The organism is Pseudomonas sp. B16(2017) (genome assembly GCF_002113205.1).
Lineage (GTDB): Bacteria > Pseudomonadota > Gammaproteobacteria > Pseudomonadales > Pseudomonadaceae > Aquipseudomonas > Aquipseudomonas pharyngis.
This window is the reverse complement of the sequence record NZ_NEKA01000002.1, coordinates 456,626-511,468: the sequence shown is the minus strand read 5'-3', so window position 1 is coordinate 511,468 and position 54,843 is coordinate 456,626. Positions and strand designations below refer to the sequence as shown.

General features: G+C 60.3%; 57 protein-coding genes, 1 tRNA gene and 1 pseudogene (2 of these 59 only partly in view). 27 read left to right on the top strand and 32 right to left on the bottom strand.

Translation table 11 applies throughout. The features are described 5' to 3' along the window. The 7 genes from tauD to CAG25_RS04985 all read right to left on the bottom strand — a co-directional run. Positions 1 to 666, bottom strand: partial view of a taurine dioxygenase gene (gene tauD, locus CAG25_RS05015; protein WP_085611203.1) — the 5' portion only. The gene continues 177 nt to the left of window position 1, outside the view; the window shows 666 of its 843 coding nt (coding positions 1-666); the start codon lies at positions 664 to 666; its stop codon lies off the left edge, out of view. Between the two features lie 57 nt (positions 667 to 723). Further along, positions 724 to 1,563, bottom strand: coding sequence for a taurine ABC transporter permease TauC (gene tauC / locus CAG25_RS05010; protein WP_085611202.1), 840 nt, complete (start codon positions 1,561 to 1,563; stop codon positions 724 to 726). Beyond that, on the bottom strand, positions 1,560 to 2,354 hold the full coding sequence (tauB, locus tag CAG25_RS05005) for a taurine ABC transporter ATP-binding subunit (protein ID WP_011331959.1): 795 nt from the start codon (positions 2,352 to 2,354) through the stop codon (positions 1,560 to 1,562). The genes tauC and tauB overlap by 4 nt, the downstream gene beginning before the upstream one ends. Before the next feature lie 16 nt (positions 2,355 to 2,370). Beyond that, positions 2,371 to 3,348: a taurine ABC transporter substrate-binding protein gene (tauA, locus tag CAG25_RS05000; protein WP_007952702.1), complete on the bottom strand. Its 978-nt coding sequence runs from the start codon at positions 3,346 to 3,348 to the stop codon at positions 2,371 to 2,373. Between the two features lie 276 nt (positions 3,349 to 3,624). Beyond that, on the bottom strand, positions 3,625 to 5,208 hold the full coding sequence (gene gshA, locus CAG25_RS04995; protein WP_085611201.1) for a glutamate--cysteine ligase: 1,584 nt from the start codon (positions 5,206 to 5,208) through the stop codon (positions 3,625 to 3,627). Positions 5,209 to 5,525: 317 nt separating this feature from the next. After that, positions 5,526 to 5,909, bottom strand: a complete 384-nt coding sequence (locus tag CAG25_RS04990; protein WP_085611200.1) for a PaaI family thioesterase — start codon at positions 5,907 to 5,909, stop codon at positions 5,526 to 5,528. Beyond that, positions 5,909 to 8,233 (bottom strand): Tex family protein, encoded by a 2,325-nt coding sequence (locus tag CAG25_RS04985; RefSeq protein WP_085611199.1) that lies wholly within the window; start codon positions 8,231 to 8,233, stop codon positions 5,909 to 5,911. The genes CAG25_RS04990 and CAG25_RS04985 overlap by 1 nt, the downstream gene beginning before the upstream one ends. Positions 8,234 to 8,593: 360 nt before the next feature. Between CAG25_RS04985 and ompR the strand changes: the two genes are divergently transcribed. Both ompR and CAG25_RS04975 read left to right on the top strand, forming a co-directional pair. Further along, positions 8,594 to 9,334 carry a two-component system response regulator OmpR gene (gene ompR, locus CAG25_RS04980; RefSeq protein WP_007952694.1) on the top strand — a complete coding sequence of 247 codons (741 nt, stop codon included), beginning with the start codon at positions 8,594 to 8,596 and terminating at the stop codon, positions 9,332 to 9,334. A 114-nt stretch (positions 9,335 to 9,448) separates the two neighbouring features. Then, the gene (locus tag CAG25_RS04975) at positions 9,449 to 10,762 is read left to right on the top strand and encodes an ATP-binding protein (RefSeq protein WP_039764576.1); all 1,314 of its coding nucleotides are present in this window, start codon (positions 9,449 to 9,451) and stop codon (positions 10,760 to 10,762) included. Between the two features lie 76 nt (positions 10,763 to 10,838). Here CAG25_RS04975 and rimK read toward each other — a convergent pair whose 3' ends face one another. Genes rimK through CAG25_RS04960 form a run of 3 tightly spaced genes read right to left on the bottom strand, consistent with a single transcriptional unit; the run spans position 10,839 to position 13,016 of the window. Beyond that, positions 10,839 to 11,744: a 30S ribosomal protein S6--L-glutamate ligase gene (rimK, locus tag CAG25_RS04970; protein WP_007949201.1), complete on the bottom strand. Its 906-nt coding sequence runs from the start codon at positions 11,742 to 11,744 to the stop codon at positions 10,839 to 10,841. Then, positions 11,741 to 12,187 carry an ATP-dependent zinc protease gene (locus CAG25_RS04965; RefSeq protein ID WP_170844915.1) on the bottom strand — a complete coding sequence of 149 codons (447 nt, stop codon included), beginning with the start codon at positions 12,185 to 12,187 and terminating at the stop codon, positions 11,741 to 11,743. The genes rimK and CAG25_RS04965 overlap by 4 nt, the downstream gene beginning before the upstream one ends. A 49-nt stretch (positions 12,188 to 12,236) precedes the next feature. Next, positions 12,237 to 13,016 carry an EAL domain-containing protein gene (locus tag CAG25_RS04960; RefSeq protein WP_085611198.1) on the bottom strand — a complete coding sequence of 260 codons (780 nt, stop codon included), beginning with the start codon at positions 13,014 to 13,016 and terminating at the stop codon, positions 12,237 to 12,239. A gap of 116 nt (positions 13,017 to 13,132) precedes the next feature. Between CAG25_RS04960 and CAG25_RS04955 the strand changes: the two genes are divergently transcribed. Then, positions 13,133 to 13,540, top strand: a complete 408-nt coding sequence (locus CAG25_RS04955) for an RNA-binding S4 domain-containing protein (protein ID WP_011331966.1) — start codon at positions 13,133 to 13,135, stop codon at positions 13,538 to 13,540. 66 nt (positions 13,541 to 13,606) lie between these two features. On the opposite strand, the gene CAG25_RS04950 is transcribed toward CAG25_RS04955, so the two are convergent. Further along, entirely contained in the window at positions 13,607 to 14,407 is an 801-nt protein-coding gene (locus CAG25_RS04950; protein ID WP_064592738.1) for a phosphatase PAP2 family protein, read from the bottom strand. Positions 14,408 to 14,511: 104 nt separating this feature from the next. Here CAG25_RS04950 and hslO point away from each other — a divergent pair, with 104 nt between their 5' ends. Both hslO and CAG25_RS04940 read left to right on the top strand, forming a co-directional pair. Then, positions 14,512 to 15,414, top strand: coding sequence for an Hsp33 family molecular chaperone HslO (gene hslO, locus CAG25_RS04945; RefSeq protein WP_011331968.1), 903 nt, complete (start codon positions 14,512 to 14,514; stop codon positions 15,412 to 15,414). A gap of 181 nt (positions 15,415 to 15,595) precedes the next feature. Then, a complete protein-coding gene (locus tag CAG25_RS04940; protein ID WP_064382748.1) occupies positions 15,596 to 17,137 on the top strand; it encodes a phosphoenolpyruvate carboxykinase in 1,542 nt (513 codons plus the stop codon). 172 nt (positions 17,138 to 17,309) lie between these two features. Here the strand turns inward: CAG25_RS04940 and CAG25_RS04935 are convergent, their stop codons facing one another. The 5 genes from CAG25_RS04935 to CAG25_RS04915 form a co-directional block, all read right to left on the bottom strand. Beyond that, positions 17,310 to 17,582 (bottom strand): type II toxin-antitoxin system RelE/ParE family toxin, encoded by a 273-nt coding sequence (locus CAG25_RS04935; protein ID WP_007952681.1) that lies wholly within the window; start codon positions 17,580 to 17,582, stop codon positions 17,310 to 17,312. Then, complete coding sequence (locus tag CAG25_RS04930; protein WP_085611243.1) at positions 17,582 to 18,025, bottom strand: hypothetical protein; 444 nt, start codon at positions 18,023 to 18,025, stop codon at positions 17,582 to 17,584. Before CAG25_RS04930 ends, CAG25_RS04935 begins: the two co-directional genes overlap by 1 nt. Positions 18,026 to 18,182: 157 nt before the next feature. Continuing rightward, positions 18,183 to 18,482 (bottom strand): hypothetical protein, encoded by a 300-nt coding sequence (locus CAG25_RS04925; RefSeq protein WP_039764593.1) that lies wholly within the window; start codon positions 18,480 to 18,482, stop codon positions 18,183 to 18,185. A 343-nt stretch (positions 18,483 to 18,825) separates the two neighbouring features. Continuing rightward, positions 18,826 to 19,953: a hypothetical protein gene (locus tag CAG25_RS04920; protein ID WP_085611197.1), complete on the bottom strand. Its 1,128-nt coding sequence runs from the start codon at positions 19,951 to 19,953 to the stop codon at positions 18,826 to 18,828. 102 nt (positions 19,954 to 20,055) lie between these two features. Beyond that, entirely contained in the window at positions 20,056 to 20,337 is a 282-nt protein-coding gene (locus tag CAG25_RS04915) for a hypothetical protein (protein WP_085611196.1), read from the bottom strand. Positions 20,338 to 20,641: 304 nt separating this feature from the next. Here CAG25_RS04915 and CAG25_RS04910 point away from each other — a divergent pair, with 304 nt between their 5' ends. Continuing rightward, positions 20,642 to 21,145 carry a polysaccharide deacetylase gene (locus tag CAG25_RS04910; protein WP_085611195.1) on the top strand — a complete coding sequence of 168 codons (504 nt, stop codon included), beginning with the start codon at positions 20,642 to 20,644 and terminating at the stop codon, positions 21,143 to 21,145. Between the two features lie 17 nt (positions 21,146 to 21,162). Here CAG25_RS04910 and CAG25_RS28765 read toward each other — a convergent pair whose 3' ends face one another. After that, positions 21,163 to 21,297 (bottom strand): hypothetical protein, encoded by a 135-nt coding sequence (locus tag CAG25_RS28765; RefSeq protein ID WP_256575320.1) that lies wholly within the window; start codon positions 21,295 to 21,297, stop codon positions 21,163 to 21,165. A 234-nt stretch (positions 21,298 to 21,531) separates the two neighbouring features. Between CAG25_RS28765 and CAG25_RS04905 the strand changes: the two are divergent. From CAG25_RS04905 to CAG25_RS04895, 3 genes and pseudogenes are all read left to right on the top strand, one after another. Continuing rightward, a pseudogene (locus tag CAG25_RS04905) lies at positions 21,532 to 23,446 on the top strand (ATP-dependent DNA helicase RecQ). Positions 23,447 to 23,555: 109 nt separating this feature from the next. After that, positions 23,556 to 24,779: a 3-hydroxyacyl-CoA dehydrogenase gene (locus CAG25_RS04900; RefSeq protein WP_085611194.1), complete on the top strand. Its 1,224-nt coding sequence runs from the start codon at positions 23,556 to 23,558 to the stop codon at positions 24,777 to 24,779. Between the two features lie 31 nt (positions 24,780 to 24,810). Beyond that, complete coding sequence (locus CAG25_RS04895; protein WP_039764604.1) at positions 24,811 to 25,242, top strand: thioesterase family protein; 432 nt, start codon at positions 24,811 to 24,813, stop codon at positions 25,240 to 25,242. Between the two features lie 65 nt (positions 25,243 to 25,307). On the opposite strand, the gene CAG25_RS04890 is transcribed toward CAG25_RS04895, so the two are convergent. The 4 genes from CAG25_RS04890 to CAG25_RS04875 all read right to left on the bottom strand — a co-directional run bounded on the left by CAG25_RS04890 (position 25,308) and on the right by CAG25_RS04875 (position 30,187). Then, positions 25,308 to 25,787: a YMGG-like glycine zipper-containing protein gene (locus CAG25_RS04890; RefSeq protein ID WP_011331978.1), complete on the bottom strand. Its 480-nt coding sequence runs from the start codon at positions 25,785 to 25,787 to the stop codon at positions 25,308 to 25,310. Between the two features lie 235 nt (positions 25,788 to 26,022). Continuing rightward, positions 26,023 to 28,371 (bottom strand): FdhF/YdeP family oxidoreductase, encoded by a 2,349-nt coding sequence (locus tag CAG25_RS04885; protein WP_064592755.1) that lies wholly within the window; start codon positions 28,369 to 28,371, stop codon positions 26,023 to 26,025. Further along, positions 28,368 to 29,207 carry a formate dehydrogenase accessory sulfurtransferase FdhD gene (fdhD, locus tag CAG25_RS04880; RefSeq protein WP_085611193.1) on the bottom strand — a complete coding sequence of 280 codons (840 nt, stop codon included), beginning with the start codon at positions 29,205 to 29,207 and terminating at the stop codon, positions 28,368 to 28,370. The genes CAG25_RS04885 and fdhD overlap by 4 nt, the downstream gene beginning before the upstream one ends. Positions 29,208 to 29,299: 92 nt before the next feature. Then, positions 29,300 to 30,187, bottom strand: a complete 888-nt coding sequence (locus tag CAG25_RS04875) for a LysR family transcriptional regulator (protein WP_085611192.1) — start codon at positions 30,185 to 30,187, stop codon at positions 29,300 to 29,302. A 137-nt stretch (positions 30,188 to 30,324) separates the two neighbouring features. On the opposite strand from CAG25_RS04875, the gene lysM reads away from it, so the two are divergent. Beyond that, entirely contained in the window at positions 30,325 to 30,765 is a 441-nt protein-coding gene (gene lysM, locus CAG25_RS04870) for a peptidoglycan-binding protein LysM (protein ID WP_039764611.1), read from the top strand. Between the two features lie 102 nt (positions 30,766 to 30,867). Here the strand turns inward: lysM and yrfG are convergent, their stop codons facing one another. Beyond that, a complete protein-coding gene (yrfG, locus tag CAG25_RS04865; RefSeq protein WP_085611191.1) occupies positions 30,868 to 31,530 on the bottom strand; it encodes a GMP/IMP nucleotidase in 663 nt (220 codons plus the stop codon). Positions 31,531 to 31,618: 88 nt separating this feature from the next. On the opposite strand from yrfG, the gene nudE reads away from it, so the two are divergent. Beyond that, a complete protein-coding gene (gene nudE, locus CAG25_RS04860; RefSeq protein WP_064592763.1) occupies positions 31,619 to 32,188 on the top strand; it encodes an ADP compounds hydrolase NudE in 570 nt (189 codons plus the stop codon). A gap of 1 nt (position 32,189) precedes the next feature. Continuing rightward, entirely contained in the window at positions 32,190 to 33,023 is an 834-nt protein-coding gene (gene cysQ, locus CAG25_RS04855; protein ID WP_085611242.1) for a 3'(2'),5'-bisphosphate nucleotidase CysQ, read from the top strand. A gap of 13 nt (positions 33,024 to 33,036) precedes the next feature. Here the strand turns inward: cysQ and CAG25_RS04850 are convergent, their stop codons facing one another. From CAG25_RS04850 to rfbC, 4 genes are all read right to left on the bottom strand, one after another. Then, complete coding sequence (locus tag CAG25_RS04850) at positions 33,037 to 33,492, bottom strand: thioesterase domain-containing protein (protein WP_085611190.1); 456 nt, start codon at positions 33,490 to 33,492, stop codon at positions 33,037 to 33,039. Between the two features lie 40 nt (positions 33,493 to 33,532). Beyond that, positions 33,533 to 34,921, bottom strand: a complete 1,389-nt coding sequence (locus CAG25_RS04845) for a sigma-54 dependent transcriptional regulator (RefSeq protein ID WP_007952638.1) — start codon at positions 34,919 to 34,921, stop codon at positions 33,533 to 33,535. Then, entirely contained in the window at positions 34,918 to 36,726 is a 1,809-nt protein-coding gene (locus tag CAG25_RS04840) for an ATP-binding protein (RefSeq protein ID WP_085611189.1), read from the bottom strand. Before CAG25_RS04840 ends, CAG25_RS04845 begins: the two co-directional genes overlap by 4 nt. 106 nt (positions 36,727 to 36,832) lie before the next feature. Continuing rightward, positions 36,833 to 37,378 (bottom strand): dTDP-4-dehydrorhamnose 3,5-epimerase, encoded by a 546-nt coding sequence (gene rfbC, locus CAG25_RS04835; protein ID WP_085611188.1) that lies wholly within the window; start codon positions 37,376 to 37,378, stop codon positions 36,833 to 36,835. A 180-nt stretch (positions 37,379 to 37,558) separates the two neighbouring features. Here rfbC and CAG25_RS04830 point away from each other — a divergent pair, with 180 nt between their 5' ends. From CAG25_RS04830 to CAG25_RS04790, 9 genes are all read left to right on the top strand, one after another. Next, on the top strand, positions 37,559 to 40,471 hold the full coding sequence (locus CAG25_RS04830; RefSeq protein WP_085611187.1) for an aminotransferase: 2,913 nt from the start codon (positions 37,559 to 37,561) through the stop codon (positions 40,469 to 40,471). A gap of 177 nt (positions 40,472 to 40,648) precedes the next feature. Beyond that, on the top strand, positions 40,649 to 41,755 hold the full coding sequence (gene aguA, locus CAG25_RS04825) for an agmatine deiminase (protein ID WP_085611186.1): 1,107 nt from the start codon (positions 40,649 to 40,651) through the stop codon (positions 41,753 to 41,755). A gap of 245 nt (positions 41,756 to 42,000) precedes the next feature. Next, entirely contained in the window at positions 42,001 to 42,213 is a 213-nt protein-coding gene (locus tag CAG25_RS04820) for a hypothetical protein (protein ID WP_065257771.1), read from the top strand. Positions 42,214 to 42,457: 244 nt separating this feature from the next. Then, positions 42,458 to 43,126, top strand: coding sequence for a DsbA family protein (locus CAG25_RS04815; RefSeq protein WP_085611185.1), 669 nt, complete (start codon positions 42,458 to 42,460; stop codon positions 43,124 to 43,126). Between the two features lie 299 nt (positions 43,127 to 43,425). Beyond that, complete coding sequence (locus CAG25_RS04810; RefSeq protein WP_064592776.1) at positions 43,426 to 44,712, top strand: OprD family porin; 1,287 nt, start codon at positions 43,426 to 43,428, stop codon at positions 44,710 to 44,712. A gap of 233 nt (positions 44,713 to 44,945) precedes the next feature. Beyond that, on the top strand, positions 44,946 to 45,692 hold the full coding sequence (locus CAG25_RS04805; protein WP_011331995.1) for a 2OG-Fe dioxygenase family protein: 747 nt from the start codon (positions 44,946 to 44,948) through the stop codon (positions 45,690 to 45,692). Positions 45,693 to 45,771: 79 nt separating this feature from the next. Next, entirely contained in the window at positions 45,772 to 46,149 is a 378-nt protein-coding gene (locus CAG25_RS04800; protein ID WP_007952618.1) for a GNAT family N-acetyltransferase, read from the top strand. Beyond that, on the top strand, positions 46,146 to 46,862 hold the full coding sequence (locus tag CAG25_RS04795; RefSeq protein WP_074689485.1) for an AzlC family ABC transporter permease: 717 nt from the start codon (positions 46,146 to 46,148) through the stop codon (positions 46,860 to 46,862). The genes CAG25_RS04800 and CAG25_RS04795 overlap by 4 nt, the downstream gene beginning before the upstream one ends. Continuing rightward, positions 46,841 to 47,158, top strand: a complete 318-nt coding sequence (locus tag CAG25_RS04790) for an AzlD domain-containing protein (protein ID WP_007952614.1) — start codon at positions 46,841 to 46,843, stop codon at positions 47,156 to 47,158. The genes CAG25_RS04795 and CAG25_RS04790 overlap by 22 nt, the downstream gene beginning before the upstream one ends. Here CAG25_RS04790 and CAG25_RS04785 read toward each other — a convergent pair. Further along, positions 47,075 to 48,001 carry a LysR family transcriptional regulator gene (locus tag CAG25_RS04785; RefSeq protein WP_011331998.1) on the bottom strand — a complete coding sequence of 309 codons (927 nt, stop codon included), beginning with the start codon at positions 47,999 to 48,001 and terminating at the stop codon, positions 47,075 to 47,077. The genes CAG25_RS04790 and CAG25_RS04785 overlap by 84 nt on opposite strands. A 369-nt stretch (positions 48,002 to 48,370) precedes the next feature. Here CAG25_RS04785 and CAG25_RS28200 point away from each other — a divergent pair, with 369 nt between their 5' ends. The 4 genes from CAG25_RS28200 (at position 48,371) to CAG25_RS04770 (ending at position 50,298) form a co-directional block, all read left to right on the top strand. Further along, positions 48,371 to 48,526, top strand: coding sequence for a hypothetical protein (locus CAG25_RS28200; protein ID WP_178076453.1), 156 nt, complete (start codon positions 48,371 to 48,373; stop codon positions 48,524 to 48,526). A 168-nt stretch (positions 48,527 to 48,694) separates the two neighbouring features. Next, positions 48,695 to 48,913, top strand: a complete 219-nt coding sequence (locus tag CAG25_RS04780; RefSeq protein ID WP_007952610.1) for a 4-oxalocrotonate tautomerase family protein — start codon at positions 48,695 to 48,697, stop codon at positions 48,911 to 48,913. Further along, positions 48,910 to 49,554, top strand: coding sequence for a DsbA family oxidoreductase (locus CAG25_RS04775; protein WP_085611184.1), 645 nt, complete (start codon positions 48,910 to 48,912; stop codon positions 49,552 to 49,554). Before CAG25_RS04780 ends, CAG25_RS04775 begins: the two co-directional genes overlap by 4 nt. A gap of 33 nt (positions 49,555 to 49,587) precedes the next feature. Continuing rightward, a complete protein-coding gene (locus CAG25_RS04770; RefSeq protein ID WP_085611183.1) occupies positions 49,588 to 50,298 on the top strand; it encodes an SDR family NAD(P)-dependent oxidoreductase in 711 nt (236 codons plus the stop codon). Between the two features lie 58 nt (positions 50,299 to 50,356). Here CAG25_RS04770 and CAG25_RS04765 read toward each other — a convergent pair whose 3' ends face one another. Then, the gene (locus tag CAG25_RS04765; protein WP_085611182.1) at positions 50,357 to 50,623 is read right to left on the bottom strand and encodes a DUF3077 domain-containing protein; all 267 of its coding nucleotides are present in this window, start codon (positions 50,621 to 50,623) and stop codon (positions 50,357 to 50,359) included. Positions 50,624 to 51,077: 454 nt separating this feature from the next. Here CAG25_RS04765 and CAG25_RS04760 point away from each other — a divergent pair, with 454 nt between their 5' ends. Both CAG25_RS04760 and CAG25_RS04755 read left to right on the top strand, forming a co-directional pair. Next, the gene (locus CAG25_RS04760) at positions 51,078 to 51,260 is read left to right on the top strand and encodes a type II toxin-antitoxin system HicA family toxin (RefSeq protein WP_027611238.1); all 183 of its coding nucleotides are present in this window, start codon (positions 51,078 to 51,080) and stop codon (positions 51,258 to 51,260) included. Positions 51,261 to 51,291: 31 nt separating this feature from the next. Further along, on the top strand, positions 51,292 to 51,717 hold the full coding sequence (locus CAG25_RS04755; protein ID WP_074689493.1) for a type II toxin-antitoxin system HicB family antitoxin: 426 nt from the start codon (positions 51,292 to 51,294) through the stop codon (positions 51,715 to 51,717). A 129-nt stretch (positions 51,718 to 51,846) separates the two neighbouring features. Here the strand turns inward: CAG25_RS04755 and CAG25_RS04750 are convergent. The 4 genes from CAG25_RS04750 to CAG25_RS04735 all read right to left on the bottom strand — a co-directional run. Continuing rightward, a tRNA-Thr gene (locus CAG25_RS04750) sits at positions 51,847 to 51,922 on the bottom strand. 76 nt (positions 51,923 to 51,998) lie between these two features. Further along, entirely contained in the window at positions 51,999 to 52,814 is an 816-nt protein-coding gene (locus tag CAG25_RS04745; protein ID WP_085611181.1) for an FkbM family methyltransferase, read from the bottom strand. Positions 52,815 to 53,158: 344 nt separating this feature from the next. Next, positions 53,159 to 54,394 carry a methyltransferase gene (locus tag CAG25_RS04740; RefSeq protein WP_085611180.1) on the bottom strand — a complete coding sequence of 412 codons (1,236 nt, stop codon included), beginning with the start codon at positions 54,392 to 54,394 and terminating at the stop codon, positions 53,159 to 53,161. After that, positions 54,375 to 54,843, bottom strand: partial view of an ABC transporter permease gene (locus CAG25_RS04735; RefSeq protein ID WP_039764656.1) — the 3' portion only. 221 nt of this gene lie beyond the right edge of the window; 469 of the gene's 690 nt are visible here — the last part of the coding sequence; its start codon lies off the right edge, out of view — the gene reads right to left on this strand; its stop codon occupies positions 54,375 to 54,377. The genes CAG25_RS04740 and CAG25_RS04735 overlap by 20 nt, the downstream gene beginning before the upstream one ends.

The window sequence follows — 54,843 nt, the reverse complement described above, 5'->3', positions numbered from 1 at the left end:
CTTCAAAATCGCTTCGCTCTCGGTCTCCGACAGCTCATTGATCTTCGACGTGAACCCTTCGTTGACGAACAACGAGCGCCGTCCGCTCACCGGGTGCGTGCGAATCACCGGGTGCGACAGAGGTGGATTCTTGCGCCGCGCCGCTTCCCACTGCGCCAGTGCTTGCGGCGTGTTGCCGTAGCGCTCCAGCGGAAAAGAACGGGTGAAATCGTGAGTCGCGGTCAGCCCTTCGAGCATTGCTTTCATCGGCGCCGACAGCGCCTCATATGCGGCAATCCCGCTGGCCCACAACGTATCGCCACCGAACTCCGGCAACAGCTTGGCGCTGAGCACCGCGCCCATGGCCGGGGTCGGCAGGAAGGTCACGTCGGTGTGCCAGATCGCGTTGTCGCGCACGTCGGTGACGGCGGTGTCGAGGATCAGTACTTCCGGCTGTTCCGGCACATTCGGGTAGATCGGGTGAATATGCAGGTCGCCGAAGTAGGCGGCGAAGCGCGCCTGCTGCGACGGCTCGATCGGTTGATTGCGGAAGAACAGCACCTGATATTTGAGCAGTGCCTGCTCAATGGCGTCGCGCTGTTCCAGATTCAGCGGCTGGCTGATGTCGACGCCGCTGATCTGTGCGCCGAGGGCCGAGCTTAACGGGGTGATGTTCAGGCTGCTCATGGTGGTTCTCTTCAATTCCGGGGCCCCGAAACTGTCGGGGTAGTCAGTGCTGAAAAATCAGTGGGCCTGGCCGTGCCACGGCACCAGTTTGCGTTGCAGGGCGCGCAGGCCCATCTCCATGGCGAAGGCGATCAGGGCGATGACCAGAATCCCCAGTACCACCACATCGGTGACCAGGAACTGCGCGGCCGACTGCACCATGAAGCCCAGGCCGCTGGTGGCCGCGATCAGTTCAGCGGCGACCAGGGTCGACCAGCCGACACCCAGACCAATGCGCACACCGGTCAGAATGTCCGGCAGCGCACTTGGCAAAATCACATGGCGGATCAGTTGCGCGCGGGTGGCGCCCAGCGACTGCGCGGCGCGCAGTTTGGCCGGGTCGACGGTGCGCACGCCGGTAGCGGTGGCAATCGCGATCGGGGCGAAAATCGCCAGGTAGATCAGCAGCACTTTCGACAGCTCGCCGATGCCGCACCAGATTACGATCAGCGGCAGATAGGCCAGTGGCGGAATCGGCCGGTAGAACTCGATCAGCGGATCCAGCACGCCACGGGCAATGCGGTTGGCGCCGATGGCAATGCCCACCGGTACCGCGGTCAAAATCGCAAAACCCAGGCCCAGACCGATGCGGCTCAGACTTGCGCCCAAGTGCTGCCACAACGTCGAATCCATGTAGCCCGTAGTCGCCAGCAACCAGCCTTTTTGCAGCACGGCGAACGGTGGCGGCAGGAACAGCGGTTCGATCAGGCCGGTGGCGGTCACGGCCCACCAGATCACCAGCAACGCGAACAGGGTCAGCAGGCTGATCCAGCGAGTGCTGAGGCTGCGGCGTACGGGAATCGCCGCCGACGTGGCGGCGGGTTTCACGGCGGTGGCGGAAACGTCGTAACTGCTCATGCGCGCTCCTGCCGCTGAACGGCGCTGCGTTGCGAGAACACTTTGGCAAGCACGTGTTCGCGGGTTTCGATAAAACGCGGGTCGGATTTGATGGCTCGTGCCGACTCACCGGCGGCGTAACGCTGGCCGAAGTCGAGATGCAGACGCTCGACGATCTGCCCCGGATTCGGCGCCAGCAGAATCAGGTCAGTGGCGAGGAACACCGCTTCTTCAATGTCGTGGGTAATCAGGAACACCGGTTTGGCGGTGCGTTGCCAGACTTGCAGCAACAGCTCCTGCATCTGTTCGCGGGTGAAGGCATCGAGGGCGCCGAAGGGCTCGTCCATCAGCAACACACGCGGATCGGCTGCGAGGGCGCGAGCGAGGCCAACACGCTGCTTCTGGCCACCCGAAAGTTGCCAGATGCGACGATGTTCAAAACCGGAAAGGTCGACCAGCGCGAGCATTTCACGGGCGCGCTGTTCGCGTTTGTCCTTGGCCACTCCGGCCAGTTCCAGACCGAAAGCCACGTTGGCCAGCACGTCCTGCCAGGGCAGCAGGGCGTCGTCCTGGAACACCACGCCGCGCTCGGCGCTCGGGCCTTTGACCGGCACGTTGTCGAGGGTGATGCGGCCGGCGCTCGGTTCGACGAAGCCGGCAATCAGGTTCAACAGCGAAGTCTTGCCACTGCCGGACGGGCCGAGGGCCACCAGCAATTGCTGAGGGCCGAGGGTCAGGGAAATGTCGGACAGTACCGGTTCCGGGCTGCCGGGATACTGTGCGCTGATGCGCTCCAGCTGTAGCAAGGCCATCGCAATTAACTCCCGATCAGTTGGTGATGTACTTGGCGCTGACGTACGGCGCGTAGTCGGGCAGTACCGCTTCGACCTTGCCTTGCTCCTTGAGGAACGCAGCGGTGTCGGTGATGGCTTTGGTGGTCGGTGCGCCGAGGTCGCTGACCTGATCCGCCGCCAGTGGGTAGACGTTGCCTTGCAGCAGCAATGGGATGTCGCTGGCTTTGGCGCCGGAGAGCTTTACCAGCTTGTCGACGTTGCTCTGATTGGCCAGCCAGGCTTTCGGATCCTTGCGGTAATCGGCGTAGGCGTCGAGGGTGACCTTGGCGAAGGCGGTGACGATTTCCGGGTGCTTCTCGGCGAAGTCCTTGCGCACGATCCAGGCGTCGAAGGTCGGCGCGCCGAACTTGGCCAGTTCACCGGAAGTGATCAGCACTTTGCCGTTTTCCTTGGCCACACCCAGCGCCGGATCCCAAACGTAGGTGGCGTCGATGTCACCGCGTTTCCACGCGGCAATGATCGCCGGCGGGGCGAGGTTGAGCACGGTGACTTTCGAAGGATCGATGTTCCAGTGCTTCAGCGCGGCCAGCAGGCTGTAGTGACCGGTGGACACGAACGGCACGGCGATTTTCTTGCCGACCAGGTCCTGCGGGGTCTTGATGCCGGAGCCGTCACGGGCGACCAGCGCTTCGGCGGCGCCGATCTGGGTGGCGATGAGGAAGGTTTCCACCGGAACTTTGCGGGTGATCGCAGCGGTCAGCGGGCTGGAACCGAGGTAGCCGATCTGCACGTCACCGGAGGCGATGGCGGCGATGATGTCGGCACCGTTGTCGAATTTGCGCCAGTTGATGTCAGCCTTGGTGGCTTTTTCATAGGCGCCGTCGGCCTGGGCGACTTTCGCCGGGTCAACGGTGGTCTGGTAGGCGACGGTGAGGTCGGCGGCCTGAGCCAGAAAACTCGCAGCAGCCAGAGAGGCCACGGCCAGCAGGCGAAGCGGGAAATTCAGTTTCATTCAAGAGCTCCATATCAGGCGACCGAGCGTCGGCGTGAAAGGAGACTAAATGATCTAAGAATCTAAAAATAAATAACTTTTTAGAATGAGCTTATGAGCGGAAAAATCTAAGAGAGAGAACGGGATAGTTGGGAGAGAAGATGATAGTTCCCACGCTCTGCGTGGGAATTCAGCTTGTGACGCTCCGCGTCACTTGAACGCGGAGCGTCCATTGAAGCGTTACCACGCAGACGGTTCGACACCTCGACGTGAGAACGATCAAAGAACCTTCTGATGTCAGTTGCTGATCGCCAGAATGCTCGCCTGATACGACCCGACAAACACGTCGAAATCGCCCACCTCGTTCTGCTCCAGCTCCGCCTGTTGCGCCAGCGAAGACCGCGCCAGTTCTTCGAACTTCGCTTGCTCGTCAGCCGCCAACGGCTCGCAGCGGAAGAACTCGGCGTGAGCCTGGCTCTGGCGCAGGGAGAATTGCGCGAAGCTTTCCTTGTGCGTGGCCATGGCCGCCAGCACCTGGGCCGAAGGCGTCAGGGATGAATCCTTGACCTTGGCCAGTTGCGCATCGAGCGCCTTGCTATGGGCATCGCCGCCATGGCTTTGATCCAGCAGCGCCGCCAGCGGAGCGATTTTTTCCAGCAGTTCGGCAGCCCATTCCTTCAGCTCGACCGGTTGGCCGTCGCGCTGCAATTGCAGGCCCGGACGGCGACCTTCCTTGACCACGCTGAGGAAGTTGGAGGTGGCGTTGCCGCAGGAGTTGTTGGTCAGCAGCGGGCTTTCGTTCAGCGCGCAGTACAGCAGGAATGCGTCGAGGAAGCGCGACTCGGTGAGGTCGATGCCCATCGGCAGGAACGGGTTGATGTCCAGGCAGCGCACTTCGACGTACTGAATGCCACGGGCCATCAAGGCCTGGATCGGCCGCTCGCCGGTGTAGGTCACGCGTTTCGGGCGGATGTTCGAGTAGTACTCGTTTTCGATCTGCAGGATGTTGGTGTTCAGTTGCACCCACTCGCCATTCTGGTGCGTACCGATTTCAACGTACGGCGCGTACGGCGTGGCCACCGCTTGGCGCAGGCTGTCGGTGTAGCTCGCCAGATCGTTGTAGCACGGGGTCAGGCCCGCCTGGGCGTTGCTCTGGTAACCGAGGTCGCTCATGCGCAGGCTGGTGGCGTAGGGCAGGTACAGGGTGTCCGGATCCAGCTGTTCCAACTGGTGCGAACGACCCCGCAGGAAACCGGCGTCCAGCGCCGGCGAAGCGCCGAACAGGTACATCAGCAGCCAGCTGTAGCGGCGGAAGTTACGGATCAGCGCGATATAGGACGACGACTGGAAATCCCGGTCGGTGCCAACGAAGCCTTCGGCTTCTTTCAGCAACGGCCAGAGCTTTTCCGGCAGGGAGAAGTTGTAGTGAATCCCGGCGATGCACTGCATGGTCTTACCGTAACGCAGGGCCAGGCCCTTGCGGTAGACGTACTTGAGCTGACCGATGTTGGAGGTGCCGTAATAGGCGATCGGGATGTCTTCCTCGGCCGGCAACGGGCACGGCATCGATGGACTCCACAGGTACTCGTTGCCGAGCTTGCTGTAGGCGAAGCGATGAATCTTGTCCAGGCTGGCCAGGGTATCGGCCGGGTCCGGCAGGGCGGGCGTGATGAACTCCAGCAGCGACTCGGAATAGTCGGTGGTGATCTGTTCGTTGGTCAGCGCGGAACCCAGGGCTTCAGGGTGCGGCGTTTGGGCCAGGCGGCCTTCGCCGGTCACGCGCAGGCATTCACGTTCGATACCGTGAAGGCACTGCTCAAGCAGAGAGAGGTTAGCGCGCTCGCCGAGCAGAGCCAGGCGGCGGTTGAGAAGTTCGCTCAATTTGGATTCCTTCACGCGTCATTCGCCCCAATATGGGGGTGGGCAGGACGGTCTACAAGGGTGAAGTTGAAACTGGCGTTTTCGCCTGGTTTGTCGGGCTCTGAAGCCCCCGTTGAAACGCCAACTTCACTCCCTGAATCTGGCCGATGCACGCGAAGATTACGCGGTTCCTGTGGGAGCGGGCTTGCCCGCGAAGGCGTCGTATCAGGCGAACTGATGCTGCCTGACACTCCCTCTTCGCGGGCAAGCCCGCTCCCCCAGAAACGCTCGACGCTGCGATCACAGCGCCGAAATTAACTCAAAATGATGAACAACATCTACAGGATAGCGAACGTGCCTTGCGCTTTTGCGACCAGTTTGTCGCCCTGCATCACGTCGGCTTCGACCACCAGCGTGCGCCGGCCCGGGTGGATCACCCGCGCCGTGCACAGCACCTCGCCATCAGAGACGGCGCGGATGTAGTTGATCTTGCACTCGATGGTCGCGCTCTGCTGGTCAAAGCCGTGGGTGCTGGAGCAGGCCAGCCCCATGGCGATATCGACCAGACTGAACAGCGCGCCGCCGTGCAGCTTGCCGCCGCGATTGCGCAGTTCGGGTTCCAGCGCCAGGGCGACTTGCGCCACCCCGGTTTCCAGGCTGTGCAGACGGCAGCCCAACAGCTTGAAAAACGCGCTCTCGACAAGCCCGGCCGGCATTTCCATCAGCGTTTCTTCAACTGCTTGGCGTTGGCGAACAGCGACGCCATTGCGTTATTGACCGGAGCCGCCGGGGTGCTTTCCTTGCGTGGCGCCGAACCCTGCGACTGGCGTGGCGCCGAGCCCGGACGCGAGCCACGGGCACCGTCGATCTTCTCGCCCGGGGTGTCGCTCATGCGCATCGACAGGCCGACGCGTTTGCGCGGGATGTCGACTTCCATGACCTTCACCTTCACCACGTCACCGGCCTTCACCGCTTCGCGCGGATCCTTGATGAATTTCTCCGACAGTGCCGAAATGTGCACCAGACCGTCCTGATGCACGCCGATGTCGACGAACGCACCGAACGCGGTCACGTTGGTCACCACGCCTTCGAGGATCATCCCCAGTTGCAGGTCCTTCAGGTCCTCGACGCCTTCCTGGAACTCGGCGGTCTTGAACTCCGGACGCGGGTCGCGGCCCGGTTTTTCCAGCTCTTGCAGGATGTCGGTGACGGTTGGCAGACCGAAAGTCTCGTCGGTGAATTTCTTCGGATCCAGACGCTTGAGGAACGCCGCATCGCCGATCAGCGAGCGGATGTCACGATCGGTTTCAGCGGCGATGCGCTGCACCAGCGGATAGGCTTCCGGGTGAACGGCCGAGGAATCCAGCGGGTTGTCGCCATTCATCACGCGCAGGAAGCCGGCGGCCTGTTCGAAGGTTTTCTCGCCCAGACGCGCGACTTTCTTCAGCGCCGCGCGGGTCTTGAACGCGCCGTGCTCGTCACGGTGGGCCACGATGTTCTGCGCCAGGGTCGCGTTGAGGCCGGAGATCCGCGCCAGCAGTGCCACGGAGGCGGTGTTCACGTCCACGCCCACGGCGTTCACGCAGTCCTCGACCACGGCGTCCAGACCGCGCGCCAGTTTCAGCTGCGACACGTCGTGCTGGTACTGACCGACACCGATGGATTTCGGGTCGATCTTCACCAGTTCGGCCAGTGGATCCTGCAGACGACGGGCGATCGAGACCGCGCCACGGATCGACACGTCCAGATCCGGGAATTCCTTGGCTGCCAGTTCCGATGCCGAGTACACCGATGCGCCGGCTTCGGACACCATGACCTTGGTCATTTTCATCGCTGGGTATTTTTTGATCAGTTCGATCGCCAGCTTGTCGGTCTCACGGCTGGCGGTGCCGTTGCCGATGGCGATCAGGTCGACCGAGTGCTTGGCGCACAGGGCGGCCAGGATGGCGATGGTCTGATCCCATTTGTTGTGCGGCACGTGCGGGTAAACCGTGGCGTGATCCAGCAGTTTGCCGGTGGAGTCGACCACCGCGACCTTGCAGCCGGTACGCAGGCCCGGGTCGAGGCCCAGGGTGGCGCGCGGGCCGGCCGGGGCGGCCAGCAGCAGGTCGTGCAGGTTGTGGGCGAACACGTTGATCGCTTCGGTTTCGGCGCCGTCGCGCAGCTCGCCCAGCAGATCGGTTTCCAGGTGGGTGTAGAGCTTGACCTTCCAGGTCCAGCGCACCACTTCACCCAGCCATTTGTCGGCCGGACGGTTCTGGTTCTGGATGCCGACGTGCTGGCCGATCATGCCTTCGCACGGATGCAGGGTGCCCGGCAGTTCTTCGCCGACTTTCAGTGCAGAGCTGAGAATGCCTTCGTTGCGGCCACGGAAAATCGCCAGTGCGCGGTGCGATGGCATGCTTTTCAGCGGCTCGTCGTGTTCGAAGTAATCGCGGAACTTGGCGCCTTCCTCTTCCTTGCCGGCGATCACCCGGGCACTGAGGGTGGCTTCCTGTTTCAGGTAGGTGCGCAGTTTTTCCAGCAGGTTGGCGTCTTCGGCGAAGCGCTCCATGAGGATGTACTTGGCGCCTTCCAGTGCTGCCTTGGCGTCGGTCACGCCTTTTTCCGCGTTGACGAAGCGCGCGGCTTCGGTTTCCGGGGTCAGCGACGGGTCGTTGAACAGACCGTCGGCCAGTTCGCCGAGGCCGGCTTCCAGGGCAATCTGGCCCTTGGTGCGGCGCTTCTGCTTGTACGGCAGGTACAAGTCTTCGAGGCGGGTCTTGGTGTCGGCGAGTTTGATTTCGCGCTCCAGCTCAGGGGTGAGTTTGCCCTGCTCCTGGATGCTGGAAAGAATGCTGATGCGCCGTTCGTCGAGTTCTCGCAGGTAGCGCAGACGCTCTTCCAGATGACGCAATTGGGTGTCATCGAGGCTGCCGGTCACTTCTTTCCGGTAACGGGCGATGAAGGGAACGGTAGAGCCTTCATCGAGTAGCGCGACGGCCGCTTCGACCTGTTGTGGGCGTACGCCGAGTTCCTCGGCGATGCGGCTGTTGATGCTGTCCATAAAACCACCTGACAAATTGTGAAAGCAGGCTCGCAGGCGCGTGAATGAAGGCCCGGAGTCTGGTGGGGCGGCTTGATGCTGGCCGCTGCCTGGGTCAAAAGGCATCCCATTGACCCGTGAAATCGAACAATTACTGCGGCGCCCATGAAAATAAAGGACGGCCACCTGCGGTAACGATTCAGACGTTGCCTGACACAAAAGGCCGCGCATTATAACCAGCGTTCTGTCATTCGGGGGCGACACAGTCTGTAGGCTCAAGCCCCGGTTTTCTGGCAGTGAAGGAAAAATCTGCTAACAATGCACACGGTGCGTATAACGGCAGCTACGCCATAATGCGCGCCGAGCTAAAAGGAGCATCCAATGAGCAGCACTGCACAAACTGCTGAAGGCGAAAAAATTCTCATCGTTGACGACGATCCGGGGCTGAGCAGCCTGCTGGAACGCTTTTTCGTCAGCAAGGGCTACCGTGCCCGCGCCGTACCGAACACCGAGCAGATGGATCGACTGCTGTCGCGTGAAGTGTTCAACCTGGTCGTCCTCGACCTGATGCTGCCCGGCGAAGACGGCCTGACTGCTTGCCGCCGCCTGCGTGGCGCGAACAATCAGATTCCGATCATCATGCTGACCGCCAAGGGCGACGAGCTGAGCCGTATCAAGGGCCTGGAACTGGGGGCCGACGACTACCTGGCCAAGCCATTCAACCCGGACGAGCTGATGGCCCGCGTCAAGGCCGTACTGCGCCGTCAGGCCGCACCGGTGCCAGGCGCGCCGGGCAGTGAAGAAGAAAACGTCACGTTCGGCGACTACGTGCTGTCCCTGGCCACCCGCGAACTCAAACGCGGCGACGAAGTGCACATGCTCACCACCGGTGAGTTTGCGGTGCTCAAGGCCCTGGTGATGAATGCCCGTCAGCCGCTGACCCGCGACAAGTTGATGAACCTGGCCCGTGGCCGGGAGTGGGATGCCCTGGAGCGTTCCATCGACGTGCAGATTTCCCGACTGCGCCGGATGATCGAACCCGATCCGTCCAAGCCGCGCTACATCCAGACCGTCTGGGGTGTCGGCTACGTGTTCGTGCCGGATGGCAACTCCACCAAGTGATGGGTGATTTGTAGGAGCGAGTCTGCGGGGAACGGTCGGAAACGCCGTCCACGCAGACTCGCAATCCGCAATATGCGAGCATTGCTCGCTCCTGCAAGTGTGTAGCGGTTATCCATGAAAACCCCCGTCTGGTTCCCCCAAAGTTTCTTCTCCCGCACCCTGTGGCTGGTGCTCATCGTCGTATTGTTTTCCAAGGCATTGACCCTGGTTTATCTGTTGATGAACGAGGACGTGCTGGTGGATCGCCAATACAGCCACGGCGTCGCCCTGACGCTGCGTGCCTACTGGGCCGCCGACGAAGAAAACCGCGCGAAAATCGCCGATGCCGCGACCTTGATCCGGGTGGTCGGCGCCGGTGTGCCGGAAGGCGAACAGCACTGGCCGTACAGTGAAATCTACCAGCGGCAGATGCAGGCGGAGCTGGGCGCCGACACCGAAGTGCGCTTGCGCATGCATTCGCCGCCAGCGTTGTGGGTGCGCGCACCTAGCCTCGGTGATGGCTGGCTGAAAGTGCCGTTGTACCCGCACCCGTTGCGCGGCCAGAAAATCTGGAACGTACTCGGCTGGTTCCTGGCCATCGGGTTGCTGTCCACGGCATCTGCCTGGATTTTCGTCAGCCAGCTCAATCAGCCATTGAAACGTCTGGTCTATGCCGCCCGGCAACTCGGCCAGGGCCGCAGCGTACGCCTGCCGATCAGTGACACCCCCAGCGAGATGGCCGAGGTTTATCGCGCCTTCAACCAGATGGCTGAAGACGTCGAGCAGGCCGGTCGCGAGCGTGAGCTGATGCTGGCGGGAGTCTCGCATGACTTGCGTACGCCGCTGACCCGTTTGCGTCTGTCGCTGGAGTTGATGGGGGACCGCACGGATCTGACCAACGATATGGTGCGCGACATCGAAGACATGGACGCTATCCTCGACCAGTTCCTCGCGTTCATTCGTGATGGTCGGGACGAGTCGGTGGAGGAAGTGGATCTCAGTGATCTGGTGCGTGAAGTCGCGGCACCGTACAACCAGAGTGAAGAGAAAGTGCGCCTGCGCCTGGAGCCGATCCAGCCGTTCCCGTTGCGGCGGGTGTCGATGAAGCGTTTGCTGAACAACCTGATTGGCAACGCGTTGAATCATGCCGGGGGTAGCGTGGACGTCGCGGCCTATGTATCCGGGGACACGAGTGCGCCGTACGTGGTGCTGAGCGTAATGGACCGTGGGGCGGGAATCGCCCCGTCGGAACTTGAGGCGATTTTCAACCCGTTCACCCGAGGTGATCGGGCCCGGGGCGGAAAAGGTACCGGCCTGGGGCTGGCGATCGTCAAGCGGATTGCTTCGATGCACGGCGGCAATGTTGAACTGCGCAACCGCTCCGGTGGCGGGCTGGAGGCGCGGGTTCGATTGCCGCTGGGGTTGATGCTGCCAAGAGATGCCGTTTAACGGCAGCTACAAGCGGCAAGCTACAAGCCAAAGCTGCTTTTACTCGCCGCTTGCAGCTCGTAGCTCGTAGCTGCCCCTATCCCTTACCTTTTGTGCGGGTCATGTTCGGCCCGCCATTCTTTTCAAGGTGTTCGATGATGATCCCCGCCACGTTCTTGCCCGTGGTGGTTTCGATCCCTTCCAGGCCCGGTGACGAGTTCACCTCCATCACCAGCGGCCCGTGGTTGGAGCGCAGGATATCCACACCCGCTACCGCCAGGCCCATGACCTTGGCCGCGCGCAACGCAGTCATGCGTTCTTCCGGAGTGATCTTGATCAGACTGGCGCTGCCGCCACGGTGCAGGTTGGAGCGGAACTCGCCGGGCTTGGCCTGACGCTTCATCGCCGCGATCACCTTGTCGCCGACCACGAAGCAGCGGATGTCGGCGCCGCCGGCCTCCTTGATGTATTCCTGCACCATGATGTTCTGCTTCAGGCCCATGAACGCCTCGATCACCGACTCAGCCGCCGTCGCGGTTTCACACAAAACCACGCCGATACCCTGGGTGCCTTCGAGCACCTTGATCACCAGCGGCGCGCCGTTGACCATGTCGATCAGATCGGGAATGTCGTCCGGCGAGTGGGCGAAGCCGGTCACTGGCAAACCGATGCCCCGGCGCGACAGCAACTGCAGCGAACGCAGCTTGTCCCGCGAACGGGCGATGGCTACCGATTCGTTGAGCGGAAACACCCCCATCATTTCGAACTGACGCAACACCGCGCAGCCATAAAACGTCACCGACGCGCCGATCCGCGGGATCACTGCGTCAAAACCCTCCAGCGGCTTGCCGCGGTAGTGGATCTGCGGCTTGTGGCTGGCAATGTTCATGTAGGCGCGCAAGGTGTCGATCACCACCATTTCATGCCCGCGCTCGGTTCCGGCTTCGACCAGACGGCGGGTGGAATACAGACGCGGGTTCCGCGACAGCACAGCGATCTTCATGCAACACCTGTGGAGGAGGTAGATACCGGGAACACCGGCTTGTCTTGTACATATTTGATGCCCGGATTGACCACCAGCTGGCCGTCGATCAGGGCTTTGGAACCTAGCAGCAAGCGATAGCGCATGGACTTGCGGCAGGCGAGGGTGAACTCGATCGGCCAGACCCGATCACCCAGGGCCAGGGTGGTGCTGATCACGTAGCGCACCTGAGCCTGGCCATTCGAACTCTTGATGGTCTTGCGGGCCACCAGCGGCGCTTCGCAGCGTCGATGGCGCAGTTGCACGACGGTGCCCAGGTGCGCGGTGAAGCGCACCCACTTCTCGCCGTCGCGTTCGAACGGCTCGATGTCGGTGGCATGCAGGCTGGAGGTGCTGGCTCCGGTGTCGATTTTTGCCCGAAGGCCGGCGACTCCCAGATCCGGAAGCGCCACCCACTCGCGCAGACCGATAACGGTCAAATGGTCAAATGTCTTCAATGGAAAAAACCAACGATTAACGCGTCCACGCTTCAGGGGATACCTGGGCCAACGCTTTGAATGCGGGCCTGGCGAACCAGTAACCCTGCATCAGAAATATTCCGCAGTCCGCCAGGAAATCCCGCTCACCCGCGCTCTCGATGCCTTCGGCGATGACTGTAACGTCCAACTCCGCACAGATTGTGACAATCCCCCGAACGATAGCCTGACGAACACGGTCATGGTCGATATCGCGAATCAGCGCCATATCGAGTTTGATCAGGTCCGGTTGGAAATCGGCCAGCAGATTGAGCCCCGAATAGCCGGCACCGAAATCGTCGATGGCCGTCTTGAAGCCGAATTCGCGGTATTCACGCAGAATATTGGTCAAATGGCGATAGTTATCTACATGCTCGCTTTCCAGTGTTTCGAAAATCAGCCGGTCGATCGGAAAATTGTGTTTCCTCGCGGCCTCCAGGGTGCTGCGAATGCATAACTCTGGACGATAGACGGCGTTGGGCATGAAGTTGATCGACAAGTGTGTCTGCATATTAAGTTCGGCCGCGCCTTCGATGGCGCGAGTCCGGCAGAGCTGGTCGAAACGGTAGCGGTTATCTTCTGTAACCTGATCCAGCACGGTTAATGCGCCTTCACCGGCCACACCACGGACCAGTGCCTCGTAGGCGTACACCGACTTGTCACGCAGATCCACGATGGGCTGATACGCGAAGGAAAAGTCGAAGCCCAGCGGCTCGCTTTGCTGGCAGCCCAGGCACCCGGATTTGGGCGAGGTCAATGAAGACGGAAATTTGGTCACTCGATCACTCCATGCCGTTGAACCGGCGAAGATCACAGTTTATCTGGAGGGCCGAGTTCTTGCGCCCGACAGAATCGGTAGTACAGTTCCGACTACTGGCTGAACGAGGAATTCATATGGCACAAAAAAGCGAAGAGGACGACAAGGTTCGTCTCGATAAGTGGCTGTGGGCCGCGCGTTTTTTCAAGACTCGCGCCTTGGCCAAAGCCGCCATCGAGAGTGGCAAGGTGCATTGTCGGGGAGAGCGCTGCAAGCCCGGCAAAGAACCACGCATTGGCGATGAATTCGAGATTCGCGCCGGCTTCGACGAAAAGACCGTTGTGGTTCAGGCCCTGTCGATCGTGCGTCGCGGCGCACCTGAGGCGCAGACGCTGTATGCCGAGACCGAGGCCAGCATTGCCAAGCGTGAAGCGGCTGCGGCGATGCGCAAGGCGGGCGCTCTGGGTGTCACCACCGACGGTAAACCGAGCAAGAAGCAGCGTCGGGATCTGTTTAAATTTCGTGGGAACAGTAGCGGCGAATAAAAAACGCAGCCTGCCGGCCTGGGATCAAGACCCGCCGGCGGCTGCGTTTTTTTCAGTAACCGTTGATTACTGCGCGGACACTACACTCATCCGCGAAACCACCGGCAGCTTGCCCAGCAACCGGAAGACCGGTGCCGTGACCTTCAACCAGAAGTTCGCCGCGTGATAAGCAAACGGGGTGTAGTAACCCCAGCCCAGTGCCCACACCGCCAGCAGCATGCCGCCGATGTAATCGTCCTGGCCCCAATGAGCACCGGCGACCAGACGCGGCAACATGAACAGCAGCGCCAGGCCCCAGATCACCAGAAACTGACCAGCCGTACGGCTGAACACGCCCATGAACAGCGCCCAGATCAGCAGCACCGAGGCGTGATCACCGGGGAAGCTCTGGCTCGAGCGATCTTTCAGCTCCCAGGTCTTCTCCAGATGCGGGAAGTAATCGCTGATATGCACGGCACCTTCGAGCACCATCGACGGGCTGCTGTGCTGCCAGCCCATGTGATCGGAGAACTTGGAAAACAGCGCGCGGATCACCACCATCAGCAGCAGGATCGAGAAAAAACCGAAAAAGGCGCGGCGCACGTCAATCGCCCTGAACACCCAGTCGCCCTTGATCAGCAGCGTCAGCAGAATCAGGCCGACGACGATGTCGAACGGTCGCAGACTTGCAATTGCCCAGATGTGGAGCCATATGGGGTTGCTGGCCAGCGGTGCGTTGAGTGAGCGGAACAGCCACTCGTCGAAAATCACACACAGCATCTGACCTGTAGGCCATAACCAGAAAGCCAGTAGTGCCAATGGCACAACGTTGCACAGAACCAGCCGGCCGAGGTTCCACCTTGATTGGAACAAACCCGGATTGTTCATAAAATGCCTCCCGTGGCTGAACATCGGCATCAAAAAGGATGCCAGAAGCGCGGGATTTTCATTCTTTGTAACCATTTTGTCATCACATTCAGATACCCAGACCTATGACCGATTTCCTCGATACCGATTACACCCAACGCTTCATCTTCGATGACAGCGACACGCGCGGCGAACTGGTGTCGCTGGAGCGCAGCTACGCCGAAGTGCTCGCCAAGCACCCGTACCCGGAACCGGTTGCGCAATTGCTGGGCGAACTGATGGCCGCCGCCTCGTTGCTGGTGGGCACCCTGAAATTCGATGGCTTGCTGATTCTTCAGGCCCGTTCCGAAGGCCCGATCCCGCTGTTGATGATCGAGTGCTCCAGCGAGCGCGAAATCCGCGGCCTGGCGCGCTATCACGCCGAGCAGATTCCTGCCGACGCGACCCTCGGCGACCTGATGCCGAACGGTGTCCTGGCCTTGACCGTCGACCCGATCGCTGGCCAGCGTTATCAGGGCATCGTTGATCTCGACGGCGAAACCCTGTCCGACTGCTTCACCAACTATTTCGTCATGTCCCAGCAGGTCGGCACTCGCTTCAAGCTGTGCGCCGACGGCCGTCGTGCCCGTGGTTTGCTGCTGCAGCAACTGCCGGCCGATCGCCTGAAAGACGAAGAAGAACGCGCCGCCAGCTGGCAGCACATCACCGCGCTGGGCAACACCCTGACCGCTGATGAACTGTTGAGCCTGGACAACGAAACGGTTCTGCACCGCCTCTACCATGAAGAGCAGGTTCGTCTGTTCGATGTGCAGAAACTGCGCTTCCACTGCAGCTGCTCCCGCGAGCGTTCGGGTAACGCACTGGTCAGCCTGGGTCTGGAAGATGCGCAGGCACTGGTGGCCGAGCAAGGTGGCCAAGTCGAGATCGATTGCCAGTTCTGCAACCAGCGCTACCTGTTCGACGCGGCAGATATCGCTCAATTGTTCGCTGGCGCGGGCGTCGAGACGCCGTCAGATACCCGGCACTAAAACGGTTCAGCGCAGGTAAATTCACTGCTCAACGACGGAATTACGCCGTTACGACGGGAGGGCCCTACTCTTTTTGGGCTTTTCTGGCATAATCCGGCCCACTTTTTTCGCGGTAGTAGTGCACGACTTTCTACTACAAAACGTTTGGAGCACACTCGGCCACTGGCCGACGGGGAACCTCATGACGCAAGCCAATAACGCCGTGTACACCGATCTGAGTGTTGATGATCTGGTAAAAGAAGCCCTGAACCGCGGTGAAGGCGAGCTTGCCGATACCGGCGCTCTGGTTGTTCGCACCGGTCACCGCACCGGCCGTTCGCCAGTCGACCGTTTCATCGTTGAAGAGCCTTCCACCCAGGCTGCCATTGCCTGGGGCCCGATCAACCGCAAGTTCCCGGCCGACAAGTTCGACGCGCTGTGGGCTCGTGTTGAAGCATTCAACAACGCGCAAGAGCATTTCGTTTCCCACGTGCATGTAGGCGCGGCCGAAGATCACTACCTGGCCGTGAAGATGACCACCCAGACTGCCTGGCAGAACCTGTTCGGTCGTTGCCTGTTCATCAACCCGGCCCAGTACAACCCGGCCGGTCGCGAAGAGTGGCAAGTGCTGAACGTCGCCAACTTCGAGTGCGTGCCAGAGCGTGACGGCACCAACTCCGACGGTTGCGTGATCATCAACTTCGCCCAGAAGAAAGTGCTGATCGCCGGCATGCGTTACGCCGGTGAAATGAAGAAAGCCATGTTCTCCGTGCAGAACTTCCTGCTGCCGGCCGCCGACGTGCTGCCAATGCACTGCGCTGCCAACATCGGCGAAGACGGCGACGTGACCCTGTTCTTCGGTCTGTCGGGCACCGGCAAGACCACCCTGTCCGCCGACGAAAGCCGTTACCTGATCGGTGACGACGAACACGGCTGGGGCGAAGGCGTTGTCTTCAACATCGAAGGCGGCTGCTACGCCAAGTGCATCGACTTGTCCGAGAAGAACGAGCCGGTCATCTGGAAAGCCATCAAGCACGGCGCGGTGTTGGAAAACGTCGTGATCGACGACGCCAAGCACGCCGACTACGCCGATGTCAGCCTGACCCAGAACAGCCGCGCGGCCTACCCGCTGGAGCACGTTGCCAAGCGTTCCGAGAAGAACCTGGGCGGCGAGCCAAACGCTGTGATCTTCCTGACCTGCGACCTGACCGGCGTCCTGCCGCCAGTGTCGATCCTCAACGAAGAACAAGCGGCCTACCACTTCCTGTCCGGCTACACCGCACTGGTGGGCTCGACTGAAATGGGTTCGGGCAGCGGCATCAAGTCGACCTTCTCCACCTGCTTCGGCGCACCGTTCTTCCCGCGTCCGGCCGGCGAGTACGCTGAACTGCTGATCAAGCGCATCCGCGGCTTCGGCTCCAAGGTCTACCTGGTCAACACCGGCTGGACCGGCGGCGGTTACGGCGTCGGCAAACGCTTCAACATCCCGACCACCCGCGCGGTGATCGCAGCGATCCAGAGCGGCGCGCTGATCGGTGCAGCCACCGAGCACCTGGACACCATCAACCTGGACGTGCCACTGGCCGTACCGGGCGTCGAAACCAACCTGCTCAACCCACGCAACACTTGGGCTGACAAGGCTGCGTACGACGAAGCTGCAAAAGCACTGGCCGGTCTGTTCATCGAGAACTTCAAGAAGTTCGAAGTGAGCGACGCGATCAAGGCTGCCGGGCCTAAGTTGTAAGACTGGGTTTGTAGCGAATGAAAAAGCCGCCTCTTGAGGGCGGCTTTTTTGTGGGTGATGGGTTGGACTTCATTGTCAGATCAACTGCCATTATTCCCGCAGAATCCGCGTTAAACAGCCAGAATAATGCTACTTAAGGAGGCGCGAACTCCTAGCGTTTTCTCCCCAGCCATCATGGCCATTGCCGTCTGGTATGCAGCACTCGTAGCATTTCCACAACATCAACTTTGACTGTGTAGATGATGACGTAGTTTGGAGTGACGACGATTTCGCGGGTACCTCCCGCGATACCTTTTCGGTACAGGGCTGGGTGGTGCCGAGCGCTTTCTCCTTTCAGTTCGAAGGCCTCATCAAGTTCAATCGCTGCAGCGGGATTTTCCTGGCCGATACGCTCCATGATGTTGTCTCGGTCATCCAGCGCCTCTTGGCGCCAGACCAACCTCATCAACGTACTCGCTGACGCAGGGCATCCCGCTTGGCGGCAAATATCCTGCGAGCGTCTTCATCGCTGACGCTGGGTCTTGGGTCATCAATACTGATTTGTACCTGTTGCTTGACCCATTCCTCATACGCAGCTGCTTCATGAGCTTGTTTCATCGCTTCGGCGCGATCAGGGCGGGCATAGGTTTTTATCTGAAGAGGGTCATAACTGGAGGCGTCCACATCGAAGTGATTGATGCCCACCCCTTGCAGGTAGGTCACCAGTGTTTCGAACCGCTTGAACAGCCGCACCTGACCACTGCGCTGTGCGGTCAGTGAATATTCTTTGCTTCCTTGCTGAATCTGAATCGACCAGCCACCCGGTTTGGCGACGATATGTGCGCTACTGATCGAGCCGTTCTCAAACAGCCGCGTGAGAGTGCTGTGATCAATGGTTTCAGTGGTCATGAAGGCAAGCCCTTGGTTGAACAATGGCTCCCATCGTACGCAATCAATAATAGTTTGCAAAATCCTGATCCTTAAGTTTCGCGCCGGAGATGTCAGCGTCAGTGTTCGAGATAGGGGCAGGCAGTTCTAGCTGTGAACACGCCTGCCGAGGAGTTCGTCAGGCCGGGGCTTTCCAGTTGAGCATTCGCTGCTGGGCGACCTGGAGCAGGTCATAGCCGTCTTTGGTGAGAAGGTAGAGCGCGTGGGTGATGTGCGGGATGTCTTCAACGTCGGCGTGTTTGAAGCAGAGGCAGTAGAGGGTTTGCAGCAGGTCGCTTGATGCGCGCAGGCGCTGGACGGCGCATTCGAGGATGTCTTGCGGGTTGGCTTCGGTGTCGATGACCAGGGGCTTGGTGTCGGTGAGGTTGGAGTCGAGTGGGCGGTAGCGATTGGAGTGGAGCTCGTTCCATGATTTCATTTTTTCTATCTCTGTAGGCATCAATGAACCGCTGCTACCGTGACCAAGCGGTGGAGGCGGACTGTGTTCAAGTTGGTCAAACCGGCAGAGATAACCCGGTACGCCGAAGCGTCCCAAACACAGCCCGCCATAAAGCGTGCCGACAGAAATAGGTCGGCAGCATACAAGGGCATGCATCAGTTATCTCTGTTTTTCAGGTGACCAAACCTGAATCGCTGATTGGGTAGCGATGCTCACAACTATAGATTTGGGCTAACAGGCGCCGATAGAAGACAAGGCGCCGCTGCGTGTAGGAACGGGATGTAGATTCGGGCAGTCCGTTCCTACAGATCAATCACGGTTTTCAACGAATAGCCCGATACCCCTCAACATCCAGCACACTCGTCGTCAGCCCGGTCGCCGGGGTGTAGATCGCGCCTTTCACCGTCGAGAACGGCACGCCTTTGCTGCCCAGCGATACGTAGCGTTCGCCTTGATCCAGTTCGGTGAACCAGGTGTAGGAACACTTTTCCATCGCCTTGTATTTCACCGCCGCGTTGACGATGGCGGCGGTGTGGTTGCGAAGGTCGGTGTCGGTGAGGTTGAGGTTCTTGTCGAGGACGGTGCCCCAGCGTTTCAGGCAGACCTCGGCAAAGTGACGGACGATGAGGCCGGGTTCGGCCAGCACTTTTGGACCACTGTTGCCGTCGGCGGAGGCGTTGCCGACCAGGGTGGCGTGACGGCCGGGCATGGGGAAGATGCTGGTCTTGGTGCCGGTCGCGGTTTGCGGAATGACGCAGCTGAAACCCTTGGAGCGTTCATCCCGCGCATAGAAACCCACATATTCTTTTACGTTGCTGTTGAGCTTTACCCGGTGTTCCTGAAAGTTACCGATGCCCGGCACCGGGTCGATGGCAAAGATATTCACTGGAATGTTTTTCAGTGCACTGTCGTTAAACATGGCATTGGCCAGCATATGACAACTGATACCGCCGCGGCTCCAGCCCACCAGATTGACTTTTGTTGGAATAACACCGTCCTTGCGAAAGGTTTTGATAATTTGCTCCTGTAACTTCTGTTGCGTGACGCTGCGATCACCATAGTTATATTTACGCCACAGCCAGGAACCTTCGACTTTTACATCTTCAATCGGAATGCCGGCGGCTTTGAGGCGGTTGTATTCCGCTTCGGTCAATTGCTCGCGCTGCCAGTCACATTGGCCTTTGATGATGTTCATCGCGTGCTGGACGTTTTCCTCCCAGCCCTTGCCGAACAGGGTTCCGCTGAGGCCGTAGTCCTTTGATTGGGTAAACAGCTCATCGGCTTGCAGGTTGCTGGTGCCGGGGCCGTCGACCACGATCCAGTCGGCGAACTCGCGCCCGGTGTGGTGAGCGGCAAGTGTGGAGACCAATTCCCCATTCCAATAGTTAACGTGTGCATTATCAAACTTTGTCGAACCTGTACCGCAGAAGAAAATAGTCAGAGTTGTCATGTTATTGCTCTTGGTTGATGTAAGAGCAGACAGACTAGTTCCGGTTTTTGTTGTAATGGAAGCGATGGGTTGTTGCGAACTTTGTAAGTGTGGCTGGTAGTGTTATTTATTTATTTGTTGTCTGGCAACTTCCAGCAAGTCACAACCGTCTTGGGTCAATAAATAAAGCGCATTGACGATGTTGGGAATATCTTTCACATCGGCCTGTTTGAAACACAAGCAGTAAAGAGTTTCCAGCAGATCGCTGGCGGCGCGCAGGCGTTGGTCGGCGGCATTGAGCAGGTCGCCCGGTTTTGCTTCGGTGTCGATAACCAATACCGGTTTTTCAATGTCGCAAGTCTTGAGAGGGCGAAAACGGGGATTCAGCGGTTTGTACATATTCATGATCAAGGTGTGTCCCTTACGAAGTCGCTTCGGTGAGCCGACACAGAGTTTCCAGTCGCGCCAGCCACTATAGAAGGGGGCTGACCGCAGGGACAAGACGGCCGCAATGGACAGATTTCGTAAGGGTTTTTTCCACGATATGGGCATTTGCCCTACATGTTTTTTCGGTTTTTCAAAGCCAAACCCTTATTGGCGAATTTTCCGACGTGATTATCAGGCGTTTCAAAGTAAACCTCTGTATGGTGCGCGCCAGAATCCGTAGGGCGTTTCCAAACGTCCGACACAGACTTAAAGGGAATTAGGTATGCAGTGGCTACGAATGGCCTCGATCGTTTTGTTGTGGGTAAGTGGCTGTCGTTTGGCGTTGGCCTCCGACACGGGCAACGGGTTGGTGCTTGCCAACCTGGAGCGCACCGGTTGGCCCGACGCGCTCGCCACTCAGGCCGACATCGACACAGCTTCCCGCGCTGAGGTGCTGGTTTTCGGCAAGGCTCTGCTGGCGAGCGAAGCCCTGGACGAACCGGGACTCACGCAACGACTGGGCGTGCAGCAAATACAGCTCAAGTCGATCAGACAAGTACGCGACGGTCTGTGGGATCGCTTGCTCAACACCTACCGCAATGCCAGCACTCACTGCGACGAGAAAGCATTTTGCCCCCGGGTGCGCAGTGTTGCCGACTTGCGTCAACTGGCGGCAGCCTTCACCGGCGATATCAGCCCGGCTCATGCACGATGGGCGAGCCAGAGCCTCGATGTGCATGAACGGGTCCTGGATGAGCAATTGCGGGTAGCCGTATTGCGGCCCTGACACAGCGCTTGTGGGGGTTAAGTCGAGGGCGCTGCGGTGACGGTCACGGCGCTGGCCAGGATCGGCGGAAAGTCTTCGGGAGAGGGTGTGCAGCCTCCCAGCAGCAGGGATGCAAAGATAAGGGCGAGGGGCAGTTTCAAGTTGTTCGACATGTTCACTCCTTGGTAAAAATCCATGCGCATGGGCCGTCCTGGCTCAAGGCGTGACGGACATTACCCTCGGATCGCTTCACCCGGCGATGAACAAAGTGTTTCATTTGTTTGATCCCTTGACCGTGCCGTCGACGCTGTATCATCCCGTATCGATTTGACCCCCGACCTATTCTCGACGCGCTGAGATCGCCCGCTAGGCTGTTGGCATCACAGCGGTCAACGGAGTGACAGCGAATGCACAACACCCTGGAACAGGTTTTCGGTTATCCACAGTTTCGACCCGGTCAGGAGGCCGCGATCAGCGCTGTTCTCGCCGGGCGTTCGGCAGCCGCAATATTTCCCACCGGCTCCGGCAAGTCCCTTTGTTACCAGGTCCCGGCACTGTTGCTTCCACATCTGACGCTGGTGGTCTCGCCGCTGCTGGCGCTGATGCAGGATCAGCTCGAGTTCTTGCGCCGGCACGGGATATCCGCAGGCAGCATCGATTCGGCGCAGAGCCGCGAAGACGCCAACGATGTGATGGCCCGCGCCCGTTCGGGCGAACTGAAGATCCTGATGATTTCCGTGGAGCGTTTGAAGAACGAGCGCTTTCGCAACTTTTTGCAGCAGGTGCCGATCTCGCTGCTGGTGGTGGATGAGGCGCACTGCATCTCCGAGTGGGGCCACAACTTCCGCCCCGACTACCTCAAGCTGCCGGACTATCAGCGTCAGTTCAACATCCCGCAAACCCTGCTGCTGACCGCCACTGCAACGCCAAAAGTCATCGCCGACATGCAGGCGAAATTCGCCATCGCGGCAGACGATGTGGTGACCACCGGTTTCTATCGGCCCAACCTCAATCTGCTGGTCGAGCCGGTGCGTGGGCAGGACAAGCGCCGGCGTCTGGTGGAGTGGATGAACGAGCGCGCAGGTCAGCCGAGCATCGTCTACGTGACCCTGCAGAAAACCGCCGAGCAGATTGCTGAACATCTGGAGCGCAATGGCATTCAGGCCGAGGCTTATCACGCCGGTTTGCCCCATGAGCAACGGGACGCGATCCAGAAGCGCTTCATGGGCGGGCAGTCCGATTGCATCGTCGCCACCATCGCCTTCGGTATGGGCATCGACAAAAGCGACATCCGCAACGTGGTGCATTTCGACCTGCCCAAATCCATCGAAAACTACAGCCAGGAAATCGGCCGTGCAGGGCGTGACGGGCAACCGTCTGATTGTCTGGTACTGGCCAACCGCGACAGCCTCAACGTGCTGGAAAACTTCGTGTATGGCGACACGCCGGAACAGGAGGGCATTCGTCATGTGCTGGACGAGCTGCAGGCCGCCGCGCCGGAAGGCCAATGGGAGTTTCTGCTCGGGCCGCTGGCGGATCAGAGCAACATTCGCGCGTTGCCTTTGAAGACGTTGTTGGTGCAGTTGGAGCTGCGAGGACTGATTGCCCCGCGCTACGCGTACTACGCCGAGTACCGTTTCAAATACCTGCTGGAGCCCGAGGCGTTGCTTGAGCGTTTTGAGGGTGAACGCAGGGATTTCGTCGCCGCGATCATCCAGACCTCAAGCCGCGCGCGTACCTGGGCCACGGTGAATTTCCAGGCGATGTACGAGCAGTATTCCGCCGAGCGTAACCGCGTGGTGAAAGCGCTGGATTATTTCCAGGAAAAGGGCTGGGTCGAGCTTGAGAGCAAGCAGATGACCGAGGTCTACAACGTTCTGCGCGGCGATTTCGACAGCCAGACCCTGAGCGCTGAACTGCATGACTATTTCACCCGCCATGAGCAAACCGAAGTGGCGCGGATTCACGCCATGCTCGAGCTGTTCGCCACCGAGCGATGCCTCGGATATCGGCTGGCGGAATATTTTGGCGATCACAATGCGCCGCAGCAGTGCGGACATTGCTCGGTGTGTCACGGGCACATCGCCCGGCTCCCGGCGCCTCCGGAATTGCCGGCGCTTGTGGATAAAAGTTTTGCGGCGTTGTGTGGAGAATTTATCCACAGGCATCAACAACTGACCGGCAGTGCTCCGTCGGCCGAGCGGCTGACCCGGTTTCTCTGCGGAATCAGTGTGCCGCTGTTTACCAAACTCAAGGCGCTTTGCAGCGCTGGAGGAATATCCCTACGCCGAGGTCCGGGCCTGGGCTCAGACGCATCTTTGAGATTCCGAATCCATCTGCTGAATGTCGATCATCACGGCAATGAACTTCAAAAATGCCCGGTGGCTGACTATGGTGATGGCTGTCTTCGGATCGCCAACAAGAGAACAACATGAGCCAGACATCCTTCGCTATTCAGCAGGCCGCCGTGATCGGCGCCGGCACCATGGGCCGCGGCATTGTCATGTGCCTGGCCAACGCCGGCGTGTCAGTGCAGTGGGTCGATAACAATCCACAGATGCTTGAGCAGGCGCTGTCCACCGTGGCCGAGACCTACGCGCACAACGTGCGACAGGGGCGGATCGATCAGACCGAAGCCGATGCGCGGATTGCCCGTGTCAGCGCGGCGGCGGACTATGTGGCAATCCGCAACGTCGACCTGGTGATCGAAGCGGTGTACGAGAACCTCGAGCTCAAGCAGAAGATCTTCCGCGAGCTCGATGGCGTGTTGAAACCCGAGGCGCTGCTGGCGAGCAATACTTCGGCGCTGGATATCGACGCCATTGCCGCCGCGACACGGCGACCGGCTCAAGTGCTGGGCCTGCATTTCTTCAGCCCGGCGCACATCATGAAGTTGCTGGAAATAGTCCGTGGCGCACAAACTTCTCCGGCTGTGCTTGAAGCCGCTCTGGAGCTGGGCAAGCGCATGGGCAAGGTCAGTGTGGTGTCGGGCAACTGCCACGGTTTTATCGGCAACCGCATGCTGCATCCGTATGTGCTCGAAGCGCGCAAGATGTTGCTTGAAGGGGCGTACCCACACCAGGTCGATGCGGCGTTGCAGAGCTTCGGTTTTGCCATGGGGCCGTTTCGCATGTACGACGTGGTCGGCATCGATCTCGAGTGGCGTGCCCGCGAACTGGCGGGCAAGGGGCAGGATGCACCGGAGGTTCAAGTGGATAACCGTCTGTGCGAGTTGGGCCGGTTCGGTCAGAAGTCCGGCAACGGTTATTACCACTACGAACCGGGCAGTCGACAGGCCGAGCATGATCCCGAGGTCGATGCGCTGGTGTTGAACGTCAGCGAAGGGTTGGGGTTTCATCGCCGGGATATTGGCTCGGAGGAGATCCTTGAGCGGTGCCTGCTGGCGTTGGTCAACGAGGGCGCGAAGATCCTGCAGGAAGGGATTGCCGAGTCGGCGTATGACATCGATCAGGTTTATCTGAATGGCTACGGCTTCCCGGCAGAGAGAGGCGGGCCGATGGCCTGGGCGGATGACCAGGGGCTGGCCGACATTCACAAGCGATTGCTGGCGCTGGAGACCCGGCAGGGCGATCACTGGCGGCCGGCGCCATTGATTGGCGAGCTGGCGGCGCGCGGCAAGGGTTTTTATCTTTAGACTGAGCAGGTCACTTCAGGAATCGACACTGATGTCCAACCCGATGCCGCAACGCAGCGATTACCCGCACTTCCAGCCGATCACCACGCGCTGGCACGACAACGACGCCTACGGTCACGTCAACAACGTCACCTATTACAGCTTCTTCGACACCGCGGTGAACACGTACCTCATCCAGGTCGGAGGGCTGGATATCCATGACGGCGAGGTGGTGGGGTTTGTGGTCAGTTCGTCTTGCGACTATTTCGCGTCGATCGCTTTTCCGGATCGAATCGAGATCGGCTTGCGGGTAGGCAAGCTGGGTAATAGTTCGGTGCAATACGAGCTGGCGGTGTTCAAGGCCGAAGAAGACGAGGCCTGTGCCGCCGGGCGCTTCGTGCATGTGTTTGTCGACCGGGCGTCCAATCAGCCGGTATCGATTCCAACCCGATTGCGCGAAGCGCTGGAACGCCTGGCGATGTGACAGGCAAAAAAAATCGCAGCCCGGGGGAGCTGCGATCTGGATGTATCGGCTAAAGAGGCCTGGCCTCAGTCGCGGTAGTAGCGGTGATGCTTGCGATGGCCATAGGCATGGCCACGACCTGGGTGACGGTCACGGTAGTAGCGACGATCATCATGGCGACGGTCGTAATGACGATCATCGTCATCGCTCTTGTTGCCCATGTAGTTGCCCAGCGCGCCACCCGCGCCGCCGCCGGCTGCTGCGCCGATCAGGCTGCCGGTGGTGCCGCCCATGCTGCGGCCGACCACGTTGCCGCCGGCTGCGCCCAGCGCACCGCCAATGGCTGCTTCACCACGGCTGCGCTTGTCGGCGCCCACCGCACTACCACCCGCGCCGCCCAGGGCTGCGCCGATGGTTGAACCTGTACTGCCGCCTAACGATTGACCGACGACCGAGCCAAGAACCCCGCCCAATGCGCCGCCCACACCTGCTTCGGTGGTGCCTCCGGCAGAAGCGAAGCCACTGACCAGGCCAAGGGACAACAAGAGAATCGAGGAGAACTTCATAGAGGAGCCTCAAAGGGATGACGGCGCGATCCTGAGGCTCTGGAATGGGCGTGACAATCGAAATCCGACGAATAGCACGACCTGTATACAATTCTGCAAGTTGCTGATTTTTGGGCGGAACTTAACGGTTTTTCGCCGGTCTTTATCTACTTCGGACAGGCCGCTTTGATCACAAAGCGGCCTTTTTTGTGGGCGTTCTAAAAGTGCTCGCGAAGGCGCCCGTTCAGGCGCCGTATCAGGCCGATCTGGCCATGATCAGCCCCGTTTCGCTCGCCGCTTCCAGGCGAATGGCAATGAACTTCGACGTCGGCGTATGGCTGCCATCGCCAGTGCTCTCCAACGGCACCAGCGGATTCACCTCAGGGTAATAAGCCGCTGCCTGCCCTGCAGGAATATCGAACGCCAAGAGCGTGAAGCCCTTCACCCGACGCTCACGACCATCGTCCCACAGCGACACGATGTCAGCCTTCTGCCCCGGCTTGAAGCCCAGACGGATGATGTCGGCTTCGTTGGCGAACAACACATCGCGCTGTCCCTTCACCCCGCGATAACGATCGTCGAGACCATAAATCGTGGTGTTGTACTGATCATGTGAGCGCATCGATTGCAGGATCAGGTCCGGCAGTTTGCCGGTGGCGCGAGTGCGTTCGTGGATCAGGTCCTTGGGGAGCATGTTTGGCTTGAAGTTGGCCCGGCCCGACGTGGTGTTCCACTTGCGCGCGCCGGCGCTGTTGCCGAGGTAGAAGCCGCCCGGGTTCTTGACCTTCTCGTTGAAGTCCTTGAAGCCCGGAATGGTGTCGGCGATCAACTCGCGGATGCGCCGGTAGTCGGCCACCAGCCAGTTCCAGTCCACCGGTTTGCTGCCCAGGGTCGCGGCGGCGATGCCGGCGATGATCGACGGCTCGGAGCGCATCTGGTTCGACAGCGGCTGCAACTGACCGTTGGAGGCGTGCACCATGCTGAACGAGTCTTCCACGGTGACGGCTTGCGGGCCTTCGGTCTGGATATCGATGTCGGTACGGCCCAGGCACGGCAGGATCAGCGCGTCCTTGCCGTGGGCCAGGTGGCTGCGATTGAGCTTGGTGCTGATCTGCACCGTCAGGTCACAGTTGCTCAGGGCCTGGAAGGTGCGCGGGCTGTCCGGCGTGGCCTGGGCGAAGTTGCCGCCCAGACCGATAAACACCTTGGCGCGACCTTCGGCCATCGCGTGAATCGCTTCGACCACGTTGTGCCCGTTGTGACGTGGCACCTTGAACTGGAAGCGGCGCTCAAGGGAATCAAGGAACGCCACCGGCGGACGTTCGTTGATGCCCATGGTGCGGTCGCCCTGCACGTTACTGTGGCCGCGCACCGGGCACAGACCGGCGCCGGGTTTGCCAATGTTGCCGCGCAGCAGCATCAGGTTGGCGATCTCCTGGATGGTCGGCACCGAGTGGCGATGCTGGGTGATGCCCATCGCCCAGCACATGATCACGTTCTTGCCTTTGGCGTACATGCGCGCCGCTTGCTCGATTTCCACCAGGGTCAGGCCGGACTGGGTGACGATCTGCTCCCAAGGGGTATCGTCGACGACACCAATGTACTCGAGCACATTGACGCTGTGCTCATTGAGGAAATCGTGATCGAACACGGCCGGTGCGCCAGCCTTCTGCGCATCGCGCTCCCATTGCAGCAGGAACTTGGCCATGCCGCGCAGCACCGCCATGTCGCCGCCCAGCGCCGGGCGGAAATACGCGGTGTTGGTCGGCTTGTCGCCGTTGGTGAGCATTTCCAGCGGATGCTGCGGATGCTGGAAGCGTTCCAGGCCGCGTTCTTTCAGCGGGTTGACGCACACTACCTGGGCACCGCGTTTCACCGCTTCACGCAGCGGTTCGAGCATGCGCGGGTGGTTGGTGCCGGGGTTCTGGCCCCAGACAAAAATCGCATCGGCATGTTCGAAGTCGTCGAAGGTCACGGTGCCTTTGCCGACGCCGACACTCTGCGCCAGGGCCACGCCGCTGGCCTCGTGGCACATGTTCGAGCAGTCGGGGAAGTTGTTGGTGCCGAAGGCGCGCACGAACAGTTGATACAGATACGCCGCTTCGTTGCTGGCGCGGCCCGAGGTGTAGAACTCGGCCTGATCCGGGCTCGACAGCGCTTGCAGGTGTTTGCCGATCAGCGCGTAGGCATCGTCCCAGCTGATGGGTTTGTAGCGGTCGGTTTCGGCGTCATACACCAGCGGTTCGGTCAGACGACCTTGATATTCAAGCCAGTAGTCGCTCTGCTCCAGCAACGAGGTGACGCTGTGCTTGGCGAAGAACTTGCCGTCGACCCGACGCTTGGTCGCTTCCCAGTTCACCGCTTTGGCGCCGTTCTCGCAGAATTTGACCATGCCGCTTTCCGGCGAGTCGCCCCAGGCGCAGCCCGGGCAGTCGAAGCCGCCGTTCTGGTTGGTCTTGAGCATCATGCGCAGGTTTTTCAGCGCGTTGTCGCTGGTCAACCAGGCCTGGGCCACGCTGATCAGGGCGCCCCAGCCACCGGCCGGGCCCTTGTAAGGCTTGTAGCGCGGAACGGGTTTCTGGTCGGCTTGATGATGTTGGCTCACGGGTGTTTCTCCATTTCTGGGCTATACACCCGCGGCGCGTTCTTCTGCGGCAGGTGGATGAGATTGAGGTTGTGGCGTCGCGCCCATTGCACGGCGAGACCGGTAGGCGCGGACAGGCTGACCAGGGTCTGAATCCCGGCCCGCAGGACTTTCTGGATCAATTCGAGGCTGCAACGGCTGGTGACAATTGCCAGGCCGCCGGCTGTGGATATCTTTTGCCGGATCAGACCGCCGATCAGCTTGTCGAGGGCGTTGTGCCGGCCGATGTCTTCGCGGCCCAACAGCAATTCACCGCTGGCGTTCATGAACACCGCCGCGTGCACTGCGCCGCAATGCTGACCCAGCGGTTGGAATGCGCCGATACGCTGGCGCAAACCATCGAGCCATTCGGCGGGCGGCAAAGGTGCGCCGGGCAAGACCTTGAGGTCAGGCAGCGCCTGCTCCACCGCTTCCACGCCGCACAGTCCGCAACCGCTGGTGCCGGCCAGTTGCCGCCGCTGCTGCTTGAGGTTCCAGAAGGCGCGGTTGGCGATGGTCACTTGCGCGTATTGCGCCGAGCCCGAACCGCTCAGTTGCAGGTCGTAGATGTCCGAGGCGTCTTCGATGATGCCGCTGCCGAGGCTGAAGCCGACGATGAAGTCTTCAAGGTCGGTCGGCGTCACCAGCATCACGGCCTGACTGATGCCATTGTAGGCAATCGCCAACGCGACTTCTTCGGCCAGCGCGGTGCTGGCCGATTCCGCGAGGGGGAGATCGCTGTAGCTGTAGGTCTGACTGGCGGCTGGCGCGGGCGTCTCGAGAGCAGGCGCCGCGCAGGCCGGGCGCTTGGCGTTCATGGCATCACCGACGGATTGATCAACGTTAAGACTAGGCGCGGCAAGATGTCGCGTCTAATCGCTAGTGTCGATCCTTCGATAGATGCCGTCGATCAAGTGTCCGTGGGTGATTTTTGATAGAGCGCGAAACAGGCCTCGGCCAGCGCCGAGCGTGGGGCGCCGCGACGCATGATCAGGCCCAGTCGGGCGAGGGTCTGGGCGTTTTCGATGGGTTGCAGGCGCAGATGATCGGTCAGGTTTTCCAGGCCGCCATCCAGTGGCATCACCGCACAGCACAAGCCGCCGTGCACCGCTTGCAACAATTGGTGAACGGCGTCGGTTTGCAGTAACGGCTGCGGCGTCAGGCCACGACTGTGGAAGTTATGGTCGATGGACTGGCGAAAGTGCATGCCGCTGGTGAGCATGCCCAGGGGCAGTTCGATCAGCGATTCCCAACTCAGCGGTGCCTCACCAAAGTTGAAGAACCTCTGGTCGTAGAGCAGACCCATCTGCGTTTCGCTGAACGCCAGGGATTCAAACCGCTCGCCGTCGAGGCGGTCCAGGTAAGACACGCCAATGTCGATGCGATTGTTCGCCAGTTGCTCTAGAACCTGTTCGGAGCTCAGCGAGGACAGTTCGAAGCGCAGGTTCGGATGTTGCGCGTGCAGGCGCTGCATCAACGGCAGTGCATCGAAACTCGACAACGGCACCACGCCCAGGCGCAGGGTGCCGATCAGATTGCCGCGACAGGCCGCCGCTTCCGCCTGCAAACCGTCGTAGGCCGCCAGTACCGTGCGCGCCCAGGCCAGCACCCGTTCGCCCGGCGCGGTGAACCCTTCGAAGCGCTGGCCACGGTTGACCAGTGGCAGGTCGAGTTCTTCCTCGAGGCTGCGCAGGCGCATCGACAGGGTGGGCTGGGTGATGTGGCAGCGGGCGGCGGCCTGGCCGAAGTGGCGGGTTTCGTCGAGGGCGATGAGGAATTTCAGCTGCTTGATGTCCATCTTCGCTCCGGGGCGCTGGCAGGGGTGGGCGATTCTACCGCTTGAGTGACGGCAGGGTCATTGGTCGGCTTGGAACCGGGTTTGTCCGGGGTGGTCTAGGCTTGGGCGTCTGGAACCCAAATCAAGGAGTGTGCGCCATGAGTCTTTTGAGCTTTGTGAAAGAAGCGGGTGAGAAACTGCTCGACCTGCTGACCCCCGGCAACGCCAATGCCAGCGAGCAGTTGAAGGAACACATCAGCAAGGTCGGGTTGGGTAACCCGAATGTCCAGGCAACCGTGGACGGGGACAAGGTGACCGTTACCGGTGAAGTGGCGAGCCAGGAAGAGAAAGAGAAGATTCTTCTGGCAGTGGGCAACATTGCCGGTGTCGGCAGCGTCGATGACCAGATCACCGTGACCGGGCCGGTTGTGGCGGCGGCGCGTTTTGTGGTCGTGAAGAAGGGCGACACCCTCAGCGCGATTTCCCTGGCGGTGTATGGCAACGCCAACCAGTACAACAAGATCTTCGAGGCCAACAAGCCACTGCTGTCACACCCGGACAAGATTTATCCGGGGCAGACGCTGCGTATTCCCGAGTAACCGCAGATACCGCAGATACCGCTATCGCGAGCAGGCTCGCTCCCACATTGGAATGCATTTCAGTTGTGGGAGCGAGCCTGCTCGCGATGGGGACGATGCGGTCTACAGGCCCGCAATCAAATCCCGATAATCCTCGACCGCCGCGAACTCCCCGGTGTCCTTCGGCCCTTTGCGGCTGTCCGGCTCTTTCACGGCCAACAGATGCGCCACGCCGAAATTCCGTGCACTGCGCAGGATCGGCAAGGTGTCGTCGATGAACAGACTACGCGCCGGGTCAAAACCGATGTCGGCCTGCAAGGCGTCCCAGAATTGCGGGTCTTCCTTGGGGAAACCGTAATCGTGGGAGCTGATCAGCCGCTCGAAGTACGGCGCCAGTTCGATGCGTTCCAGTTTCAGCGACAGTGAATCGCGGTGGGCGTTGGTGATCATCACCACGCGTTTGCCGGCTCGCTTGATCGCCTCCAGAAAAGTGTCGGCGTCCGGGCGCAGGGCGATCAGGTGGGCGGTTTCCCGTTTCAGTTCGCGAACTGACAGCTTCAGTTCGGCGCTCCAGAAGTCCAGGCAGTACCATTGCAACTGACCGGCATGGCGCTCGAACAACGGCTGCAATTCCATTTCCGCCATGGCCCGGCTCACGCCATGCAGTTCGGCGTAGCGCTGCGGCAGGTGTTCGAGCCAGAAGTGGTTGTCGAAGTGCAGGTCCAGCAACGTGCCGTCCATGTCGAGCAGAACGGTATCGATGTCGGACCACGGTAATGAAGGCATGGCAACGTCTCGAACGGTAGAAAGATATCCGACGCAAACAATCGGAAAAGCCGCGTTATAGTAGCGCGTTCACGCCAAGGAGCTTTGCATGCGCCAGAAACCCACCGTACTCGCCCGCGAGATCGTCGCCACCAGCCGGCTGTTCTGCGTCGAAGAGCTGAAGCTGCGTTTCTCCAATGGCGTGGAACGCACCTACGAGCGACTGGTCGGCAAGGGCGCCGGCTATGGCGCGGTGATGATCGTGGCGATGCTCGATGCCGAGCACGCGGTGCTGGTCGAAGAATACTGCGGCGGTACCGACGAATATGAACTGTCGCTGCCCAAAGGCCTGATCGAGCCCGGCGAAGATGTGCTGGCTGCCGCCGAACGCGAGCTCAAGGAAGAAGCCGGTTATGGCGCGCGACAGCTGGAGCATCTGACCGAGTTGTCGTTATCCCCCGGTTACATGAGCCAGAAAATCCAGGTGGTGCTGGCCACCGACCTGTACGAAGAGCGTCTCGAAGGCGACGAACCCGAGCCGATGCGTGTAGACAAAGTCAATCTGCGACAGCTGTCGGCACTGGCGCAGAATCCGAATTTCAGTGAGGGCCGCGCCCTGGCGGCGCTGTACCTGACCCGCGATCTGCTGACCCAGCGCGGATTTTTCAGTCATGAGTGAGATATCGATGAATTTTCCCCATCCGTTGATGGCGCCGGTGGTTGAACTGGCCCTGCGGGCCGGTGAGGCGATCCTGCCGTTCTGGCGTGCCGATGTGGCGGTCACCGCCAAGTCCGATGATTCGCCGGTGACGGCGGCGGACATGGCCGCTCACCACGTGATCGTGGCGGGCCTGACGGCGCTGGACCCGAGCATTCCGGTGCTGTCCGAAGAGGACGCCAACATCCCGCAAAGCGTGCGCGCCGGCTGGCAGCGCTGGTGGCTGGTGGATCCGCTGGATGGCACTAAGGAGTTCATCAGCGGCAGTGAGGAATTCACCGTCAACATTGCGTTGATCGAAAACGGCCGGGTGATGTTCGGTGTGGTGTCGATGCCGACCAACGGGCGGTTCTACGTCGGCGGCGCGGGACTCGGTGCCTGGCGCGGCGACACGGGCGGCACGCCGGTGGCGATTCAGGTTCGTGACGTACCGGGGCCTGGCGAAGCGTTCACCGTGGTTGCCAGCCGCCGTCATTCGAGTCCGGAGCAGGAACGCTTGCTGGCCGGTTTGAGCGTCAGCCTTGGCGAGTTGCAGCTGGCCAACATCGGCAGTTCGCTGAAATTCTGTCTGCTGGCCGAAGGTGCGGCGGATTGTTACCCGCGACTGGCGCCGACTTCGCAATGGGACACGGCGGCGGCGCAGGGCGTTCTGGAAGGGGCGGGCGGTGAAGTGCTCGACCTGAGTGGCGCAGCGTTCTGTTACCCAGCTCGGGAGTCTTTGTTGAACAGTTTCTTCCTGGCGTTGCCGGCGAAAGCCGCATGGCGGGCGAAGCTGCTCGAACTCGCCCGCTCGTAAGCGTGTTCAGTCTTCAGCGGTGCAGGACGTACTGCCCGCTGAACGTCACTGCATCCTCATCGCTCCCGGCATTGACGACCCGCGTGTGCAGCGTCAGTCGCGCCCGCCCGTAGCGCTGATACATTGTCAGAAATTTCTTCCACTGCGCTGCGCTCGGTGACGGGCAAATCGCAATGGCATCACCGGTCACCGGCAGTGGATAACTGATCTGCCCCTCCTGGATCACGATGTGGCCGTCGGTGATGCCTTCTTCCTTCAATCGCAGATGCAGCCAGCCCCAACCGGCCAGCACCGCGCCGCAATACAGGCTGCCGCCGAACATGGTGCTCTTGTGATTGACGTTGGCGTCCAGCGGCAAGTGCAGGCGTAGTTGCTGTTCCTGCCAGTCGAGCACCTTGAGGCCCATGTCCCGGGTCAGCGGGATGTCGTGGTGAAGAACGGATTCCAGATAACGACTGTCGTGCTTCATGCCCGGACCTCTTGCGGCAGAAAAGTGAATTGAGCGTGCTTCATTCGGATTCGTCGGAATGGCCGCCGCTGCCAGCGAAATTCAGCCCGTGCTTGCGCAGTTTGTCGTGCAGGGTCTTGCGCGGAATGCCCAGGGCTTCGGCGAGACTGCGCACGGAACCGTGAGAGCGGGCCAGTTCGGCGGCGATGAGGGATTTCTCGAAATTTTCCACTTGTTCGCTGAGCCCTCCCGCCGTGATTTCGACGGTGGTGCCGGGGCTGCCATCGGGTTGCGTGTTGTCCAGTGCCAGTTCCAGGCCGAGGGCAAAGCGCTCCGCCGCGTTCTGCAATTCCCGCACGTTGCCCGGCCATGAATGGCGCAGCAGCAACGCCCGTTGCGCCGGTTGCAGTTCATGCGGTGGTAGACCGTGGCGGGCGCTGGCTTCGTCGGCGTAATGCTGGAATAGCATCAGCGCGTCCTCGCCCCGTTCACGCAGTGGCGGAATGCGCAGCGGTGCCACGTTGAGGCGGTAATACAGGTCGGCACGGAAGCGTCCCTGATCGGCGGCCTGACGCAGGTCTTCCTTGGTCGCGGCGATGACGCGGATGTCCAGCGGGATCAACTGATTGCCGCCCAGCCGTTCGACCACGCGCTCCTGCAGCATGCGCAGCAGTTTGACCTGCACGTCCATGCTCATGCTTTCGATTTCGTCTAGGAACAGCGTGCCGCCATTGGCGAATTCGAACTTGCCGATCCGGCGCTTTTGCGCGCCGGTGAAGGCGCCGGGTTCATGGCCGAACAGTTCGCTCTCGACCACCGACTCGGCCAGCGCCCCAGCGTTGATCGCCACGAACGGGCCGTTGCGCCGGCTCGACAGATCGTGCAGGGCGCGGGCGACGACTTCCTTGCCGGCACCGGTTTCGCCGAGGATCAAGACGTCGGCCTTGGTCGCCGCCAGCGCGCCGATCTGCTCGCGCAGGCGCGACATCGGCGCCGACTGACCGACCAGCCGCGCGCTCAACTCGTTGCGATCACTCAGGGCCATGCGCAGGCTTCGGTTGTCCAGCACCAGACGCCGCAGGGCCAGGGCGCGGCGCACGCTGTCGAGCAGGGCGTCGCTGGCGAAGGGCTTTTCCAGAAAGTCGTAGGCACCCGCGCGCATGGCTTGTACGGCCAGCGGCACATCGCCGTGGCCAGTGATCAGCAGCACCGGCAGCTCCGGATCCTGGGCGTGCAGTTCGCTCAGCAGTTCCAGGCCATCCATGCCGGGCATGCGGATGTCGCTGACCACCACGCCCGGCCAGTCGCGCTCCAGTTGCGCGGCCAGACCCTTGGCCTCGGACAGCGGAAGAATTTTCAGGCCGGCCAGATCCAGAGTCTGGCCAAGGGCCTGACGCAGGTGTGGATCGTCGTCGATCAGCACCACCTGAATGCGGTTGTCGATGGTCATGCGCTTCGATCCTCGGACGGTTGCAGGCTGACCCCGGGCGCGCCGGCGCGCAGCCGCAGGGTGATCAAGGCGCCACCTTGCTTGTGGTTGGCGAACGACAGTTCACCGCCGAAGGCGCGCATCAGGGTTTCGCAAATGGCCAACCCCAGACCCAGACCCTGGGTGCGGGTCTTGGTCGTGTAAAACGGTTCGCTGGCACGGCCCAGCGCTTCCATGCAGAAACCCGGGCCGTTGTCGCGAATGTACAGGTTGACGCCTTCGTCGGTGGATTCGGCACTCAGCCACAATTTGCGCGGCGGGCCTTTTTCGGTCAGGGCGTCGAGGGCGTTGGCCAGCAGGTTGCCCAGTACCTGGCGCAGACGGGTTTCCCCGGCCTCGACCCACAAGGTCGCGGCGGGCAGGTCGCGGATCAGTTCGACATCCATGCTCCGGCGACGTTTGGCCAGCAAGGCAAGTGCGTCGTCCAGCGCCGGTTGCAGGGCCACGCTTTCCGGGGCGTGGCGGTCACGGCGGGCGAAGGCGCGCAGGTGGGCGATGATCGAGGCCATGCGCCCGGTCAGCTCGCTGATCAGTTTGAGGTTGCCGCGGGCATCTTCGGTGCGTTGGTGGTCGAGCAGCACTTCGGCGTTTTCGGCGTAGCTGCGGATCGCCGCCAGCGGCTGGTTGAGTTCGTGGCTGATGCTCGCCGACATCGTCCCCAGCGCCGAGAGTTTGCCGGCCTGCACCAGATCGTCCTGGGCGCGCACCAGTTCCTGCTGGGCCTGTTCGCGTTCCAGCACTTCCTGTTTCAGGCGGCGGTTGAGGCCTTCGAGATCGCTGGTACGTTCGGCGACCCGTCCTTCGAGTTCCCGTCGGGCCTTGGCTTCGAAGGCGATCCGTTCCAGGTAATGACGACGACGCTGCATCATCAGGCCCAGCAACAGCATCACCACCAGCAAGGTGGCGCCGCCGATCGCCACCACCGTGCGCACCGGTCGGTCGATCAAGGTGCGCGGGGCGAGGATGCTGACGCTCCAGCCGGTTTCCGCGATCTCCTGGGTTTGCGGCAACCACGCGGTCGGGCTCAGGTTCAGCGGGCGTGGCTCGCGGGTCGGGTAGGGCTGGATCGCGGCGATCGCCGCGCGCTCGGTATCACTCAGAGTGCGCGTTGCGCGAAAACGCCATTCCGGGCGCGAGGTGAGGATGACCACGCCGTTGTGGTCGGTCACCAGCAGTTGTTCCGGGGTTTTGCCCCACAGGCTTTCGGTGTGGTCGAGGTCAACCTTGATCACCAGCACGCCGATGATTTTTTCGCCGTTGCGCACGGCGGCGGCGAAGAAGTAGCCGCGCTTGGCAGAGGTAGTGCCCAACCCGAAGAAGCGCCCGAGGCGTCCGGCCATGGCTTCGCTGAAGTACGGCCGGAATGAGAAATTGCGCCCGACGAAGCTGTCGTGTTTGTCCCAGTTGGACGCCGCGAGCGTCTGGCCGCTGGTGTCCATCAGGTACATGACTTCGGCGCCGGTCTGTGCGGCGATATTCTTCAACAGGCGGTTGGCGTTGCCTTGGGTCACGCCGTCGTCCGGCGCCCCGAGCACCGCGCGCAGGGCCGGCAGGTCGCCGAGGATTTGCGGCAGCACTTCATAGCGATGCAGCGTGCCCAACAGGTTGGCGACGTAGAGGTCGAGGGTCTGGCGATTCTGACCGGCCAGTTCGCTGCGGTAATAGCGCTCGGCCAGATGTTCCAGCGGCCACAGCAGCGGTGCCAGGCACAGAGCCAGCAGGGCAAGACTGCGCCAGCGGGGGCGACGGGGAAGGGTCGGAGTCATGAGCATCGAGCGCCTGTGGGTACAGGCGCATTATGCCTAGGCTTGCCGGCGCAGTCTGCGCACCCGTGGCCGGGTGTGCAGCGGCGCTGAAAATTCACACAGGGCTTCAGGAAAAGACGTCGGCGTCCTTGAAGAAGGCGGCTGCCTGATCCTTGGCCGACAGTTTTGGCGCTTCGTCCAGCTGCCAGTCGATAGCCAGATCCGGGTCATCCCAGCGAATGCTGCGCTCGGCCGACGGGGTGTAGTAGTCAGTAGTCTTGTAGAGGAATTCGGCGAACTCGCTCAGCACCACGAAACCGTGGGCGAAACCTTCCGGTACCCACAGTTGGCGATGATTGTCGGCGGACAGGCGCACGGCCACCCACTTGCCGAAATGCGGCGAGCTGCGACGGATATCCACGGCGACATCGAGGACTTCGCCAGCGGTAACGCGGACCAGTTTGCCCTGAGTATTTTCCAACTGGTAATGCAGCCCGCGCAGCACGCCTTTCTGCGAGCGCGAATGGTTGTCCTGGACAAACTGCGTGTCGAGGCCGGTGGCGTCCTGAAAGGCCTTGGCATTGAAACTTTCGTAAAAGAACCCGCGCTCATCACCAAACACCTTGGGTTCGATGATCAGGACACCAGGCAGGTCAGTGGGGATTACATTCATGGGGATATTCCAGTGGCAGGTTTGAATGGCCGACATTCTTGCGCAAAGTGCCGGTGGGTGCGAGAGGGGCATGCAAATCCCCCTGCTTCGCAACCTGTCAGGGGACGGATGGTCTGGGGGTTGCTTATCGCCTGAAGCAATGGCGATATAGGCGCCTAATAAAATTTCAGGGGTCGCTCCATGTCGTTCGCCACGTTGATTCATCGCGCCAGTTTGCCCAGCCCTCAGGTTTCGCTGGAGCAGGCACGGCATCTGCTGGCGCAGCACTACGGTTTGAACGGCACGTTGCAGGCCCTGGGCAGCCAGCAGGATCTCAATTACCGGGTCGACAGCGAGCGTGGGCGGTTCGTGCTGAAGATCTGCCGGGGCGATTATTCGCTGGTCGAACTGCAAGCCCAGCACGCGGGCCTGAAATATCTGGCTGAACACTGCGATGTCCACGTTCCCCGGGTCATCCCGGCCAGTGACGGCCAAGACCTGCTGACCCTGGACGTCGAGGGCGAATCGGTGCATGTGCGGCTGCTCGATTACATCGAGGGCCAGCCACTGACGGCTCTCGATCATCTTGGCCACGAAGTTGTTGCCGGGTTCGGCCGGCTCTGTGGCGAAATGGATCTGGCCCTGGCCGGGTTCGACCATCCGGGGCTCGAACGCACGCTGCAATGGGACGCGCGCCACGCCAGCGCACTGATCGAGCACCTGCTGCCGGTCATCGAAGACGAACGCCAGCGCGCGCTGATCGCCGAGGCTGCCGAACAGGCCAGACTTCGTTTGCAGCCGCTGCTGGAAAAGCTGCCGGTGCAGGCGATCCACATGGACATCACCGACGACAACGTGGTCTGGCAACGGGATGCCCGGCGGCACTGGCAGTTGCAGGGCGTGATCGATTTTGGCGACCTGATCCGCACCTGGCGCGTCACCGACCTGTCGGTCACCTGTGCCGCGCTGCTGCATCACGCCGCCGGCGATCCGTTGGTGATTCTGCCGGCGGTGCAGGCCTATCACGCGGTCAATCCGCTGCAGCACGAAGAACTGCTGGCGCTGTGGCCGCTGATCGTGGCGCGGGCGGCGGTGCTGGTGCTCAGTGGCGAACAACAGGTCGGCATCGATCCGGGCAACACCTACAGCCGCGACAACCTGACCCACGAATGGGAAATCTTCCGGGTCGCCACCTCGGTGCCGCTGGCATTGATGGAGGCGGCGATTCTTACGGCGGTCGGCCAGACATTGCCGGCCATCGACAGTGAAGGTTTTGCGCCGCTGTTGCCCGATCTGGTCGGGCGCGAATTCGCGTTGATCGACCTGGGTGTGTTGAGCGCGCACTTCGAGGCGGGGAACTGGGAGCAGCCTGGCATCGATCAGCGTCTGTTGAACGAGGCCGCTGTCATCCATGGTCTGGCGGCCAGTCGATACGGGCAATATCGGTTGTCGCGCACCCGGCCCGACAGCGCCGATGAGCCAGAGACTTTCCCGCTGCACGTCGAATTGCATGTACCCCAAGGTTCGACGGTGGAGGCGCCGTTCGCTGGCGTACTGCACCTGTCGGCCGACGGCGCACTGCGACTCGACGGCCCGCAACTTAGCCTGCGTCTGTGGGGCGTGAAACCTTCGTTGCACAGCGGCGCTGCGCTGGTGAAAGGTCAGGTGCTGGGTTCGGTGGACGGTCCGTTGATCGTGCAATTGATTCGCGGCGCACAGCTTGAGGCGCCGCTGTTCTGCACGCCGAGCCGTGCGGCTGCTTGGCAAGCACTTTCCCCATCACCGGCCGCGCTGCTGGGTCTGGCCTGCGACGCCGAACCCGAGCTGGACGCAGCAACCCTGCTGGCGCGCCGCGACGCCAGTTTCGCCCGCACCCAGAAGCACTATTACGTCGACCCGCCGCGCATTGAGCGCGGCTGGCGCAATCACCTGATCGACATGCAGGGCCGCTCCTACCTCGACATGCTCAACAACGTCGCGGTGCTCGGCCACGGTCACCCGCGCATGGCGGCGGTGGCGAGCCGGCAGTGGTCGCTGCTTAACACCAATTCACGGTTCAACTATGCGGCGGTCGCCGAGTTCTCCGAACGCTTGCTGAAGCTGGCGCCGGAGGGCATGGATCGGGTGTTCCTGGTCAACAGCGGCAGCGAGGCCAATGACCTGGCGATCCGCCTGGCGTGGGCCGCCAGCGGTGGCCGCGACATGATCAGCGTGCTGGAGGCCTATCACGGCTGGACGGTCGGCGCAGACGCGGTCTCGACCTCGATTGCCGATAACCCGCAAGCCCTGAGCAGTCGCCCGGACTGGGTGCATGCGGTGACCGCTCCGAACACCTATCGCGGCGAGTTTCGCGGCGCGGATTCGGCGCCGGATTATGTGCGCAGCGTCGAGCATCATCTGGCGAAGATCGATGAGCAGAAACGGCAACTGGCCGGGTTCATCTGCGAGCCGGTCTACGGCAATGCGGGCGGGATTTCGCTGCCGCCGGGTTATCTGAAAAAGGTCTATGAATTGGTGCGCGCCCGTGGCGGCGTGTGCATCGCCGATGAGGTGCAGGTCGGTTACGGCCGTATGGGCCATTTTTTCTGGGGTTTCGAAGAGCAAGGCGTGGTGCCGGACATCATCACCATGGCCAAAGGCATGGGCAACGGCCAGCCGCTGGGCGCGGTGATCACCCGCCGGGAAATCGCCGAGGCGCTGGAGGCCGAGGGCTATTTCTTCTCGTCCGCCGGCGGCAGTCCGGTGAGCTGCCAGATCGGCATGGCGGTGCTCGATGTCATGGAAGAAGAAAAGCTCTGGGAAAACGCCCAGGTGGTCGGCGCCCACTTCAAGGCGCGGCTGGAAGCGCTGATCGATCAATATCCGTTGGTCGGCGCAGTGCACGGTTCGGGGTTCTATCTGGGGGTCGAGCTGATCCGCAATCGGGAAACCCTGGAGCCGGCAACCGAGGAAACCACCCTGTTGTGTGATCGCCTGCGCGAGCTGGGGATCTTCATGCAGCCGACCGGCGATTACCTGAACGTTTTGAAGATCAAACCGCCGATGGTCACCTCGCGTCAGAGCGTGGATTTCTTTGTCGACATGCTGGCGAAGGTGCTTGAAGAAGGGCTTTGAGGCGATCCGCAATCTTCAAATACCGATTTGTATCGGTATTTGAAGGGGTTAATTCAGATTGTTTTTTATTATTGGCTTCTAATGCCGATATTTATCGTTTATAAAGTCGCCATAGTCCGTCGTCCAACCTGTACGGCGTGTTGAAAACCCTCGACGGTTCCCTGGAGTCTGATCGACATGACCACATTGAAAAGCACACCACGCGCCGATGGCTTCTACATGCCGGCCGAATGGGCACCGCAAACCCAGACCTGGATGATCTGGCCCGAACGTCCGGACAACTGGCGTCTGGGCGGCAAACCAGCGCAGGCCGCTCACGCCGCCGTGGCCAAGGCCATCGCGCGTTTCGAACCGGTAACCGTGGCGGTGTCCGCCGGCCAGTACGAAAACGCTCGCGCTCGCCTCGACGTGCCGAATATCCGCGTGGTCGAGATGTCCAGCGATGACGCCTGGGTTCGTGACAGTGGTCCGACTTTCGTGATCAACAACAGCGGCGAAGTGCGCGGTGTGAACTGGGATTTCAACGCCTGGGGCGGCTTTGACGGTGGCCTGTATTCGCCGTGGAGCCGTGATTCCCAGGTCGGCGGCAAGATCCTCGAAATCGAGCGCAGCCCGCGCTACCGCACCGAAGGCTTTGTGCTCGAAGGCGGCTCGATTCACGTCGACGGCGAAGGCACCCTGATCACCACCGAAGAATGCCTGCTCAACCGCAATCGCAACCCGCACTTGGGCCGCGAAGAAATCGAAGCGGTGCTCAGTGAAAACCTGTCGGTGGACAAAATCATCTGGCTGCCGGATGGCCTGTTCAACGACGAAACCGACGGCCATGTGGATAACTTCTGCTGCTACGTGCGTCCGGGCGAAGTGCTGCTGGCCTGGACTGACGATCCGCAGGATCCGAACTACCCGCGCTGCCAGGCCGCGATGAAAGTGCTGGAAAGCAGCACCGACGCCAAAGGCCGCCCGTTCACGGTGCACAAGATGCCGATTCCGGGGCCGCTGTTTGCCACCGAGGAAGAATGCGCGGGCGTGGACCCGGTGGACGGTACTCAGGAACGCAACCCGAGCGTGCGCCTGGCCGGTTCCTACGTGAACTTCCTGATCGTCAACGGCGGGATCATCGCGCCAAGCTTCGACGACCCGATGGACGCTCCGGCCCGGGAGATCCTGCAGAACCTGTTCCCGCAACACGAAGTGGTGATGGTGCCGGGGCGCGAACTGTTACTGGGAGGCGGCAATATTCACTGCCTTACCCAACAGCAGCCCGCGCCGCACAAAGAGTGAGTGCGGATGTAACAGCTTGAGTTGATTGGAAAATCGACCAGGCAGTCATTTGTTGCCCACGCTTGAAGAGAAACCCGCAGCCCGTCAGGACTGCGGGTTTCTTTATGTCCGCTGGTCGACAATTGCCAGACATTGGCATAGCTCTTGTATCGCTCATGGCGCACTAGGGAGGGGGGAGAACTTCAACAGTTCTGTCATATACCTTGGATAACTTAGCCGCTCATGAACGGGGAGAGAGCGCTGAAATGAACGCCGAAGTGAACGTAATCAGCGAGCGGACGTTGCATCCCATGGCTGTAAATAGTGAGTCGCTCCAGATTGTCGCGCACTGGTTGAAGTCCAATGGAACGCGTCAGATCAGGGAACCTGATCCGCGCCGGATGATGATCGAGCGTTACCCCGCTGGCCTGTTCAGCGAGGCCGAACTGGACGCATTGTGGGATGTGATGGAAGGATAAGAAGAACAAACAGGGATTGTAAAAAGCGCTGCCGGGATGGCAGCGCTTTTTTTATGAGCGCGATATCAGAAGCTGTAGGTGCTGGTGACCACCAGGTTGTCTGCCTGATCCGGTAGTGGCGGCTGCCGGTCTCGATTTGACCGATTGCCGAAACACACTGAAAGGCATTCCGGCGTTTTTCTGCAACGACCGAGGGACTAATGTGCCGACATCATTTTTCCCACCTTCCAGCCGGAGTTTTCCGATGACTCTTCATTACATCTACGACCCGCTGTGCGGCTGGTGCTATGGCGCCAAACCGCTGGTGCAGGCCGCACAGCAAGTGCTGCCGGTGATCGCCCACGCCGGCGGCATGATGACCGGTGCCAACCGCCAGAACGTTTCACCGCAACTGCGCAATTACGTGATGCCTCATGACCGGCGCATTGCCGAATACACCGGTCAGCCGTTTGGCGAAGCCTATTTCGAAGGCCTGTTGCGCGATCACACCGCGGTGTTTGATTCGGCACCGCCGATTGCCGCTGTGCTGGCAGCGGAGAAAATCGACGGCCGTGGCCTGGAACTGCTGGGGCGTTTGCAGACGGCGCACTATGTCGAGGGGCGCCGAATTGCCGACGAAAGTGTGCTGTTGGAATACGCGGTGCAGCAGGGTTACGACGCCGCTACTTTCTTGAACGCCAAGCAGTCCGTCGACACCGAGCAACATATGAAGAACAGCCGCGCTCTGTTGGCGAAACTCGGCGGGCAGGGTTTTCCGACTCTCGCACTGGAGCAGGATGGTCAGTTCACAGTGGTGGATATCGGCCCGTGGCTCGGTAAACCGCAGGCCTTCGCTCAATGGTTGAGTGAGTCGTTTACGCCTGCGACAGCGGCGCATGCCTTGCCGGTCTGTGGCCTCGACGGGTGTACGTGACCCGGCATTAAAATCCCTGATTACAGGCGGTTCCCTGCACGAAGCCACCGCAAAATTTACTTTTTTTAGACGTTTTTCGCCTATTTAAAGACGATTCTTGAAATTGACACATTGTTGAGGGCGCGGCTACGATTCGGCCCAACGCCTGTGGCTAACCGCCATGACTCAAAATCAGGAGCAGGCCCGCCATGACATTGTCTTGAGCGGGTCTTTTTGTTTCGGGGTGAATAAAAGAGTGCAATAAGCGCCGTTTCAGCCGTTCGACACAGCGCGTTTCAACCCGTAATAAGGAAAACAAAATGTTGAACAAGCGAATCAGTTTGATCGCACTGGGGATGTTGAGTGCCACTTCGGCCATGGCTAACGACCAGGCCGAGTCCAAGGGTTTTGTTGAAGACAGCAGCCTCAAAGTGCTGCTGCGCAATGCCTACATCAATCGTGACTACAAAGATGGCAACCAGGACAAAGCCGAATGGGGCCAAGCGGCCATCGGTACGTTCTCGTCCGGTTTCACTCAAGGCACCGTGGGTGTGGGTGTGGATGCCTTCGGTCTGTACGCACTGCGCCTGGATGGCGGCAAGGGCCGCAGCGGTGCCGGTGGTATCGACTTCTTCAAACAGGGTGACAGCGGCAACGCGGCTGACGACCTGTCGAAGGGTGGCGCAGCGGTAAAATTCCGTATCTCCAACACCGTACTGACTTACGGTGACCAGATGCCGGCCCTGCCGGTGCTGAGCTATGACAACGTGCGTCTGCTGCCGGAAAGCTACACCGGTACTTTGATCACTTCCAAAGAGATCAAAGGCCTGGAGCTGAACGCCGGCCGTTTCACCGCCGAATCGCGCAAGAGCGCTGAAGGCCGTGACAGCGGTGGTCTGAAGTCGATCAACGTGTTGGGCGGTAGCTACCAGTTCACCGAACAGTTCAAGGCAGCGCTGTACGCTTCCGACGTCGAAGACGTGCTGAAGAAGCAATACGTGAACGCCAACTACGTGTTCCCGATCGACAAGGATCAGTCCCTGACCCTGGACTTCAACGGTTACCGCACCAAGCTGGACAACTCCTACGTCCGCGAAAACGGTGTGACCGGCGACGACAACAAGATCTGGAGCCTGGCAGCGACCTTCGCCACCGGCCCGCACTCGTTCACCGTGGCGCACCAGCGCTCCACCGGCGACAGCAACCTGGGTTACGCCTACGGCGGTTATCAGAAAGGTCAGGGTCGCGTGGGTGACGGTGGCAACACCATCTACCTGGCCAACTCCTACTGGTCCGACTTCAACGCTGAAGACGAGCGCAGCTGGCAGTTGGGCTACGGCCTGGACTTCAGCGCATTCGGCGTACCGGGTCTGAGCTACAACTTCGCGTACGTGCGTGGCGACAACATCACCACGTCCACCAGCGAAGGCGGCACCGAGCGTGAGATCTTCAACCAGTTCAAGTACGTCGTGCAAAGTGGCCCGGCCAAAGACCTGAGCATCAAGCTGCGTAGCTCGATCCTGCGTGTGTCGCAGAAATCCAGCGAATACAACGTCAGCGGCAACGAACTGCGTGTATTCGTGGATTACCCGATCAATATCTTCTGATGATCGGTTGAGCCCGCGAAACGCGACAGAAAAACCCCGACTGGTTCGGGGTTTTTTTTTGACGCTTTTTGAAAAAACAGCATAAAAACCCGTGTTTTTGTCATTTGAAATGCACTTTCAAGCCGTTTCAAATCGCGTTTCAAACAGGGCTTTAAATGCCTGAAATTCTTTCTCATGGACGCAAATTCTCCACCTAATAGATTAGGCCGCTCAATGCAGCGGAGAATTTGGTAATGATCGTTTTAACCAGAGAAGTGGGCGAATCGCTACGGCGCGACAAGTACGCCAATGTGCAGGGTGCTGACTTCAATCTCTACGGTCATTTCGCCGACTTCGTCAGACTGACCAAAAGTTGGGAAAACATGGAGCCTGACAGTTACTACGGTCAGGCCGAAGCCGGCATGCGTTACCGTCGTTACAGCGACTTTGAGTACAACCCCAAGACTCGCGAACTGAAGCAACTGGAACATCGCGCGTACGTGCAGTCCAAGGCCAACAACAGCTATGTGGGCGGCGTGGTGCGGCACTTCCAGGACTTCTCGGACGAAGTCATCAGCTCGCCGGTGATGCGCAGCCTGATCGACACCGATTTCGAAGTGTACAAAAGCGTGTTGCCGGAAGAGCTGCACGATGAAATCTGGCAGTGCCAGATCCATCAGATCCGCATCGAGATCAAGCCCGGCAAACAACTGGAAATCACTCCGGAAGGGATTCACTGCGACGGTTACCCGTTCAGCGGCGTGCACTTCTGGGGGCGCAACAATGTCGAGGGCGCCGAAAGCCGCCTGTACGACATCCACGAGCAGCAACTGGCGTCGACCACTTACCAGGAAATCCTCGACACCACCTATTTCCTCGACCGTGATATGCGCCACTACGTGACACCGGCACGCAACACTCACTCCCACGCCATGGCGTACCGGCAGATCCTGGCGATTTCCTTCTCGCGGCCCGGGACCGCTTTCGACATTGTTCGCTAATCAGATCACCCCAATCGACGGCGTCGAATGCTCGACGCCGGTGGTGCTGCGGCGCGCGACGGCCAAGGACGCGCAGCGCATGGAGCGTTTCTTCCGCCAGTTCGACGAAGTGTCGTTCTGTGAATGGCAGGACGCCAAATGCCTGCGCGGCGTGTTGATCCAGAAAACCACCACGGCCTATCTGGCGTTCGACGTCGAAGGCGAGATCGTCGGCGCGGTGCTGGGCGGCATGCTCGGCAGCCGTGGCACGATCAACCATCTGGCGGTCAGCCTGCGCTATCGCAGCCAGGGCGTGGGCCAGCGGCTGGTGGAAGCGGCGTCCGCCGACATGAAACGGGTCGGAGTGCTGCGGATGTTCCTGTTCGTCGATGATGCTAACCTCGCGGGCAAGCGTTTCTGGACGGCCCAGGGTTTTTGCGAACCTCACGGCGAGCGGACATTTGAGAGGGATCTATGAATGAAACATCCGGCAGTGCGCCGCTGATGGTCGACCGTCAGCCATCGCGCACCTTTGCCGAAGCCAGCCCGGTGGTCGCTGGTTACTTTACCGTGTCGTTCGTGTTCGGGCTGATGGCGGTCAATGCCGGGCTGCCACTGTGGCTGCCGGTGGCCATGTGTCTGTTCGTGTATGCCGGGGCTTCGCAGTTTGCGGCGCTGGCGCTGATCAGCAGTGGGGCGTCACTGACCACCATCGTGCTGACCACGTTTCTGATCAACGCGCGGCACATGCTGATGTCGGTCTACATGGCGAAAGCCTTGCGGGCACTGGGCCTGAGCCGCATGGAACGCTGGTGCTACGCCGGCGGGCTGACCGATGAGTCGTTCGCCTTTCACAGCGTCAAACTGGGCACCGGGGCACCGGTGAACGTTCGCTATCTGATCGGCTTCAACCTGTTCTGCCACACCTCCTGGGTGATCGGCGGATTGCTCGGCGCCCTCTGCGCGCAGTACGCGTCGCACCTGATCAAATACCAGCTCGACTATGCGCTGACCGCGATGATGCTCTACGTGCTGGTCTCGCTGTGCAACACCCGCAATAAACTCATCGCCGCTATGGCCGCAGTCGTCTGCATGGGCGCACTGAGCCTGGTGGGCAGTTCGCCGTTCAACGTTTTCATCGCCACGTTTGTGGGCTGCGGAGTGGGTGTATGCCTGACCAAACGTTCCTGATCCTGGTGGTCGCGCTGATGATGGCCGTGACCTTCCTGCCACGGGCCTTGCCGCTGCAGGTCAACACCGAGCACTGGCCGCCCTTCGTCGCCCGCGCGCTGGAGTACCTGCCGGTGGCGATCGTCGCTGCGATCAGCCTGACACCCTTGTTGATCAAGGATCAGCACATACAGCTCGATCGCCCGGAATTCTATGCAGCGATTCCGACGCTGTTATGTGCGTATTTCAGCAAAAACCTCTTTCTCAGTGTGGCGGTTGGGACGGCTGCGTACATTGCGCTCGGCTCGTTCATGTAGCGGCAGATCGACCACGTCGTTCAACGCCTGGCCGGACAGATCCGGGTTGTTCACCGCCAGGCGCACTTCGAGGAAATCCTCGAACCCGGGGAAGATCGTCAGGCCGTTCTTCTGCGCGGCCTCGCGGGAGACCATGCCGACCGCATCCATCTGGGTGATGAGCGACAGGGTCAGCGTTTCGCTGCAGGAATAGATCGTGCGCTGACTGTTCTCGTGATTGCCCAGCCCGGCGTCGAGAAAACGCAAAAAGCTGTGGGAATACGGACAATCTTCTGCGGGACGCACCTGAAACTTGTTGCCAAGCAAGGTCAGCGGATCGTTCTCCTGACCACAGTGCGCGCCGACCACCTGCACCTGTACTTCAGGCAGGACGATGCTCGGCAGACCCGGACGCTGCGGGCCTATCAGCACCGCAAGGTCAAAGTCCTCGTTCTTCAGCTTGCTGAGGTTTTCCATCGACTCGGCGTAGCTGAATTCCATCTGGTAGTCGGGAAACACCTCGATCAGGCGCCCGATCAATCGCCGGTTGAAGTCCGGCGCCAGTGTGGTGTTCAACGCCACTTTCAACGTGCGCTGTCCCGGCACCTTCAACGCTTCGACTTTCTCTTCCATCTGCCGCGTGGCGATCAGCACTCTGTCCATATAGGGCGTCAGCTCGGTGCCTTGCGGCGTCAGCGTCAGCCCCTTGTTGGATCGTCTAAACAAGCGGAAACCGAACTGCTCTTCGACCTTGTTCAACTGTGCGGCCAGGGCCTGCACAGTCAGGCACGAATGCTCGGCTGCGGCCGACAACGAGCCGGTCTGCACGATGCGCATGAGGTTGCGTAAGGTTCTGCTATCCATGGGTAATGCCCTCTGAAGTGGGCTGGGTATTGTTGTGTACGTGACAGCCTGAACGGCGCCATTTGCCGGCTATATTCCTGTACCTGAGCATAGTTGTCGCGCAATTAGTAGCGAATCGATGTCCCCGCCGATGGCTGGAGGCTGACACAGGATCGGGGTTTTTGGTGACGTGGGGGTGATTGGGGTCAAAAAAAGTGCACGGTTTGGGTGCATCTGCGGGGATTCTCAAAGGGAAACGACTGACGTGAAGGGTGCCTTTTGCCCGCAGTTTTTACGGATAGGTCTCAGAGATCACGGCGAATGAGCTGATATCGAGTGCCAGAGTGATCGTCTCTAATAAGTCGCAATGACCGGAAATAGGTAATTGCGATGGCGATTCAACGAAAACCCGTACATGTGCGAAGACCATCGCAGAAGACCGCCCGCGCCATGAGGGAGGCACTGCTCCTTCGCCAGTATTTTGATTCAATTGATGAGCTGCTGAAGGCTCAAGGCAATGCAGAAAAAGGCATTAAGTTGCGCTGAACTGACGCGTTCGTTTGCTCAAACTCTTGTGTAGTTGCTACAGGTCATTCATTACACCACCTCACAAATGAAGTACCCCACCCCTACTTTTTCCCCTCCCGGCACACGCCTACATTGAGCTCCAACACCTGACCATCATCCCGAGGGCAGGTCACTGGAGTAGTCGTCATGCCATTTGTCAGCGTACGCATCACCCGCGACGGCGTTACCCGTGAGCAGAAAGCTCAGGTGATCGCCGAAATCACCGAAACCCTGGAGCGCGTCCTCAACAAACGCCCGGACCTGACCCACATCGTGATCGAAGAAGTCGACACCGATAACTGGGGCTACGCCGGCATCACCACCACCGAATACCGCCGACAACTGGCGGAACGGGGGCAGTCATGACCCCGACCGTGACCATCGATTTCGTTTCCGACGTGGTGTGCCCCTGGTGCGCACTCGGGGCGACAGCGCTGGAGCAGGCGATCGGCAATCTGGCCGGTGAGATTTCGGTGAAGCTGACTTACAAGCCCTTCGAACTCAACCCGGACATGCCCGCCGAAGGCGAACCGGCCGTGCAGCACCTGATGCGCAAATACGGCCGCACCGCCGAAGACGTCGCCGCCGGCAAGAAGATGCAGATCGAACGCGGCAAGGCCATCGGTTTCGAGTTCGACCTGGAGAAACGCACGCACTTTCACAACACCTTCGACGCCCATCGCTTGTTGATGTGGGCAGCGCAGGAAGGGCGGCAGGTCGCGCTGAAAAAGATCCTGCTGCGCGCTTACTTCCGCGATGGCGACAACCCCAACGATCACCCGACGCTGATCCGTCTGGCGACCGAAGCGGGGCTGGATGCGGCGAGGGCCCGCAAGGTGCTGGCCAACGACGAATTCGCCAGCGAAGTGCGGCAACTGCAGGCGTTCTACCGGCAGCACGGGATCCACTCGGTGCCCGCGCTGATCCTGAACGGCAAGCACCTGGTCTCCGGTTCGCAATCGGTCGAGTACTACGAACAAATGCTGAAACAACTGGCTGCGGCCTGATTCAACACCTACTTATTGATTGAGGATTTCATCATGAGCAATTCGAAAAAAACTGTCGTTATCACCGGAGCTTCCCAAGGTCTGGGCGAAGGCATGGTCAAGGCCTTCCGCGAACTGGGCTACAACATCGTCGCCACCTCGCGCTCGATCAAACCGTCGAACGACCCGCAGATCCTGACCATCGCCGGCGACATCGGCGACCCGGCCACCGCACAACGCGTGATCAGCGAAGGCGTGGCGCGCTTCGGCCGTATCGACACCCTGGTCAACAACGCCGGCATCTTCGTCGCCAAACCGTTCACCGCCTACACCCCGGAAGACTACGCAGCGGTGCTGTCGGTCAACCTCAACGGCTTCTTCTACATCACCCAACTGGCCATCGCCGAGATGGAAAAACAGGGTAAGGGCCACGTGGTCAACATCACCACCAGCCTGACCGACCACGCGGTAGACGGCGTGCCCTCGGTCCTCGCTTCCCTGACCAAGGGCGGTCTCAACGCTGCGACGAAATCCCTGGCCATCGAATACGCCAAGCGCGGAATCCGGGTGAACGCGGTATCGCCAGGCATCATCAAAACGCCGATGCACGGCGAGGAAACCCACGCGGCACTGGGCGCGCTGCATCCGGTTGGGCACATGGGCGAGATCGACGATATTGCGCAGGCGGTGGTGTATCTCGATAACGCGAATTTTGTGACCGGCGAGATTCTGCATGTGGATGGTGGGCAAAGCGCTGGGCACTGATTGATCCGGTAACACAAAGCCCTCGCCGCGATGCGAGGGCTTTTTTGTGGGCGACGATTTATGGATCTGGACTCAACACTTTGACCGTGTCATCGACCAGCGCCTTGCTCAACTCCTGCAAATATTGCGAGGCGCAGGCGTGGAGTTCTGGATCGTTGGCGGCAGAGGTATCTGACGTGAGCAGTTTGGAAATGTGCAGCAGGTGGGATGCGTGGGAGAGGGCGGTGACGACCGGAACGCCGGAGTTGGTGCGGAAGAGTGCGTGGTTGGATTGGAAGGAAAAATGGGTGAGGCCGAGGGTTTTCAGATCGTGGAGGTTGGTCATGGCTTCACCTACCGTTGGCTGGTTGGTGGAAAGGGCAGACTTTGGACGGATCGATGCTAATCATTTGTGAAACTCCCTGTATCAAATGAGCGCTGCCACTTCGTTCTCAGGCGAAAGGGTGGCAGCTATGCGCAGGCTGAGAAACCGGAGATACAGGAACCCGGCAGGCTCGAAAGCCTCCCACGCACAGCCGCCATTGCACGGAATGCAGGCACAAAAAAACGCCGGCAAACGTGGGTTGGGGCGCTGGTGCGCCTGCATCTTACGCGGGTTCTCAGGCCCGGTCGCTGAATTGGCAGCGACGGGTTTGACGGTAGCTTGAGGGAAGGGGAGAGCGCAATCGTGGCCAGGTGGTGGCGGGTTAGCGATGTTCCAGATGTGTGGTGCAACAGTTATGTTGCATGCGTAACAAATATGTTGCACATTTGCTCGACCGAAACAGCGAGTGATGCACATGAAGTACAGCGAGTTTCGGCGATGGTTGAAAGCCCAAGGCGTCGAGTTCCAAACCGGCAAGGGTAGTCATTTCAAGGTTTCCTTGAATGGCAAATCAACTGTCTTTCCCGACCACGGAGCCAAGGAGATAGGCGAAGGGTTGAGAAAATCGATAATCAAACAACTGGGCCTCAAGGATTGAGACCCAGTTGTACCCCATGAGAGGAAACGTGATGTTCGAATATGCGTTGGAAGTCCACGAGGAGCCGAGCAGTGTCTGGTTGTCCTGCGCAGAAATTCCAGAGATGCACGCCGCTGGCGACACCCTCGAGGAAGCACTCGACGGCGCTATAGATGCGATGGAAACGGCATTGTCGATTTACGTCGATGATCGCCGGTTGATTCCGACAGGTGATGCGGGAGAGCAGGAAAGTGACGCGGTATTGCGTCTGCCTGCACTGACTGCCGCAAAGGTCGGGTTGTGGAATACGCTTCTGGAGTCTGGGGTGAGCAAGGCTGAGCTGGCACGGCGCTTGGGTGTGCAACGACCCCAGGTAGATCGGTTAGTCGATTTCCTGCATCACTCCAAGATTGAGAATGTTGAGCGTGCGTTGCAGCAGCTTGGACGGCGGATTTTACTTTCGGTTGAGGCTGCGTAGGTTTCACAATCGAATGATGGAGAAAAGCCCCCGGCAGCAATAACTGTGGGGGCTTTTTCATTTGGGGCGGAAAACACAAACCCCAGAAACAACAAAGCCCCTGCATTTCTGCAGGGGCTTTGTTTTGTATGGTGCCGGCACCAGGAATCGAACCCGGGACCTACTGATTACAAGTCAGTTGCTCTACCATCTGAGCTATACCGGCGTGTGGGCGACGATTATAGCGACTCGGGTGCTTCTGTAAACCCCTGAATTCAGACTATTTTTGCGCCCTCTGCGATTCACGCCCGGCGCAGGACGTTGCGCAGTTTTTGTACAGCGCGCCAGGCGCGGCTGTTTTGCATGGCGCGCAGTTGGGCTTCGGCTTGTTCGGCGCGTTGCAGGGCGGTTTCCAGGGCCGGGTTTACCGGGTGGGCGAGGTTGTGGCCTTTGCACAGCTGGAAGTTGTCGAGGTTGCACGGTGGCAGGTCGAACGCGGGTTTGAGGTTGATGTGTTCGTTGGCGAGGAAGAAGCTGTTTAGGCCGTCGAACAGGACGTTGGTATAGCCGGCGTCGGTCACCAGGTGTTCCCAGGTGTGGTCGCGCTCCCATGGGGTTTCGATGAGGATGATCCAGGGGCGGAAGCGGCTGAAGTCCATGCCGCGCAGGACGGTTTCTTCGTGGCCCTCGACGTCGATTTTCAGGAAGTGGATCGGCCGCTCGGCGGCGTGCTCTTCGCAGATCGAGGTCAGTGTGCGTGCGTTGACAGTGAAGCTTTGCACGTCCATGCCGAGGTTTTTGCGTTCTTGCGCAACGACCGGGTCAGCGGTGGACAGGCCGGTGTCGGGAATGCCGTAGAAGGTCAGTTCTCCCGGCTGGTCGCTGGCCACGCATTGCAGCGTGGTGTCGCGGGGGCGATGCTGGCGGAGTGCGTCGTAGTAGTTCTGCATCGGTTCGACGTTGATGCCTTGCCAGCCGCGATCATAAAAGGCCTTGGTGACCGAGTCGTGGATCGGGTCATTGGCGCCGACGTCGATATAAAAACCGTTTTCAAAATACTGCAGGGCGCGCCAGAGGCGAACGTCCTCGAAATTCTGTGCGTAAGAAATGAACGTCACGGTCGCTTCCTGTCGGTCAGATTTTTCTTGTTCGGGCGTGCGCTACCTGCACGGCGTAGGTCTGTATAGCAAGGGCGGATGGCAGGCGCAATTGCCCGCTGCCGGCGTCCGCGATTCGGCGGTTATGTCCTTTTGGTCGAGGGCTTATGCACAACAGGCTTTGAAGAGGGCGGGCTTAGGCAGGTTTTTGTGGACGGGTTCTCATTTGAGTCGCAAATCCCTGTTTTGCCGGTTTTTTATTTATGTGAACAAAAAATGACCAGCGCTGTTAATGGCCTGAAACAGCCGTGGATATTGGATCCACGATAAATCCATCAACAGAGTTATCCACAGGCTGTGAAAGATTAAACGCGTTCGGCCAGCAACAGGAAATTACGCGGTGTGATCGGCGCCTCGCAGAAGGTGCCGAGACGTACGACGTATCCCTGTTCGGTGAGGAAAAGTGCCCGATCAAGATTCAGCCAAAGCTCCAGCGGCCGTCGGAACAGTCCGCGCAGCAGTTCCAGATTGCGAACTTCGGCCAATCGCTGCCAACCGGCAGCTTCGAGCGCTACCCAATCTGGCGAGCCGATTGTGGATAACTCTTTCAACGCTGCCAGATCGCGGCAGTAATCAGCGAACGGTTTGTCCAGCCAGGCGCTCGGCAGGGACGGCGTCGGCAAGTATTCGTCGACGCCACGCACTTGCCGTTGCAACAGATCGAAAGCCAGTCGGCGGGCCATGGAGGTGTCACGATGACGTCGGACGCGGGCACCGGCGGTGACGGTTTCGCTCATCGGCAGGGACAGATCTTCCAGCGAGAGCTGTAGGGCGGAGCATGAACCTGCGGAGGACAACGCCTGATATTCAGTGCGACTGATCCGGTTGTAACAGCACGGTGCAATTGCCAGTTGTCGACAGCCAGCGGCGGAGGCCAATTGCATCAGGCGTACATGCAGATCGCCACAAGCATGCAGGGCGACAGGCGTGTGCTCGGCGTGCAGCAATGACGCGGTGTTCGCCGCGAGCACATCCTGCTCGACATGCAGCGCATGCAGGTGATGACGCTGACTCAGTGCCTGGCCGCTGGCGACCAACTCCGAGTCGTATTCCAGACAGGTGAGTTGCTGGCCAGTGCCGAGCAGACGCCGACCCAAATGGCCTTTGCCCGAACACCAATCCAGCCAGTGCTTCGGTTGCGCGGCAAACGACAAGCGGCTGGCGAAGGCTTCGATCTGCTGCCATTTGCGCCCCGGCACATCGACATTCAGACGGTGCCCGGCGGCTTTCAGCGAATGTGCAGGCAGCTCACCGACCGTACTCAATTCAAGCGACAACGCCGCCAATGAAGCGAACGGCTCCGGCGCATCCAAGAGTTCGGCAGGCTGGTTATGCGCGTTTTCCGCATCTTCCAGCGAACGTCCGCGTAGCCACGAGGACAATTCAGGGTAGGACGCTTCCCACGGCAGCTGCAGATGAGTGAACGGGCGGGGCTTCCATAGCGCCTGATGCGCTGTGAGAAATGTATCCAGTGCCGTGAAACGGGCGAGCAGGGCCTCGCCCGTCAACACGTCGGAAGAATCAGCGCCCCTGGCACGCATCGACGCGCAGCCAGCGTTCCAGTAGCTTGAAGCCGCGAACCAGCACGTAAGCCATCACCAGATAGAACACGCCAGCCGCGAAGAAAATCTCCACCGGCAGGTAGGTGCGGGCAATGATCGTGCGCGCCATGCCAGTGAGTTCCAGCAGAGTCACGGTGCTGGCCAGAGCGCTGGCCTTGAGCATCAGGATCACTTCGTTGCTGTAGGCCGGCAGGCCGATGCGCGCGGCGCGCGGCAGGATGATGTAGAACAGCGCTTTCGGCCGGGACATGCCCAGCGCCCGCGCCGCTTCGATCTCGCCCGGCGGAATCGCCTGGATCGCCCCGCGCAGGATTTCGGCGATGTACGCCGCGGTGTGCAGGGTCATGGTCGCAGTGGCACACCAGAATGGATCGCGCAGGTACGGCCACATCGAGCTGTTACGCACCGCGTCGAACTGCGCCAGGCCG

What these genes read in the sequence shown, in the direction of transcription:
- tauC (WP_085611202.1), bottom strand. Translation starts at nt 1,563, where the DNA reads ATGAGCAGTTACGACGTTTCCGCCACCGCCGTGAAACCCGCCGCCACG.
- tauB (WP_011331959.1), bottom strand. Translation starts at nt 2,354, where the DNA reads ATGGCCTTGCTACAGCTGGAGCGCATCAGCGCACAGTATCCCGGCAGC.
- tauA (WP_007952702.1), bottom strand. Translation starts at nt 3,348, where the DNA reads ATGAAACTGAATTTCCCGCTTCGCCTGCTGGCCGTGGCCTCTCTGGCT.
- CAG25_RS04990 (WP_085611200.1), bottom strand. Translation starts at nt 5,909, where the DNA reads ATGGAAATGCCGGCCGGGCTTGTCGAGAGCGCGTTTTTCAAGCTGTTG.
- CAG25_RS04985 (WP_085611199.1), bottom strand. Translation starts at nt 8,233, where the DNA reads ATGGACAGCATCAACAGCCGCATCGCCGAGGAACTCGGCGTACGCCCA.
- ompR (WP_007952694.1), top strand. Translation starts at nt 8,594, where the DNA reads ATGAGCAGCACTGCACAAACTGCTGAAGGCGAAAAAATTCTCATCGTT.
- CAG25_RS04975 (WP_039764576.1), top strand. Translation starts at nt 9,449, where the DNA reads ATGAAAACCCCCGTCTGGTTCCCCCAAAGTTTCTTCTCCCGCACCCTG.
- rimK (WP_007949201.1), bottom strand. Translation starts at nt 11,744, where the DNA reads ATGAAGATCGCTGTGCTGTCGCGGAACCCGCGTCTGTATTCCACCCGC.
- CAG25_RS04955 (WP_011331966.1), top strand. Translation starts at nt 13,133, where the DNA reads ATGGCACAAAAAAGCGAAGAGGACGACAAGGTTCGTCTCGATAAGTGG.
- CAG25_RS04950 (WP_064592738.1), bottom strand. Translation starts at nt 14,407, where the DNA reads ATGAACAATCCGGGTTTGTTCCAATCAAGGTGGAACCTCGGCCGGCTG.
- hslO (WP_011331968.1), top strand. Translation starts at nt 14,512, where the DNA reads ATGACCGATTTCCTCGATACCGATTACACCCAACGCTTCATCTTCGAT.
- CAG25_RS04940 (WP_064382748.1), top strand. Translation starts at nt 15,596, where the DNA reads ATGACGCAAGCCAATAACGCCGTGTACACCGATCTGAGTGTTGATGAT.
- CAG25_RS04935 (WP_007952681.1), bottom strand. Translation starts at nt 17,582, where the DNA reads ATGAGGTTGGTCTGGCGCCAAGAGGCGCTGGATGACCGAGACAACATC.
- CAG25_RS04930 (WP_085611243.1), bottom strand. Translation starts at nt 18,025, where the DNA reads ATGACCACTGAAACCATTGATCACAGCACTCTCACGCGGCTGTTTGAG.
- CAG25_RS04925 (WP_039764593.1), bottom strand. Translation starts at nt 18,482, where the DNA reads ATGAAATCATGGAACGAGCTCCACTCCAATCGCTACCGCCCACTCGAC.
- CAG25_RS04920 (WP_085611197.1), bottom strand. Translation starts at nt 19,953, where the DNA reads ATGACAACTCTGACTATTTTCTTCTGCGGTACAGGTTCGACAAAGTTT.
- CAG25_RS04915 (WP_085611196.1), bottom strand. Translation starts at nt 20,337, where the DNA reads ATGAATATGTACAAACCGCTGAATCCCCGTTTTCGCCCTCTCAAGACT.
- CAG25_RS04910 (WP_085611195.1), top strand. Translation starts at nt 20,642, where the DNA reads ATGCAGTGGCTACGAATGGCCTCGATCGTTTTGTTGTGGGTAAGTGGC.
- CAG25_RS28765 (WP_256575320.1), bottom strand. Translation starts at nt 21,297, where the DNA reads ATGTCGAACAACTTGAAACTGCCCCTCGCCCTTATCTTTGCATCCCTG.
- CAG25_RS04900 (WP_085611194.1), top strand. Translation starts at nt 23,556, where the DNA reads ATGAGCCAGACATCCTTCGCTATTCAGCAGGCCGCCGTGATCGGCGCC.
- CAG25_RS04895 (WP_039764604.1), top strand. Translation starts at nt 24,811, where the DNA reads ATGTCCAACCCGATGCCGCAACGCAGCGATTACCCGCACTTCCAGCCG.
- CAG25_RS04890 (WP_011331978.1), bottom strand. Translation starts at nt 25,787, where the DNA reads ATGAAGTTCTCCTCGATTCTCTTGTTGTCCCTTGGCCTGGTCAGTGGC.
- fdhD (WP_085611193.1), bottom strand. Translation starts at nt 29,207, where the DNA reads ATGAACGCCAAGCGCCCGGCCTGCGCGGCGCCTGCTCTCGAGACGCCC.
- CAG25_RS04875 (WP_085611192.1), bottom strand. Translation starts at nt 30,187, where the DNA reads ATGGACATCAAGCAGCTGAAATTCCTCATCGCCCTCGACGAAACCCGC.
- lysM (WP_039764611.1), top strand. Translation starts at nt 30,325, where the DNA reads ATGAGTCTTTTGAGCTTTGTGAAAGAAGCGGGTGAGAAACTGCTCGAC.
- yrfG (WP_085611191.1), bottom strand. Translation starts at nt 31,530, where the DNA reads ATGCCTTCATTACCGTGGTCCGACATCGATACCGTTCTGCTCGACATG.
- nudE (WP_064592763.1), top strand. Translation starts at nt 31,619, where the DNA reads ATGCGCCAGAAACCCACCGTACTCGCCCGCGAGATCGTCGCCACCAGC.
- CAG25_RS04850 (WP_085611190.1), bottom strand. Translation starts at nt 33,492, where the DNA reads ATGAAGCACGACAGTCGTTATCTGGAATCCGTTCTTCACCACGACATC.
- CAG25_RS04845 (WP_007952638.1), bottom strand. Translation starts at nt 34,921, where the DNA reads ATGACCATCGACAACCGCATTCAGGTGGTGCTGATCGACGACGATCCA.
- CAG25_RS04840 (WP_085611189.1), bottom strand. Translation starts at nt 36,726, where the DNA reads ATGACTCCGACCCTTCCCCGTCGCCCCCGCTGGCGCAGTCTTGCCCTG.
- rfbC (WP_085611188.1), bottom strand. Translation starts at nt 37,378, where the DNA reads ATGAATGTAATCCCCACTGACCTGCCTGGTGTCCTGATCATCGAACCC.
- CAG25_RS04830 (WP_085611187.1), top strand. Translation starts at nt 37,559, where the DNA reads ATGTCGTTCGCCACGTTGATTCATCGCGCCAGTTTGCCCAGCCCTCAG.
- aguA (WP_085611186.1), top strand. Translation starts at nt 40,649, where the DNA reads ATGACCACATTGAAAAGCACACCACGCGCCGATGGCTTCTACATGCCG.
- CAG25_RS04820 (WP_065257771.1), top strand. Translation starts at nt 42,001, where the DNA reads ATGAACGCCGAAGTGAACGTAATCAGCGAGCGGACGTTGCATCCCATG.
- CAG25_RS04815 (WP_085611185.1), top strand. Translation starts at nt 42,458, where the DNA reads ATGACTCTTCATTACATCTACGACCCGCTGTGCGGCTGGTGCTATGGC.
- CAG25_RS04810 (WP_064592776.1), top strand. Translation starts at nt 43,426, where the DNA reads ATGTTGAACAAGCGAATCAGTTTGATCGCACTGGGGATGTTGAGTGCC.
- CAG25_RS04805 (WP_011331995.1), top strand. Translation starts at nt 44,946, where the DNA reads ATGATCGTTTTAACCAGAGAAGTGGGCGAATCGCTACGGCGCGACAAG.
- CAG25_RS04800 (WP_007952618.1), top strand. Translation starts at nt 45,772, where the DNA reads ATGGAGCGTTTCTTCCGCCAGTTCGACGAAGTGTCGTTCTGTGAATGG.
- CAG25_RS04795 (WP_074689485.1), top strand. Translation starts at nt 46,146, where the DNA reads ATGAATGAAACATCCGGCAGTGCGCCGCTGATGGTCGACCGTCAGCCA.
- CAG25_RS04790 (WP_007952614.1), top strand. Translation starts at nt 46,841, where the DNA reads ATGCCTGACCAAACGTTCCTGATCCTGGTGGTCGCGCTGATGATGGCC.
- CAG25_RS04785 (WP_011331998.1), bottom strand. Translation starts at nt 48,001, where the DNA reads ATGGATAGCAGAACCTTACGCAACCTCATGCGCATCGTGCAGACCGGC.
- CAG25_RS28200 (WP_178076453.1), top strand. Translation starts at nt 48,371, where the DNA reads ATGGCGATTCAACGAAAACCCGTACATGTGCGAAGACCATCGCAGAAG.
- CAG25_RS04780 (WP_007952610.1), top strand. Translation starts at nt 48,695, where the DNA reads ATGCCATTTGTCAGCGTACGCATCACCCGCGACGGCGTTACCCGTGAG.
- CAG25_RS04775 (WP_085611184.1), top strand. Translation starts at nt 48,910, where the DNA reads ATGACCCCGACCGTGACCATCGATTTCGTTTCCGACGTGGTGTGCCCC.
- CAG25_RS04770 (WP_085611183.1), top strand. Translation starts at nt 49,588, where the DNA reads ATGAGCAATTCGAAAAAAACTGTCGTTATCACCGGAGCTTCCCAAGGT.
- CAG25_RS04765 (WP_085611182.1), bottom strand. Translation starts at nt 50,623, where the DNA reads ATGACCAACCTCCACGATCTGAAAACCCTCGGCCTCACCCATTTTTCC.
- CAG25_RS04760 (WP_027611238.1), top strand. Translation starts at nt 51,078, where the DNA reads ATGAAGTACAGCGAGTTTCGGCGATGGTTGAAAGCCCAAGGCGTCGAG.
- CAG25_RS04755 (WP_074689493.1), top strand. Translation starts at nt 51,292, where the DNA reads ATGTTCGAATATGCGTTGGAAGTCCACGAGGAGCCGAGCAGTGTCTGG.
- CAG25_RS04740 (WP_085611180.1), bottom strand. Translation starts at nt 54,394, where the DNA reads ATGCGTGCCAGGGGCGCTGATTCTTCCGACGTGTTGACGGGCGAGGCC.